Genomic DNA, 56,145 nt, shown 5'->3' with positions numbered 1-56,145 from the left:
CAGCCCGCGCCGATGCCCATCTCCAGGCGCCCACCGCTGATGTGGTCCACGGTGGCGGCGATCTTCGCCAGGTACATCGGGTTCCGGTAGGCCATGCAGGTGCACATCTGGCCGAGCCGCACGCGGTCGGTGCTCGCCGCGAGGCCCGCCATGAGGGACCACGCCTCGTGCGTCGCCTCCTCGCTGGGGACGGGGGTGGTGTGGAAGTGGTCGTAGACCCACACGGACTCCCACAGCTCACCGGCATCGGCCCGGCGCGCCAGCGACGCGATCGTCGGCCAGTGCTGCGAGTCGTCGATGCCCACGAGGTCGAAGCGCCAGCCCTGCGGGAGAAAGAGTCCGAATCTCATGGGCGACAGCGTAGGACCGTCGGACGACCTCCGCGTGCGGGGCCCGCGTGCTGCGCCGCTTCCGGACCTCCGGGACGGAAACCGGCTTCGGGACGCAACCTACGCGGGCGGTGGGCCGCCCCGCACCTGGCGGAGCCGCCGGTCCGCACGGGCGGTCAGCCGTCGGCGGGCCGCCAGCCCGAGCAGCGCGAGAACCACCACCGCGACGAGCGCCACGAGCGCCGGCAGCAGGACCGAGACCAGGACGAGGGCCACCGAGGAGGCGTCCTCGACGGCGGAGACGACCGGGGCGCCCGTACCGGCCGTCGCCGTGTTCACCAGGGGCCGGGCGGTCGCCTTGGTGAGATGGATCGCCAGGGCGAGGAGCACCCCGAGCAGGACGGGCACCCACCGCCAGTCCTGCGCCAGCGTGCCCGGGTCGGTCACCGCCGCTGTCTCGGAGGCGGACCCGGCCGCGAACACGACGCCGCCCGCGGCGGGGCGCACGAGCGTCTGCAGGGCGTCGTTGGCGGAGTCGACCACCGGGACCTTGTCGGCGACCACCTCGGTCAGGAGCAGCACCGCGAGGATCACGAGCGCCGGCGTGCTCTCGAGCCACTGCCAGCCCTCCGGGAGGGCCAGGAGGCCGGTGAACCGGGAGAGCAGGCCCAGCCCGACCAGCGGCACGTAGGCGTTGAGGCCGGCGGCCATCGCCAGCCCGGACCCTGTCAGCAGCTCGAGCACGGGAGCAGGGTCCCACGCCCGGGTCCCGGGCGCGCCCAGGAGGCCGCCGCCGTCGTCGTGGGCAGGCCCCGACGGGGACTCCCTGGCCGGGCGGGCCGCTTAGGCTGGGGCGGTGAGCACCCGGACCCCCCACAGCCGAACCGGCGACGAGGTCGCCGAGCGGGTGTGGACGGTCCCGAACGTCATCTCGGGCGTCCGCCTGCTGCTCGTCCCGGTCTTCGCGGTGCTGATCTTCACCGAGCAGGACGCCGCCGCCATCGTGGTCCTGGTGGTGGCGGGGGCCAGCGACTGGCTCGACGGCGTCGTCGCCCGCCGCTTTCGCCAGACCAGCCGCCTGGGACAGCTCCTCGACCCCGCGGCCGACCGGCTGTACATCTTCGTCACTCTCATGGGCCTGGCGTGGCGCGACCTCGTGCCGTGGTGGCTCGTGCTCGTCATCGTCCTGCGCGACGTCGTCCTCGCGTGCCTGCTGCCCGTGCTCAACCGGCACGGGTACGGCCCGCTGCCGGTGCACCTCGCCGGCAAGGCGGGGACGTTCGCGCTCATGTACGCCTTCCCCCTGCTGCTGCTGGCGAACGTGCCCGGCCTCGTGGGCACGGTGGCGTGGACCGTCGGCTGGGCCAGCGCGTGGTGGGGGGTCGGGCTGTACTGGGTGGCGGCGCTGCTCTACGTCGAGCAGGTGCTGCGTATCGTGCGGGCGGACCGCGGGCGTTCCCGGACGTGAGCGCGAACCGCACCAGCGACGGCGGCACCCCTGTCGCCCCTTCCCCGCCCCCGGGGCCGGGAGCCAGGCCGAGGCGGCCGGACGAGTCGATGTCGCTCCTGCGCGACCTGCTGGACAACCCCCTCGACGCGGGCTACCACGACGTGGCGTCCCGTCCGCGCGAGCCCCGAGCCGCACCGGCGTGGTGGCGCAGGGGGGGTCGTGGTGGTGCTCTGCGTCGTGATCGGCATGGGAGGGGTGTGGGCGACCAAGGCGCTCCGGGCCCCGCAGTCCGGCTTCCTCCCGGCGCGCGTGCTCCTGGTCCAGCAGATCCGCGAACGCGCAGCCGAGGGAGACGCGCTGCGGGCGTCCAACGCCGAGCGCAGCGCCGAGATCGAGCGGCTGCGTGACGCCGAGCTGTCCGGGGCCGGCGCCGACCTGCTGGCACAGGTACGGGGCCTGGGTGTCGCGTCCGGCCACGTGGCGGTCTCCGGCCCGGGGATCGTCGTCACGCTCGAGGACTCCCCGGCCGCGCAGCGCGGCGTCGTCGGCGCGGAGGACGAGCGGGTGACCGACGTCGACCTCCAGGTGCTCGTGAACTCCCTGTGGGCGAGCGGTGCCGAGGCGATCGCGATCAACGGGCAGCGGCTCGGGTCGACGACGGCGGTCCGCACCGCCGGGGAGGCCGTTCTCGTCAACCTCGAGCCGGTCGTCTCCCCGTACGTCGTCGAGGTCGTCGGCGATCCTGACGAGCTGCAGACGCGGCTGGCCCGGACACCCGCGAGCACGCACCTCGGGGTGCTCCGCGGCACGTACTCCATCGGGGCGGAGGTCCGGGAGGCGGACGACCTGCAGCTCGAGGCGCTGCCTCAGCTCACACCTCAGCTGGCAGAACCCGTCGAGAGCGACGTCGGCGGGGCCGTTTCACCGCCGTCGCAGGATGTGCCACCCTCGGGTGACAGCACGGCGGTGGACGACCGGGGACGGCCGGCAGAGGAGGAGGTGCGCTGAGTGCTTGCTCTGCTCGGACTCGCCGTGGGAGTGCTCGTCGGGGTGTTCTTCGAACCCACCGTGCCCATCTTCCTGCAGCCCTACCTGCCCATCGCGGTCATCGCAGCTCTCGACGCGCTGTTCGGCGGCCTGCGGGCGCGTCTGGACGGGCTGTTCAACGAGAGAGTCTTCGTCGTCTCCTTCGTCTTCAACGTGCTCGTCGCCGCGTTCATCGTCTGGCTCGGCGACCAGCTCGGGGTGGGGACGCAGCTGAGCACCGCCGTCGTCGTCGTGCTCGGCATCCGGATCTTCTCCAACGTCGCCGCCATCCGCCGGCACGTCTTCCGCGCATGAGCACCTCGGGGCGGGGCCGGGGGAGCGGCGGACCGGAGGACGCGGGGACGCGCCCGGACGGCGCCGCGTCCACGGGTGGTGAGACTGGTCCCGGACCGGTCGGGCGGGCGGACGGCGCCCCGGACCAGGACCGGACCGGGCAGGCGGGTGCGTTGGAGCCGCGCTGCCAGGGGCTGTGCGGGTCGCAGAAGTACACCGGCAGGTCGGTGGCGAAGGTGATCTCGGCGTGGCGGGCCATCTCCCGGCCCTGGTCCCAGGTCAGCGAGCGGCGCAGCTGCTCGGGCAGGGTGCGCATGGCCTTGACGATCGCGTCCCTGACCGCGACGGCGCCGTGTCCGTCGGGCAGGTGCAGCAGCATCACGAACCGGGTGGTGCGCTCGACCAGGGTCCCGATCGCCGAGCCGTTGGCGGTGCCGGTGATCAGGTCGCCCTCCCAGTGCCCGGGCACGGCCCGGTCGGCGGCCTCGGCGGGACGCTCGGAGATCAGCACCATGTCGGGGATCTGGCCGCGCTGGGCGGTGGCCCGCCGCCCGCGGGGCCGGCGGGCCGCCCGGCCGGTGCGCAGGCAGGCGTGCAGCTCCTTGCGCAGCGCCCCGCGCCCCTGGACGAAGATGGCCTGGTAGATCGCCTCGTGGCTGACGCGCATGGACCCATCGTCGGGGAAGTCCGCGCGCAGGCGCCTGGTGATCTGCTGCGGGCTCCAGCCCAGGCCCAGCTTGGCCTCGACGTAGGCGCGCAGCCGGGGGGTGGCTGGCGAGCTTGGCCGGCTTGGGGCGCCGGGCCCGCTCGTCGGCCTTGGCCTGGGCCAGGTGCGCCCGGTAGGGATGGGGGTGCCGGGCGGCCCGGTTACGGGCCAGCTCCCGGCTGACCGTGCTGGCGGCACGCCCCAGCGCCCGGGCGATCTGCCGCACCCCCTCGCCCGCGGCGCGCCGTACCGCGATCTCGTCCCGCTCCTGCACGCACAGACGGCGTCCCGTGGGCTCGCCGAGGAGTAACGGACACACCCCGCCAGCCTCGGCCAACCACGTGCGTGCCCCCTCGCGTGACACGCCCGCGGCCGCCGCCGCCGACTCGAACGTCCAGTCCCCGGCCCGGATCGCCCGCCAGAACGCCCTGCGCCCCGGGACCCACACCATCGGACGCGGCACCCGCACCACCTCTTCTCATCGAGGTGTTGCGTGGACCCCTTGAGACCGCCCGTCATCTTCTCCGCGAGCCGTCATCTTCTCCGTGAGCCGTCATCTTCTCCGTGAGCCGTCATCTTCCCCGGGGATCTCATCGGCTTCCAGCAGCGTCCCAACGACGGCGTGACGGCTCCATCCTCAGACCCAGGGCCTCGATGACAGTCGCTTCGACGACCGGTTGTCGGCCCAGCACGTGGCCGGCGTGGAAGGCGTAGGCGGTCCACCCCCAGCGCCGCTCGATGTCGGTTCGCCGCCGCTCGTCGTGGCAGCTCTGCTCCGTCGTCGCGCGGTGGTGCTGCTCGCCGTCGAACTCCAGCGCGACCATGACCGCGTGGTAGCCCATGTCCAGGCGGTAGTTCTCTCGTCCCGTCTCGTCGAACAATCGAATCTGGAGGTCCGGAAGCGGTAGCCCGGCCTCGTGGATCCGCAAGCGCGTCCAGGACTCGCCGGGCAGCTCCGCCCGTGGGTCGGCGAGCGCGAGCACCGAACGGGCGCGTGCGATCCAACGGCGTCCCGCCAGGGCCTGGATCCGCTCTGAGATCTCGTCCAGGCTTAGGAGCCGCCGGTGGCTGAACATGTCCAGAGCGGCCAGGCCCATGTACCTCTCGGTGTAACGGGCGAGATCGAGCGCCGTGCGCGCGGGCGACGTCACCGGCACGCCGTGCACCGTGACAATGTCTCCGGCTGGAAGATCGGCGAGGTAGCCACGCAGACCGGGCCGGCGGACCGCATTCAGCAACAGCTCCGAGTCGCTGACGCACTCCAGCAGCGGCGCCTCCCGGTAGCGGTCCGGCGGGCGCACGTCGACGCCGTGCAGCCAGGCAGCCGCCTCCCTTGCCAGTGCCGCGCCGTCGGGCAGCAGCAGCCCCACGGCGCGCGCCCGCTCCCGGACGTCCGCCGCGGCCGCGGCGGAGAGGTAGACGCCTTGGAAGGGGCGCACCAGGGTGCCCTGCTCGACAAGATCGGTCAGGTCGTTGGCGCTGAAGCCGGCAGCTCGCGCTGCCGTGATGGTGATCGGCTGGTCGGGCGCGAGGAGGTCCATCGCGCCAGCATCGACCGTGTACGACCCGGACCGACGGCGGCAGTGACGCTTCTGTGGATCGGTGGTGGCTGTGGATGACGGACCGGGCCGAGCTCCTGAACCCACCGAGACATCTCGGGACGGTTTGACTTCTCGCGGAGTGGATGACGTCTCACGGAGGATCTGACATCTCAAGGAAGATTTGACGTCTCGCGGAGAAGTTGACATCTCGCGACCTGGGGCGTGCCGTGTTGGGGCGCCCGCGCCGCGTCGACTAGCGTGGCGGGGGTGAGAAGCGAGCAGCCAGGCCTGATCCCGGAGGGCGCCGTGGGCACCATGCCCGACGCCGACGTCGACTTCCCGGTCCCCGCCCCGCTCGACGGTCACGGGCCCGCCCGCATCATCGCGATGTGCAACCAGAAGGGCGGCGTCGGAAAGACCACCACCACGATCAACCTCGGCGCGGCGCTGGCCGAGTACGGCCGCCGCGTCCTCATCGTCGACTTCGACCCGCAGGGCGCCGCCTCCGCCGGGCTGGGCATCAACGCCCACGAGCTCGACCGCACCATCTACAACCTGATGATGGAGCCGCGCGCCGACGTGCGGGAGATCATCGAGCACACCGACGTCGAGGGCCTCGACGTCGTGCCCGCCAACATCGACCTCTCCGCCGCCGAGGTGCAGCTGGTCTCCGAGGTCGCCCGCGAGCAGGCGCTCGCGCGGGTGCTGCGCCCAGTGCTCGACGACTACGACGTCATCCTCATCGACTGCCAGCCCTCGCTCGGCCTGCTGACCGTCAACGCCCTGACGGCCGCGCACGGCGTGCTCATCCCGCTCGAGGCGGAGTTCTTCGCCCTGCGCGGCGTGGCCCTGCTCGTCGAGAGCATCGAGCGCGTGCAGGACCGCATCAACCCTCGGCTGCGCATCGACGGCATCCTCGCCACGATGGTCGACCTGCGCACCCTGCACTCCCGCGAGGTCATCGACCGCGTCCGCGAGGCGTTCGGCGAGAAGGTGTACACCACCATGATTTCCCGCACGGTGAAGTTCCCCCGACGCCTCCGTCGCGACCGAGCCGATCACCACCTACGCCCCGAACCACCCCCGGTGCGGAGGCCTACCGTCGCCTGGCCCGCGAGCTCGTCGCCCGCGGCGACTCGGCCTGACGACGGCGATGCCGCCAGCGGACCCGGCGCGCCCGCGAGCACGTCCGTCCCGGACGGAGCCCCGCCCGGGCCGCGGGCCGGCGTGGGCTCCTTCGCCGTCACGCTGCACAACTTCGAGGGCCCGTTCGACCTGCTGCTCTCGCTCATCGCCAAGCACCGCCTGGACATCACCGAGGTGGCCCTGGCCGAGGTGACCGACGACTTCATCGCCCACATCTCCGCCCAGACCGACTGGGACCTCGGGCAGGCCAGCGAGTTCCTCGTCATCGCCGCCACCCTCCTCGACCTCAAGGCCGCCCGGCTCCTGCCGCGCGGCTCCGTCGAGGACGACGACGACCTCGAGCTGCTCGAGGCCCGCGACCTCCTCTTCGCGCGCCTGCTGCAGTACCGCGCGTTCAAGCAGGTGGCCGCCTATCTCGGCGAGGAGTGGGGCGCGAACGCCCGGTCCTACCCGCGCAGCGTGCCGCTGGAGCCGCAGTTCGCGGCCCTGCTCCCCGAGCTCGTCCTGCAGGTCGGCCCGGACGAGCTCGCCCGGCTCGCCGTGGTTCGCGAGTCGGTCGCGCACCTCATCGCTGACCTCGTGCTGCGCCGCGAGTCGGGAAGCGCCGCCGCCGGCCTCGGTAATGGCGCGTTCGGCGAGCCGCAGCTCTTCGGTCTGCGTGGTATCGGCCGGAAACCGCGCCCACCGTACGACAGCGGGCAGAAGTGGCCCTTGAAGGACCAGCGTCATGACGATGACCCCGGCGGCCACGAAGATGATGTCGTCCCGGCCCGGGAACGGTTGGCCGTCTGCCAGCGTCGTCGGCACGGACAGGGCGGAGCGGCCGACGACGCCCTCGAGGCGGACGGACGCCTGGACGTGGCTGAGCGAGTCGCCGCCGTGCTGGACGAAGGTCCGGTCGAGGTCGACGGCGTCGAGCCCCAGGACCTCGCCCACGGCCGCGGCGACGCTGACGGCCTGCGTGGGGCTGGCGCCGACCGACTCCGCGGTGCGCAGCCGGGTCCTCTCGCACGCCTGGGGAGAGCCGCCGCGCACGAGGGCCGCGCACCCGAGGCGGTCCACCTTGCCGCTGGTCAGGCGCGGCAGTGGGACGACGGCGACCGCGACCGCGGCGGGACCGAGACCGGAGGCCTCGCCGGCGAGGCGTCGCGCGTGGGCTGCCGTCTCGACGGCGCTGCTGCCCTCGCGCGGTTCCACGGCCACGTAGAGACCGGTCTCGTCACCACCCACGCACGGCACGAGCCCGGAGGACTCGAGGGCGGCCTCCACGCCGGCGAGGTCGATGCGCAGGCCCATGACCTTGACGAAACCGGACCTCCGTCCCGTCAGCCGCAGCAGTCCGTCCGGGCCCACGCGCCCCAGGTCGCCGGTGCGCAGCTCGGTGAGCATGGCGCCGAGCGCGAGGTCGTCGGGGTGCTCGGCGTAGCCCATCATGACGCCGGGGCCGCGGACGACCACCTCGCCGGTCCCCGCGGTCGCCTCGGGCACGGTGGTGTCGAGCTGCAGGGAGGTCCCGGCCACCGGGCGGCCCACGGCGTCGGGGTGGTCGGCGACGAGCGCGGGGTCGAGCACGCAGATCCGGGCCGTCGCCTCCGTCTGGCCGTACATCACCGCGAGCTCCCAGCCGTGCTCGCGGCCGCGTGCGGCGGTGCGCAGGACACGTTCCCGGTGCATACGCCCGCCGGCCTGGGCGAGCAGGCGCAGCGAGGGGTGCGGCCGGTCGAGCGCGCCGGTGGACTCCATGAGCTCGACCATGTGCGGCACGACCGCGAGCGTGGTGACGCCCAGGTCGTCGATCGCGTCCCACAGGGAGTCGCCCATGACCGAGCCGTCGTGCAGCACCACGGAGGCGCCGGCGAGCAGGTGCGAGTGGAGCACCGACAGCCCGAAGCAGTAGTGGAGGGGGGAGGCTGGTGACGGCACGGTCGGTGTCGGAGATGCGCAGCGCCTCGGCGATGGCCGCCGCGTTGCTGACGACGTTGCGGTGGGAGAGCCGCACCAGCTTGGGGGGATCCGGTGCTGCCGGAGGTGCTCAGCAGGAGCGCGAGCTCCGGGTGCAGGAGATGGCGCGGGGACGACGACGTCGTCTCGAACGGCTGCTCGGGGTCGCCGGTCGCGGTGATATCGGGCGGGTACCGGTCGAGGATGGCGGTGGAGCGGGCGTTCTCCGGGGTCAGCAGGACGACGTGGCCGGCGTCGAGGGTCGCGAGGTACGCCGTCACGCTCGCGAGATCCGGGCGCAGCGGCAGATGCACCAGACGCCGCCCCTCGGCTGCGTCCGGGAGCCGCCCCGCGAGGTCCCCCACCCGGGCACGCAGCTCGTCGTGCGTGACAAGCTCCCCCCGACGGCGTGAGCAGCGCCGGGCGCCCTCGCGCACCTGCCGCGGGCCGGGGCAGCAGCGTGCCACCTGGGCCCGGGAGAACGGGTGCAGCGAGGGTCGTCACGACGGGTGAGGCTAGCCTTACCCATATAGATCACACAACCATGAGGTTATTCGGTGTCCGTTGAGGTGTGGTGGTCCTCCCTCGCCGCGGCCGACCACGGTCTGATCACCGTGCTCGACGTGACAGAGCGGGCGCGGGTCGACTCGCTGGAGCGTCCCGCCGACCGCGGCCGCTCCCTGGTCGGTGCGGCACTGCTCCGCGTGGCGGTCGCCGCCCACCTCGGGATTCGGCCCGCGCAGGTGGTGGTGGACCGGACCTGCACAGAATGTGGTCAGCCTCATGGGGCTCCGACGATCGTCGGGCCCGGTGCGCCCGGTCCCTGGGTCTCCGTCTCGCACTCCGGCCTGCTCGTCGTCGTTGCCGTCAGCCCGCACGTGCCCGTCGGCGTCGACGTCCAGCGGGAGTCCGACATGCCGGACCCCCGGACGGTCCGGGAGTGGGTGCGCGGAGAGGCCGAGCTCAAGGCGCGCACCGCCGCACTGGTGCGACGTCGGTCCTTCTCGCGACCGGTTGCGGCGGAGGTCGACCCCGTGACCGCTGAGCTGAGCACCCCGCTGCCCGGGTACGCCGCCGCCCTGACCGCCCTGGGCGAGCCGGGCGGGCAGCACGTCCACCGACACTGGGGTCCGCCGTCCTGAGCGGAACGGCTCCGGAGGGAGACGAGGAAGGCCCCGCACCATCTGGTGCGGGGCCTTCGGCCGTGGCTCCGACCGGCGTCGATCCGGTGACCTTTCGATTTTCAGTCGAACGCTCTACCAACTGAGCTACAGAGCCCTGACACGAACGCCCGGTCTCTCGACCGGGCGTCCGTACCGGCGACCCCGACGGGACTTGAACCCGCGACCTCCGCCGTGACAGGGCGGCGCGCTAACCAACTGCGCTACGGGGCCTCGTGTGAGGCGTGGAGCCTGGTACTGCTGTCGTGCTTCTCCTGCTGGTGGTGCGTACCCCCAACGGGATTCGAACCCGTGCTACCGCCGTGAAAGGGCGGGGTCCTAGGCCGCTAGACGATGGGGGCCCGTTACTGCTGTGGACGCCCGTGACGCCGGAGCGCCCCAAGACCTCGGACAGCATACGGGGAAGAAGCCTCCCGGAGCAAAGTCGGCAGGGTGTGCCGCTCGTCACTCGCGGTGTTCGCCCGGAACGGAGGCGCCGGTGCACGATGGAGCCGTGGTTGACATGTCGCGCGACGACTTCGAGGAGGCCGTCTCCGAGGCCCTGGACCTCATCCCGCTGGAGCTGGCCGAGAAGATGGACAACGTCGTGGTGCTCGTCGAGGACGAGCCCACCGCCGAGCAGCTCGCCGGGGAGGAGGACCTGCTGGGCATCTACGAGGGCACCCCGCTCACGGAGCGTGACTCCTGGTGGGCCGCCGGTTCCCTGCCCGACAGGATCACGATCTTCCGGGGCCCCACCCTGCGGCTGTGCGAGACCGAGGAGGAGGTCGTCGAGGAGGTCGCGGTGACGGTCGTCCACGAGGTCGCCCACCACTTCGGCATCGACGACGCCCGGCTGCACGAGCTCGGCTGGGCCTGACCGCACGGGCGCGGCCGGGCCTGGACGGTCAGACGGGCGCGTCGCCCTCGTCGTGGTTGATCTCGCCCGACGGCCGGTCGGAGCTGGTCGACATCACCGTGCCGGTGGCGACGTCCACCAGAGGCTCCCCCTCGCGGCCCTCGGCGGCCGACTGCGTGCCGTCGATCCGCGGGAGCGTGACCCCGGAGGCGTCCTCGACCGGCGCCCGCAGCATCGTCAGCGTCGCCCACCCGCGGGCCAGGAGATAGTGGTCGGTGCCCGGCTCGTCCTCCGCGTCCACCCCGGTGTACGACATCTGCACGTACCCAGTGCCCAGCTCCTTGACGCGCGCCTGCACCGCGCCGAAGCTGGCGAGGCCGGCGGGACGGATGCCGCGGAGGCGGTCCGGGGCGATGTCCGGGACGTTGACGTTCAGCACACGGTCGTCGACCGGCTGGTCCACGAGCCAGGCCAGCGCCTCGTCGGTGACCCGCCGGGCGGTGTCCCAGTGCTGGGGATCCCCGGAAGCGATCGAGACGGCCATCGCGCGGATGCCGTGGGAGGAGGCGGAGAGCGCGGCGCCCACGGTGCCGGAGTGCAGGATCGCCTTCCCCGTGTTCGCGCCGAGGTTGATCCCGCTCATGACGATGTCGGGCTTGTCACCGAAGGCGCCGAACGAGGCGACGAAACCGATGAGCCCCGGGGCCGCCTTGACGCCGAAGGCGTGCACCTCCGCCGGCAGGCCGGGCGGGCGCTTGTCCACGAACACGAGCTGGCCGTCCGCCTCCTGCGCGGTCAGCGCGGCGCTGGCACCGGAGTACTGCCGGTGAGGGGCGGCCACCACGACCTCGTGCCCCGCCGCCAGCGCCGCCTCGGCCAGGACCGTCAGGCCCGGCGACTCGATCCCGTCGTCGTTCGTGACGAGTACGCGCACGTCAGTCCAACTCCTCGATGCTGATCCGGCCCGCGAAACGTTCGATCTGGTCCCGTCGCCCGGTCCCCAGGCCACGCCGGGTGACGTTGAGGGCACCGGCGGCCGCGCCCAGCCGCACCGCGTCCGCCACCCCGAGGCCGCGCCCGAGGCCGACGGCGATTCCCGCCGTCATCGAGTCGCCCGCCCCGCGGTGGTCGAGCGGCGTGACGACCGGTCCGACGGCCCGGCTGGCGCCGTCGGGCGTGACGAGGAGGGCGGGCGCCTCGGCCCGGGAGACGACCATCGCCCCGACGCCCTCGGCCACCAGGCGCTCCGCGGCCGCCCGCAGGGAGGCGGTGTCGTCCTGGTCGGCGAACCCGGCGGCGACGACCTCCTCGTGGCTCATCTTCAGCACGGTCGGGCGCTCCTTCGCGGCCGCCCGCGCGGCCGAGGCGGAGAGGTCGGCGACCACGGGCTTGCCCGCGGAGCGCAGGTCGCGCACGATCCGGCCGAAGAACGTCGAAGGCACCACCGACGCCGGCTCCGCGCCGGTGACGACGAGGACGTCGGACTCCAGGGCGTCCACCAGGACCGTGCCGTACAGGTCGTCGAGCTCGTGACGGTTCAGCGCCGGGGGCGGCATGTGCGCCACCGTCTCGCGGTCGTCCCCGCGCAGGTCGAACACGTACGCGCCGTTGCCCGCGCTGTAGGTCACCGCGTGGATCGTCAGCTGGTCGGTGCTGAGCATCTGCGCGATGGCGGCCCCGAGCTCGCCGCCGAACGGTGCGCACACCGTCACGTCCGCACCGAGCGAGACCGCCATCCGCGCCACCCACAGCCCCTGCCCGCCGGGGTGGAGGTGGACGTCCGCGTGATCGCTCGGCTGCCCCGACTCCTCGTGGCCGGAGGCGATCTCCACCACCAGCAGGGGCGTCGGGGCGACGACGCAGATGCGCGGGCGGGCGGGGCCGCCGCCCGGGACGACGTCGGGGACCGGCGGCGAGGCGGGCGTCGCGACGGACCTCGCGCGCACCGGACCGGCGCCGGCGGCGAGGGCGGTGACGGCTGCGGTCGCGGCGTCGCGGGCGAGCGGCTCGTCGGCGAGGCGCGGCGGGACGACGCCGGAGAGGAACCGCTTGCGCGAGGCCCCCACCAGCACGGGGCGGCCGAGCTCGAGGAGGGCGTCGAGGTGGGCCAGCAGGGTCCAGTTGTGGGTCGCCTCCTTGGCGAAGCCGAGGCCCGGGTCCAGGACCACCTGGTCCTCGCGGACGCCGGCGGCGAGCGCCTGGTCGAGGCGTTCGGACAGCTCCGCGCAGACCTCGGCGACGACGTCGTCGTAGACGGCGAGCGAGTTCATGGTCTCGGGGGTCCCGCGCCAGTGCTGCAGGACGTAGACGACGCCGGTGCGGGCGACGGTGGCGGTCATCCGCGGGTCGTGCAGGCCGCCGGAGACGTCGTTGACGATCAGCGCACCGGCGTCGGTGACGGCCTCGGCGGTGGAGGCGTTGACGGTGTCGACGCTGACCACGACGCCCTCGCGGGCGAGGGTCTCGACGACGGGGAGCACCCGGGCGAGCTCCTGCTCCGGCGAGACGGACGCGGCTCCGGGACGCGTCGACTCGCCGCCGACGTCGACGATGTCGGCGCCCTGCGCGACGAGGTGGCGCGCGTGGGCGATCGCGACGTCGGTGTCGAACCACTGGCCCCCGTCGGAGAAGGAGTCCGGGGTGACGTTGACGACGCCCATCACCAGGGTGCGCCCCGGGTCGCGCAGCGCGTCGGGCAGGGGCCCCGGGCCTGCCGCGGCACGCCGGACCAGTCGCTCGCTCATCTCCCCAGGCTAGCCGTCGGCGCCGTCAGGACCTGCCGACGAGGAGGCTCATCGCCTCGGCCCGGGTGGCGGCACGGCGCATCTGGCCGCGGACGGCGGAGGTGATGGTGCGCGAGCCGGGCTTGCGCACGCCGCGCATGGACATGCACAGGTGCTCGGCCTCGACGACGACGATCACGCCCCGGGGCGACAGCCGGTCCACGAGCGCGTCGGCGACCTGGGAGGTCAGCCGCTCCTGCACCTGCGGGCGCCGGGCGTAGCCCTCGACGAGACGGGCGAGCTTGCTCAGGCCGGTCACGCGCCCGTTCTCGGCGGGGATGTAGCCGACGTGGGCGACGCCGTGGAAGGGCAGCAGGTGGTGCTCGCACATCGAGTACAGCGGGATGTCGCGCACGAGGACCATCTCTTCGTGCCCGATGTCGAAGACCGCGTCGAGGTGGTCGGCGGGGTCCTCGGCGAGGCCGGCGAAGATCTCGGCGAACGAGCGCGCGAGCCGGTCGGGGGTGCCGGCCAGGCCCTCCCGGTCCGGGTCCTCGCCGACCGCGAGGAGGAGGTCACGGACCGCGCGGCGCACCCCGTCGGCGTCGTAGGGCCGGGGCGTGTGCTCGTAGCGCAGCGGGGAGGAGTCGCTGGCCATCCCGTCGGTCTCCGGGGGCGAGCCGGCGATCCCGCTCTCCCACGTCGCGGGGCCGGGTCCGGCCGGGCGCGCCCGGGGCCGCGAGCTCAACTACATCTCCGACGCGACGTCGTCTCGCGTCGAGCGGCCGAGGGCGTGACCGAGGCCGAGGCGGTGCGGGCCGGCACGAAGCTGGCGACGGCGCTCGCCCGGGCCGTCTCCGCCGTCGGGCCCGAGCCGGCCCTGTGGCCGCTCGACGCGAACCTGCGCCCGGAGGGCAAGGACGGCCCGCTCGTGCGGACCCTCGCCTCGCACGTCGCCTACTACGAGCGGTGGGCGAAGACCTGGGAGTTCCAGGCCCTGCTCAAGGCCCGGCCCGTCGCGGGCGACCTCGCCCTCGGGCAGGCCTACTGCGACGCGCTCTCGCACATGGTGTGGACCGCCGTCGAGCGCGAGAACTTCGTCGAGGACTCCCAGGCGATGCGGCGCCGGGTCGAGGAGAACGTCCCGGTCGCGGAGGCGGACCGCCAGCTCAAGCTCGGCCGCGGCGGCCTGCGCGACGTCGAGTTCACCGTCCAGCTCCTCCAGCTCGTCCACGGACGGACCGACGACTCGATCCACTCCCGCACGACCCTCGAGGCCCTCGCGCAGCTGGCCGCGGGCGGGTACGTGGCCCGCGAGGCCGCGGCTGCGCTTGACCAGCACTACCGGTTCCTGCGCCTCCTGGAGCACCGGCTGCAGCTGCACCGGCTGCGGCGCACCCAGCTGGTGCCCACCGACGAGGAGAGCCTGCGCAGGCTCGGCCGCGCGATGCGGCTGGACGGCGTCGACGGCGCGGGGGGCGCTGGAGAAGCGGCTGCGCCAGGTCCGCCGCGAGGTCCGCGACCTGCACGAGGAGATCTTCTACCGCCCCCTGCTCCCGGCGACCGCCCGCCTGAGCGCCGACGACGTCTCCCTCGCCCCGGAGGCGGCGCGGGCGCGGCTGGCCGCGATCGGATACCACGACCCCGACGGTGCCATCCGGCACATCGCGGCGCTGACGGAGGGCATCTCCCGGGCGGCCGCCATCCAGCGTCACCTCCTGCCCGTCATGCTGGGGTGGTTCGCGCAGGGCCCGGGCCCCGACTCGGGGCTCCTCGCCTTCCGCAAGCTCTCCGAGACCATGGGCACCACCCACTGGTACCTCAAGCTCCTGCGTGACTCTGCCGGTGCGGCCGAGCGGCTGGCGCGGCTGCTCTCCACCAGCCGCTACGCGGCCGACGCGCTCGGCAGGCTGCCCGAGGCGGTCGCCTGGCTCGACGACGACGAGGAGCTCGCGCCGCGCACGACCGAGGCGCTCGCCGCCGAGCTCGGCGCACTGCAGGCGCGGCGCGCCGATGCGGTCGAACGGGCGATGGCGGCCCGGTACCTGCGCCGGCGCGAGCTGCTGCGCGCCGCCATCGGCGACGTCCTCGACCTCGGCGACCACGCCCGCTCCGCCGCGATGGTCAGCGGCGCCGCCGAGATCGCCCTGCAGGGGGCGCTGCGGGTCGCCGTCGACCACGCCGTGGCCGAGACCGGCGCGGACGGACCGCCGTCGCGGTACCTCGTGGTCGCGATGGGCCGGCTCGGCGGGAGGGAGATGGGCTACGCCTCCGACGCCGACGTGCTGTTCGTCCACGAACCGCTGCCGGGCGCCGACCCGGAGACGGCCACCCGGACCGCCCTCGCCGTCGCCACGGCGGTGCGACAGCTGCTCGGACGGACCGGACCCGAGCCGGCCCTGCCCGTCGACGCGGCCCTGCGCCCGGAGGGCCGCAACGGTCCGCTGACCCGCACGCTCGCCTCCTACGCGGAGTACTACGACCGGTGGGTCGAACCGTGGGAGCGGCAGGCGCTGCTGAGGGCCCGTCCCGTCGCGGGCGACCCCGAGCTCGGGCGGCGGTTCGAGGCTCTCGTGAACCCGCTTCGCTATCCCGCCGGAGGCCTCGCAGACGGCGAGGTGCGCGAGCTGCGCCGCATCAAGGCCCGGGTGGAGAGCGAGCGGCTGCCCCGCGGCGTGCCCCCCACCCGGCACCTCAAGCTCGGCCGGGGCGGGCTCAGCGACGTCGAGTGGACCGTGCAGCTGCTCCAGCTCCAGCACGCCGGGGAGGTCGCGGGCCTGCGCACCACCGGCACCCTGGACGCGCTCCACGCGCTCCACGAGGCGGGGATCGTGCCGGTGGAGGAGGCGGAGCGTCTCGCGGAGGCCTGGCTGCTGGCCTCGCGGATCCGCGACGCGATCGTGCTCGGCACCGGGCGGGCCACGGCCGACCGCGCGGACGTCCTGCCGCACGAGCCGGCCGATCTGGAGGTGGTCGCGCGCCTGCTGGGGCTCCGGCCCGGACGACGGCTGGACCTCGAGGAGCACTGGCTACGCACCTCCAGGCGTGCACGGACGGTGGCGGAGGAGCTCTTCTACGACTGACGGGCGCCGGCTGGCGCTGCGGCTCCTGCCGCGCCGCCGGACCGCCGGTCCGGTCGCTGCGGACGACCAGTCCGGCAGCCCGGGGGACAACGGGAGCGGGGGACCGGTGCTCAGAGCACGCTGGAGAGGAACTCCCGGGTGCGATGGTGCCGGGGACGGTCGAGGACGGCACGCGGGTCGCCCTGCTCGACGACGACGCCGCCGTCCATGAGGACGAGGTGGTCCCCGACCTCGCGCGCGAAGCCGATCTCGTGGGTCACGACGATCATGGTCATGCCCTCCGTGGCCAGGTCCTTCATCACGCCGAGCACCTCGCCGACCAGCTCGGGGTCCAGGGCCGACGTCGGCTCGTCGAACAGCATGAGCTCCGGGTCCATGGCCAGTGCCCGGGCGATCGCCACCCGCTGCTGCTGGCCGCCCGAGAGCTGGGCAGGGTAGTGGTCGACCCGGTCGGACAGTCCGACCCGGGCCAGCAGCTCCAGCGCGCGCTCGCGGGCCCGGGCCCGCCCGGTGCCGAGGACCTGGACCGGTGCCTCCATGACGTTCTGCAGCGCGGTCATGTGCGGGAAGAGGTTGAAGCGCTGGAACACCATCCCGATGCGCGAGCGTTGCCGGGCGATGTCGCGCGGGTGGAGCCGGAAGAGTTCCGGGCGCCCCCGGCGTACCTGCTCCCGGTAGCCCATGAGCTCGCCGTCGACCTCGATGCGGCCGGCGTCGATCTGCTCCAGCTCGTTCACGCAGCGCAGCAGCGTCGACTTGCCCGAGCCTGACGGGCCGACGACGACGCACACGGAGCCGCGCGGGACGGTCAGGTCCACGCCGCGCAGGACGTGGAGGTCGCCGAAGAGCTTGTGCACGCCGGCGATCCGGACCATGGGCGTGCCGGCCGTCCCGCCCGCGCTCTCGCCGACGGCGGTCTCGCCGGCGGTTCCGGGGACCGCGGGCGAGGTCGGGGTCGTCGTCGTCTCCTGCGTGGTCATGGCGTGTACTCCAGGAAGGGGTCGTCCTTGGTGGTGCCGGCCGCGAGGATGGCCTGCTGCCGGCGGCCCAGTGCCTTGCGCGTGCGCCTGGACCCGCCGACGCCCGCGCTGCGCGCGCCGTCGAACCCGCGACCGTAGTAGCGCTCGAGGTAGTGCTGGCCGACCATCAGCACCGAGGTGACGGCGAGGTACCAGATGGCGGCGACCATGAGCAGCGGGATGGGCAGGAAGAGCCGGTTGCCGATCGCGTTCGTCGCGAAAGTCAGGTCGAGGGTGAACGGCACCGCGAGCACGAGGGAGGTGGTCTTGAGCATCGAGATCGTCTCGTTGCCGGTCGGCGGCACGATGACGCGCATCGCCTGGGGAAGGACCACGCGGCGCAGGATCTTCGACTCCTTCATGCCCAGCGCGCGGGCCGCCTCGGCCTGGCCGGGATCGACGCCGGCCAGGCCTGAGCGGAAGATCTCCGACAGGTACGCCGCCTCGTTGAGCGCGAGCCCGATCAGCGCCGCCCAGGCCGCGTTGAAGACGTCGTTGGTGTCGACGACGACGAACTCGGGTCCGAAGGGGACACCCAGGCTCAGCCGCGGGTACAGGACGCCGAGCAGACCCCAGAACACCAGCTGGGTGTAGACGGGCGTGCCCCGGAAGAACCAGATGTAGACCCACGCCACCCAGCGCATGACCGGGTTGTCCGAGCGGCGCGCGACGGCCAGCGTCATGGCGAGGACGACGGCGACGAGCATCGAGCCGGCGGTGAGGAGCAACGTCCACCCGACGCCCTTGACGACGTTGACGTCGCGGAGGTAAAGCCAGACCACGTCCCAGCGGAAGTTGGGGTTGGTGACGAGGGTGTTGGCCACCATCGCGGCCAGGACGGCGACGACCACCGCCGAGACGGCGCGTCCCGGTCGGCGAACCGGGCGGGCACGGATCAGCTGAGGAGGAGCGACGGGCCCGCCCGGGCCGGCGTGCGCGCCCGGGCGGGTGCCCTGCGCCGCGTGCGGTGCGGCGGCCACTCAGACGGCCGGGTTCAGCTCGGCGGTGGCCAGTGCGCCCGTTACGCCCCAGGCGCCGAGGATGTCCTCCCAGACGCCCTCGTCCATGAGGTGCTGCATCGCGGCCTGCAGGGCGGCGGTCAGCTCCGGGTCGTCCTTGGACACGGAGATGCCCTGGGGGGGCGGCGTCGGTGACGTCGCCGAGCTGCTCGACCTGGTCGTCCGTCTGCAGTGCGGCGTACTGGCCGACCTGGGAGTCGGCGTACATGATGTCGATCTTGCCGCCGACGAGGTTGGTGGTGACGTCGGCCTGGGAGGTGTAGCGCAGCACCTCGATCGGCTCGTCACCGGCGTCGGTGCACGCGGTGGAGATTGCGTCGACGTCCTCGTCCTGGATGGTGCCGGTCTGCACGCCCATCGTGGTCCCGCACAGGTCCTGGGCGTCGAGGCCCTTCGGGTTGCCCTGCTGCACGGAGAAGGTCGAGCCGGCGGAGATGTAGGCGATCATGTCGACCTGCGCGACGCGGTCGGGGTTGACCGAGAAGGAGGCGATCCCGGCGTCGTACTGGGTGCCGATCGCGGGGATGATCGACGCGAACTCGGCGTGCCGGACGTCCACCTCCGCGCCGAGCACCCGGCCGAGGGCCATCGCGAGATCGACGTCGTAGCCGGTCGGGGTCTGCCCGTCGGGGCCGCCGAGGAACTCCGCGGGTGCGTACTGGAGGTTCGAGCCGACCGTGAGGGTGCCGTCGAAGTCCGCGGGCAGCATCTCCGCGATCTCGTCGACCTTCTCGAGGCTCTCCACGTCGTAGGTCGCTCCGCCGCGGCCGTCGGATCCCCCGTGGAAGGGGCGGACGCCTCGGAGGCGTTGGTGCACGAGCTGAGGACGAGCGCCCCGGCCGTGGCGGCGAGGACGAGGAGGGGGAGGCGACGCATGATGAGCTCCGGTGAGGGACGACAAGACCCTTCCACCGTATATCCATCACCATGCATGACTATGCAGGTGGCGGTGTGTGCTCGCGCACACCACCGTCCGCGCGTTCTCCCGGACGGCCTGGGGTTACCGACGGGACGGGCGCGGGAAACGGCGACGGGAGGCCGGCGCGCGCCGGCCTCCCGTCGTGGTGCTACCGGAAACTCACAGGTCGTAGTACAGCTCGAACTCGTGCGGGTGCGGACGCAGGCGCAGCGGGTCGATCTCGTTGGTGCGCTTGTAGTCGATCCAGGTCTCGATGAGGTCCTTGGTGAACACGTCTCCCTCGGTGAGGTAGTCGTGGTCGGCCTCGAGGGCGTCGAGCACCTTGGGCAGGGAGTCGGGCACCTGCTCGATCTGCGCGTGCTCCTCCGGCGGCAGCTCGTAGAGGTCCTTGTCGATCGGCTCCGGCGGCTCGATCCGGTTCCGGATGCCGTCCAGGCCGGCCATGAGCATCGCGGAGAACGCGAGGTAGGGGTTCGACGAGGGGTCCGGCACGCGGAACTCGATGCGCTTCGCCTTCGGCGAGGAGCCGGTGACCGGGATGCGGATGCACGCGGAGCGGTTGCGCGCCGAGTAGACGAGGTTGACCGGGGCCTCGAAACCAGGCACGAGGCGGTGGTAGGAGTTCACCGTCGGGTTGGTGAACGCCAGCAGCGAGGGAGCGTGACGCAGCAGCCCTCCGATGTACCAGCGGGCGAGGTCGGACAGGCCGCCGTAGCCGCGCTCGTCGAAGAACAGCGGCTTGCCGTCCTTCCACAGCGACTGGTGCGAGTGCATGCCCGAGCCGTTGTCGCCGAACAGCGGCTTCGGCATGAAGGTGGCCGACTTGCCGGCCTGCCAGGCGGTGTTCTTGATGATGTACTTGAACTTCATCACGTCGTCCGCTGCGGCGCGCAGCGTGCCGAAGCGGTAGTTGATCTCCTGCTGGCCGGCCGTGCCGACCTCGTGGTGGGCGCGCTCGACGTCCAGGCCCACCTGCTGGAGGGCGCGGACCATCTCGTCGCGCAGGTCCGCCATCTGGTCGTTGGGGGAGACGGGGAAGTAGCCGCCCTTGTAGCGCGTCTTGTAACCGAGGTTGGCGCCGTCCTCGTCCCGCCCCCGTGTTCCAGGCCGCCTCGGCCGAGTCGAGGTAGTAGAAGCTCGAGTGCTGGGTCGTCTGGAACCGCACGTCGTCGAAGATGTAGAACTCCGCCTCGGCGCCGAAGTAGACGGTGTCGGCGATGCCGGTGCTCTTCAGGTACGCCTCGGCCTTGGCGGCGATGTTGCGCGGGTCGCGCGAGTAGGCCTCGTCGGTGAACGGGTCGACGATCGAGAAGTTGACCACGAGCGTCTTCTGCTTGCGGTAGGGGTCGACGAACGCCGAGGTCACGTCCGGCACGAGCTTCATGTCCGACTCGTGGATCGCCTGGAAGCCGCGGATGGAGGACCCGTCGAACATCAGGCCGTCGGTGAACGCGTCCTCGTTGAACGCCTCGACGGGGATGTTGAAGTGCTGCATGACGCCCGGCAGGTCGCAGAAGCGGACGTCGACGAACTTGACGTCCTGCTCCTTCGTGAAGGCGATTGCCTCCTCGGCGTTTGAGAACATCCGTTGGCTCCTTGAGGGTAGGGCTGGTGGGTCCGTGGGCGGCGACGCGTTCGGGCGGAACGGCTCCGGCCTGGCGGGCGAGTCGAAGGTAGCCCGCGGCAGTTTCCCGTGTGTCACCCGAATGTGTCCGGCGTGTTACGCGCGACGGCGGAGGGGATGACCCTCGTCACAGGGGGAGGTCGGCGCGAACGGACGCGTCCGTGTCTGTGCGCGTACCCGTGCCGCGTGCCGGGGGCCTTGCGCGTACCCGTGCCGCGTGCCGGGGGCCTTGCTTCCTCCCCGGTAGGCTCGTGCGGTGCCCGACCCCGTGTTCCCGCCTGTCGCCGGCCTCGGGCGACGCGTCCTCGCCCTCGCCGTCGACTGGGCCCTCGCGTCCGCGGTCAGCGCGGGATTCTTCGGTTTCGACGCCCTGGCCACGCTGGGGATCTTCGCCCTCATGACCTGGCTGATGGTCGCCACCCTCAGCGCCACCGTCGGGCACGTGGTGGCCGGACTGGCGGTGCGCACGCCGGGGCGCGGTCCCGCCGGCCCCGTGCGCGCGCTGGTGCGCACGCTCCTGCTGTGCCTCGTGGTCCCGGCGGTCGTGTGGGGCAGCGACGGCCGCGGACTGCACGACATGGCCGCCGGCACGGTCGTCACCCGCATACGGTGACGGCACCGGCCCGGCCGGCACGGGTGCCGGCGAGGTCGGTGCCGTCATGACCTCCGCGGGAGTCGGGGCTCAGCGGCCCCGCATGCCCTTGCGGTCCGGGCGCGCCTTCATGGGGTCGATGCCCTTCGGGACGGGCGTCCTGGCGCTGCCCAGCGCCTGGAGCCGCTTGGCCACCTGGCCGACCTCCGCCGTCGTCAGCGTCTTCTTCAGGCCCTGCACGGTCCTGGTGAGCTTGCCGATGGGCACCTGGCCCTGCTCGTTGCCGTACTGCACCAGGTGCACGGGGACGTTCGGGGCCACGCGGGCGACCTTCTTCCGCTCGTCGTCGAGCATGCGGGTCACCCGGTGCGACGGCCCCTCGGAGACCAGCACGATTCCCGGGCGGCCCACCATCCGGTAGACCAGGTCCTGGTGGCGCGGGTTGACCGCGACGGGCTGCTCCTCGATGTTCCACCCGCGCCGGATCTGCCCGAGCACCGCGCCGGCTGCGCCGGGACGCCCGTCGATCTGGGAGTAGCTGGCCTTCCGGGTCTGCGTGGCCAGCAGGATCATCATCGCCATGAGCGCCAGCAGGAGGCCGAAGAAGGACATGTAGACGGGGTGGCCCCATGCGAAACCGATGCCGAGCGCGACGCCCATCACCAGGACGAAGACGCCGACGAGCACCCACGTGATGGACGGGTTGACCTGCCGCGTGAGGCGGTAGGCGTCACGGATGTTGTGGTACCAGCGCTGCTTCTTCTCCGTGGGGGCGGCGGAGACGTTCTCGCCGTCGTTCTTCTTGCGGGCCATGACGCCCAACGATACCGGCCCGGCGCGCGCGTCCGGACCGGCGGGTCACCGCACGAGGGCGGCGGCCTCCTGGCGCGACGTCGTCGGCTCGGTGAGGTGCGCGAGGGCCGGCGGGACCTCGAGCCCCTTCTTCACCATGGCCCGGCCCCAGAGCCGCCCGGCGCGGTAGCTGGACCTCACCATGGGGCCCGCCATGACGCCCAGGAAGCCGATCTCCTCGGCGATCTCGGAGAGCTCGACGAACTCCTCGGGCCTGACCCACCGCTCCACGGGGTGGTGACGCACGGAGGGGCGCAGGTACTGGTTGACCGTCAGCAGGTCGGTGCCCGCGTCACGCAGGAGCTGCATGGCGTCGACGACCTCCTCGAAGGTCTCGCCCATGCCGAGCATGAGGTTGGACTTCGTGACGAGACCGTCCTGCGACGCCGCGGTGATGACGCTCAGCGACCTCTCGTAGCGGAAGCCGGGGCGGATGCGCCGGAAGATGCTCGGCACGGTCTCCAGGTTGTGCGCGAGCACCTCGGGCCGCGACGAGAACACCTCGGCGAGCTGGTCGGGCTTGGCGTCGAAGTCCGGGATGAGCAGCTCGACCCCGGTGCCCGGGTTGAGCGCGTGGATCTGGCGCACCGTCTCGGCGTAGAGCCAGGCGCCGCCGTCGGCAAGGTCGTCGCGAGCGACGCCCGTGACGGTCGAGTACTTCAGGCCCATCTGCTGCACGGACCTGGCCACCTTGAGCGGTTCCAGACGGTCGAACGCCGACGGCTTGCCGGTGTCGATCTGGCAGAAGTCGCAGCGACGGGTGCACTGGGACCCACCGATGAGGAACGTCGCCTCACGGTCCTCCCAGCACTCGAAGATGTTGGGGCAGCCGGCCTCCTCGCAGACCGTGTGCAGCCCGCCGCCGTGCACCAGCTGCTTGAGCTCGCGGTACTCGGGGCCCATCACAGCCTTCGTCCTGATCCACTCGGGCTTGCGCTCGATGGGCGTCTCGGCGTTACGGGCCTCGATGCGCAGCATGCGGCGGCCTTCGGGGGCGATCGTCACGGTGGGTTCCCGTCATCTCGCAGTCGGTGTGTTCGTCGATCGTACGTGCCCGGCGGGCGTGGGGCGGATCCGGCCGGCGGGCGGGCCCGGCCCGGCGCTCGCCAGGTCGGCTCGTCCGGCGCGAGCCGACGGGGTCAGGAAGCGACGCGGGCAAACGGCCCGTTCACGGTGATCGGCGCAAGCGCCCGCACGAGCTCCTCACCCAGGTCGTCGACCACGTCGAGCGGCGTGACCAGCCGTCCGGTCTCCGCGGTGAGGGACGTCACGTCGGCGTCCTCGATCCCGCACGGGACGATCCGGTCGAAGGCGTGCAGGTCCGGGCACGCGTTGAGCGCGATGCCGTGCATCGTCACGCCGCGCGCGACCCGCACCCCGACGGCGCAGAGCTTGCGGTCGCGGCCTCGCCCGTCGGCGAGCACCCACACGCCGGAGCGGCCCGGGACCCGTGCCGTCGGTACGCCGTGGTGCGCCGCGACGTCGATGACGGCCTGCTCGAGCGCCCGGACGTAGGCGACCACGTCCACGGGCTCGCGCAGCCGCACGACGGGGTAGGCGACGAGCTGCCCGGGTCCGTGCCAGGTGATACGGCCACCGCGGTCCACGTCGACGACCTCGGTGCCGTCGTCGGGCCGTTCACGGCGGGCTGTGCGCCTGCCGGCCGTGTAGACGTCCGCGTGCTCCAGGAGCAGGACGGTGTCCGGACGCTCGCCGGCCGCCACCTCGGCGTGAACGCGACGCTGCAGCTCCCAGGCCCACCGGTAGTCGACCAGGCCGGTGCCGAGTTCCACGCGTTCGAGCTCCACGCCGCGATCCTAGTCCGCGTCTGCGGAACGGCCGTGCTCGACGAGAAGCACGAGGAGGTCGCGCAGCGTGGCGAGCTGGGCGGGGGAGAGCGCGTCGCCGAGCAGCCTCTCGACGGTGTCCGGGTCGTCCAGCGCGGCGAGCGCCGACATGCCGGACGGGGTGACCGCGACGACCTGGCGGCGGCGGTCGACCTCGTGCCGGCGGCGGGCGACGAACCCCGACCGCTCGAGACCCGTGAGCATCCTGCTGGTGGTCTGCTCCGTGACCCCGAGGAAGTCGGCGATCTCGCGCTGGGAGCGTGGGCCGCCGGCGAGGACCGCGAGCACCGGCAGGGACGCGTGCGTGAGGGACCACTGGTCCAGGTACTCGTCCCACGCGCGTTCGACCCTGCGGGCGGCCGCCGACAGGAGGCGCCCGGTGGGCCACTGGTCGGGAGTGACCGCCACGCCCGGCCCCGAACCGGCCGGTGCGCCGGGAGCGCCCGGCCCTCGAGTGGCTGCACCGGTGACGGGCGTCCGCACGGCTGCCCGCGCCCTCGACCTCCGTGGCCGCCGGCTCGCGCCCGGGCAGCCAGATGCTCTCCGGGACGCCCCGGGTGCGGCGACCGACGACCACGAACACCACGAGGGCCACGAGGAAGACGAGGACGGACGTCCACACGTTCAGGCGCAGGCCCAGCACGGTCTCCGCGTCGTCGATGCGGAGGTACTCGATCCACACGCGCCCGGCGGTGTAGAGCATGACGTAGAGCCAGAAGACCCGCCCGTGGCGCAGCCTGAACCGGCGCTCCGCCCACACCAGCACGGCGGCCGCGCCGAGGTTCCAGACCATCTCGTACAGGAACGTCGGGTGGAACAGGGTGCCCGGCGCGTGCCCGGGCACCAGGTGCGCGTCGTCGATCTGCAGGCCCCAGGGCAGCGTGGTGGGCGCGCCGTAGAGCTCCTGGTTGAAGTAGTTGCCGAGCCGGCCGATGGCCTGGGCGACGAGCAGCCCGGGGGCGAGGGCGTCTGCGAACGGCGCCATGCGCAGGCCCTTGCGGCGAAGCGCGAGCCAGGCGCCCAGCGCGCCGAGCGCCACCGCGCCCCAGATGCCGAGCCCGCCCTGCCAGATGTACAGGGCGCGGACGGGGTCGCCGTCGGGCCCGAAGTAGGCGTCGGGCGAGGAGAGGACGTGGTAGATCCTGGCCCCGACGATGCCGAAGGGCACCATCCAGAACGCGACGTCGAGGGCGGTGTCCCTGGGTCCGCCCCTGGCGGTGTACCGGCGGTCGAGGATCCACCAGGCGGCGACGATGCCCAGGAGGATGGCCAGCGCGTAGGCGCGGACCGGGAACGGACCGAGGTGCCACTCGCCCTGCGGCGGGCTCGGGATGCTCGTCGGCAGGACGGTCAGGGACGCGAGGACGCTGGCGGGCACAGCGTCAGCCTACGGGACCGGGCCGGGCGCCAGAGCCGCCGTGCCAGGCGCTGGCGTCAGCCGCTTCGCCTGACCCCGGTCGGCGCTCGGCCGAGGCGTGCTCCCCACGCCGCCCGGCCGTCGCGTCAGACGCGGTGCGCCCCGGCGGCCAGCTGCTCGCCGAGCGAGCCGAGGTCGCGGAGCCCGGCCTCCACGTCTCCGTCCTCACGGGCCAGGGTGCGCACGAACGCGGAGCCGACGATGACGCCGTCGGCGTACTCGGCGATCTCGGCCGCCTGGGCGCCCGTGGAGACGCCGAGGCCCACGCACACGCGCTCGGCGCCGGCGGCGCGGGTGCGCTCGACGAGACCGCGGGCGTGCGAGTCGACGCTCGCCCGCGCACCGGTGACCCCCATGGTGGACGCGGCGTACACGAAACCGCGGCAGGCCTCGGAGGTCATGCGCAGCCGGGCGTCGGTCGAGCTCGGCGCCACGAGGAACACCCGGTCGAGGCCGTGCGCGTCCGAGGCGGCGATCCACTCCGCGGCCTCGTCGGGGATGAGGTCGGGCGTGATCAGGCCGGCGCCGCCGGCTGCGGCGAGGTCACGCGCGAAGCGGTCGACGCCGTAGCGGAAGACGGGGTTCCAGTAGGTCATCACGAGCACGGCCGCGCCGGTGCCGGCGACCTGCTCGACGGCGCGCAGCACGTCCGCGGTCCGCGTGCCGCGGTCGAGGGCGGTCTGGGTGGCGCGCTGGATGACCTCCCCGTCCATGCCCGGGTCGGAGTAGGGGAAGCCCAGCTCGATGACCTCGGCGCCCGCGGACACGAGCGTCCTCGCCGCGCGCACGGACACCTCGACGTCGGGGAACCCGACCGGCAGGTAGCCGACGAGCGCCGCTCCCCCGCGGGCCTTCGCGGCGTCGATGGCGGCCGCGGTCTTCGAGACGGTCGTGGGGCTGGCGGTCGTCTCGGTCACTTCTCGACGCTCCCGGTCGCGGTGTAGGGGGCGTCGTCCACGGCCCCCGTCTTGGCGGCGTCGTCGGGGCCGGCGGCCTCCGGGACGTCGTCGTGCTGGTCCTCGTCGAGGAGGTGGAACCAGGCGGCCGCCGTCTCCACGTCCTTGTCCCCGCGCCCGGAGAGGTTCACCAGGATGGTCGGGGCCGACTCCCCGGCCGCCGCGGCCTCCCGGCCGATCCGGATGGCCCCCGCGAGGGCGTGGGCGCTCTCGATGGCGGGGATGATGCCCTCGGTGCGGCACAGGAGCCGGAAGGCGTCCATGGCTTCCGCGTCGGTGACCGGCCGGTACTCGGCGCGGTGGATGCTGGCGAGCCAGGAGTGCTCGGGCCCGACGCCCGGGTAGTCCAGGCCGGCGGAGATGGAGTGGGACTCCACGGTCTGGCCGTCCTCGTCCTGGAGGATGAAGGTGCGGGCGCCGTGCAGCACGCCTGGCTCGCCGCCGGTGATCGAGGAGGCGTGCCGCCCGGTCTCGATGCCGTCGCCGGCCGCCTCGAGACCGACGAGGCGCACGCTCTCGTCGTCGAGGAAGGCGTTGAAGATGCCGATGGCGTTCGAGCCGCCGCCGACGCAGGCGCAGACGACGTCGGGCAGTGCGCCGGTGAGGTCGAGGACCTGCTGGCGGGCCTCCTCGCCGATCACCTTCTGCAGGTCGCGGACCATGGCCGGGAACGGGTGCGGCCCCGCCGCCGTGCCGAAGATGTAGTTGGTGGTCTCGACGTTCGTGACCCAGTCGCGGAACGCCTCGTTGATGGCGTCCTTGAGGGTGCGCGAGCCGGCGGTGACCGGGACGACCTCGGTGCCCAGCAGCCGCATCCGGGCGACGTTGAGCGCCTGACGGCGCACGTCCTCCTCGCCCATGTACACCGTGCACTCGAGCCCGAGCAGCGCGGCCGCGGTGGCGGTGGCCACGCCGTGCTGGCCGGCGCCGGTCTCGGCGATGACGCGCTTCTTGCCGACCTTGCGGGTCAGCAGCGCCTGGCCGAGCACGTTGTTGATCTTGTGCGAGCCGGTGTGGTTGAGGTCCTCGCGCTTGAGGATCACGCGCGCGCCGCCGGCGTGCTCGGCGAAGCGCGGCACCTCCGTGACGATGCTGGGCCGCCCGGTGTAGGTGCGGTTGAGGTGGTCCATCTCGGCGAGGAAGCCCGGGTCGACCTTGAGCTCCTCCCACGCGGCCGTGAGGTCGTCGAGCGCCGCGACGAGCGCCTCGGCCACGAACCGCCCGCCGAACTCGCCGAAGTACGGGCCGGCGGCGTCGGCGAGGTGCGCCGGTCGCTCCTGGCTAGGGGTGGCGGTCACCGGCGCACCGCCCGCAGGGACGGGTGCGAGCCCGCGGCCACCATGTCCGCGACGGCGGCCCGCGGGTTGCCGCCGGTCACCAGCGCCTCGCCCACGAGCACCGCGTCGGCGCCGGAGCGGGCGTAGTCGAGCACGTCGTGCGGGCCGCGCACGCCTGACTCGGCCACACGCACGAGCGAGTCGGGGACGGCGTCGACGACCTTCGCGAACACGGACCGGTCGACCTGCAGGTCGTGGAGGTTGCGGGTGTTGATGCCGACCACGCGCGCGCCGGCGTCGACCGCCCGTGCGACCTCCTCGCGGTCGTGGGCCTCGACGAGCGCGGTCATGCCGAGCGAGTGGACCCGCTCGACGAGCGAGGTCAGCACGTTCTGCTCGAGCGCCGCGACGATGAGCAGGACGAGGTCGGCGCCGTACGCGCGCGCCTCCCACACCTGGTACGGCGTGACGACGAAGTCCTTGCGCAGGACCGGGACGTCGACCGCGGCCCGCACCGCCTCGAGGTCCTGCAGGGAACCGCCGAAGCGCCGCCGCTCGGTCAGGACGGAGACGACGGCGGCACCGCCGGCCTCGTACTCGGCGGCCAGACCCGCCGGGTCGGCGATGGTCGCCAGCGCGCCCTTGGACGGGCTGGAGCGCTTCACCTCGGCGATGACCGTGACCGCACCGTCCCCGCCGCGCAACGCGGCGACGGCGTCCTTGGCGCCGGGCCGGCGCTGCGCCAGCTCCTTGAGGACGTCCAGCGGTCGCTGCGCCTCCCGCTCGGCGAGGTCCTCGCGGACCCCGGCGACGATGTCTTCGAGCACGGTCACGGCGCACTTCCCTCCAGGTCGGACGTGCCCCCATCGTAGGCCGAGGCACAGACGTGCCCGGTGCGCCGTCCGAGGACTGGCGCACCGGGCACGGGGGTTCGTGAGGACCGCGGCCGCCGCGCGGCGGCCGCCCGCCGACGGTGGTGAGAGCCGCGGGCTACACGCCGAGCGAGCCGGCGAGGAAGAGGATGTTGGTGATCCAGCTCAGCACTCCGACGACGACCGCCACGATCCCGCAGACGACACCCGCTTTCGCCGCGCCGCCGTTGGTGGCGAGCCCCTGGGCGACGAACCCCTTCGCCTTGCGGCCGGTCATGATCGCCGCGATGCCGAGAGCGATGCCGAGGACCGCCAGGAGCAGACCGACGACGATGCCGACGATGCCGAGGACGAGCGCCGTCGTCCCGACGCTGTTCTTCTCGGAGGTGGGCGTTCCGAACGCGGTCTGGCCGTAGCCGTACTGGTCCCCGTAGCCCTGGCCGTACTGCGGGGCGGCCGGCGGCTGCCCGTACTTCGGGGCCTGCTGCCCGTACTGCGGGGCCTGCTGGCCGTACTGCGGGGCCTGCTGGCCGTACTGCGGGGCCTGCTGCCCGTACTGTGGAGCGGGCACCTCCTGGCCGTACGGCTGCCCTCCCTGGTCCCCGTAGGACGGGGGGTTCTCGCCGTATCGGGGCTGCGGGTCGTTCGCGCTCATGCGTCCTCCATCGGGGCACACCTGGGCAGCCCCCGGTCTGTCGTGAAGTTGTGGTCGTGCAGGCGGCCGGTGCGTGCCCCGCCTCAGGCGCTGTACCAGTCCCGGTCAGCGGTCTCCTCGGGCCCCCGCGCGGCGGGCTGCCCGAGCCCCATGCCGCGCATGACCACGGACAGGACGATCGCGACGACGACGACGGCGGCTCCGGCGATCACGACGATGTTGCTGCCGACGATCAGTCCCACCCCGGCGGCGAGGAATCCGAGGCAGACACCCCACATGAGCACCCACGCCGCCTTGGTCCGGCCGTGGTTCGAGAACGGTGCGGCGGCCGGAAGCTCGTAGGTGTGCGGCTCGGGGGTCTGGACCATGGTTGTGCTCCTCGGTTGAAACGGTCGCCGCCACCTTATCGGCAACCGGCCAGAACCAGCGCGTCAGGCTCGCGGCGCGGGACCGGCGGGACCTGCGGGTTCGCCGGGGCCGCGCCTGCCGTCCTCCTCGCCGGTGCCCGCGCTCGGATCCTCGCCTCGGCCGAGGGCGTCCCAGTCGTCCATCGCCCGGTCGCGTTCGTCCGTCGCCGCGCTGGCGGCGGACCGGGGCGCCGGAGCATCCGCCGCGGAGCCGGCTGCTCCGCTGACGGAGCGGAGTCCTCGCCCGCCTCCCGGGGCCTCGCACCGTGCTGGTGGCCGCCTGGGGCGCGGTGCCGTGGCTGAACCTGGTGGCGGTCGGCCTCCTGGCGCCGTCGTGGGGCGGCGGGATCCCCTGGGGCGAGGTGCTCAACCGTGCCGCGACCAGCTTCGCCGTCGTGCTGTCGCTCTGGGGCGTCCTGCGGATCGCCGACGAGCTGCGCGGACTGCGGGTGACTCTGGCGACTTCGGGCGGGCGGACGCACCCGGAGGACGAGCGCTTCCGGGGCCTGGCCAGCGTCGTGGCTCCGCTCGCGCTCCTGGTAGCGATCGCCGTCGTCCTGCCGCTGGACGAGGTGCTCCGGGCCGAGCCCGCCGCGGGACTGATCCAGGGCGTCACCTGGGTGGTGATCGGGATCCCGCTGTGCACGGCGTTCTGGGTCTACCTCGTCCTCCAGATCGGCCTGATCCGCCTCGGGCGCACCCAGGACGCCCTCCCGGTCTACGACGGCGACCGGACCCTGGGGCTGCAGCCGGTCGGCAGGCTGGCGTTCACGGGGTTCTGGCTCATCCTCGGCACCGTCGTCCCGCTCGTGCTCACCGGACTCGCCGACCTTCCCGTGACGCTGGTCGGGGCCGGTGTGCTCGTGACCGCTCTGGCTCTGTTCTTCCTCTCGCTGACGGACCTTCACCGGCAGATGGTGGCGGTCAAGGAACGCGAGCTGGGGCGGGCGACGGAGCTGTACCGGCAGGTGTACCGCGGCATCCGGGCGACGCCGACCATCGACGACCTCCGGCAGCACGCCGGACTCCTGGGCGCCGCCGAGAGCCTGGAGAAGCGGGCGGAGCGCATCCAGGCGTGGCCCTTCGACGAGGGCACCTTCGCCCGCGTGCTCACCATCGCCTCGAGCGCCGGCGCGACGATCATCGCCCGGCTGATCCTGGCGCCCACGGGGCTCTAGACAGCGGCAGGCTCCGCCGTCGGGACGGTGAGGCGCCGCGCCAGGGCGACCGCGAGCCGCGACGTCGCCACCGTCTGGGCGGCGATGACCGCGGGGAACGCGAGCAGCACCAGCAGGGTGAAGGCCATCACCGCCGGTCCCGCGGGCACGAGCCCGGCCCGGTCCTCCTGCAGCGGGATGCTCACGCTCTGGAAGAGAAGGAGCGCCGCCCCCAGGGCGAGCAGCACGGTGCCCGACCGGCGCCGGCCCAGCGCCCGCGCGACTGCGCCGGGCAGCATGACGAGCGAGAAGATCAGGAGGACGCCCAGGGTTCCCCCGGCCGAGAACCGCGGCGTGTCGCCGCTGAGGACGGCCAGCATCCGCATGAGGACCCTGGCCGCACCGCCGGCCAGGACGCCGAGGACGAGGGCGGCGAGCACACCCGCCGCGACCCGGGGACCGATCTGTCGGAGCATTCCCGCCATCCGTTCGTCTGGGCCGGTCGTCGGCGACCGCACGGTCCAGGAATCGTAGCCACCACCTGTGCAGCAGTCAGCCACCAGAAATGGGGATCCCAGGGGCCCACCGGGGGTGGCGCAGGGCACGAACGGGACGGATCGCCGGCACGGGCGGTCGACGTCGCGGCGGGCCACGGCGCGGTGCCGGCGGTGCCCTCGAGGTGCGGGCGGGCCGCCCGCGGCGGCCACGGCCGCAGCGGCGTGGCGCCTGCCTCCTCCGCACCGCCTGCCGGGGCTGTCAGACCCGTCAGGTCTCCGCTCGCCCATGACGCGCTCCGTCGCAACGGTCCCCGGGTACCTCCAGCGTCCGGCGAGCCGGCGGTGCCGGGCAAGTGCGCGGGCACCTGATCCGCGGCGGACGCCGGTCGGGCCGGCGCAGGAGGGTTGGCCGGAGCACGGAGACCGAGTCCCAGAGACGGCGAGAGCCGCACCGGTGACCGGTGCGGCTCATGCCGTCTGCGAGCGGGTGACGGGAATCGAACCCGCGCTGTCAGCTTGGGAAGCTGAAGTTCTACCATTGAACTACACCCGCAGTGCGCCTTGTGAGCGCGCCGTCACTATACCCATCCCCGGGTGCCCTGTACGAAATCCGGGCCCCCCCGGACCGCGTGACGTGCGCCGCACCCGCCGCTCCGCGACCCGACGACGCCCGTGCGCGCCGGGCGCCCTGTCGGGCGGTCGTCCGGCGGGTCCGCGGGCCGGGTGCCGTGCGCCGCGATGGCAGGATGGGCGCCGTGCTGCTCTCCGACCGCGACATCCGCGCCCAGATCGACTCCGGCCGAGTCCGGCTGGACCCGTTCGAGGCCGAGATGATCCAGCCCGCGAGCCTGGACGTCCGCCTCGACCGATACTTCCGCCTGTTCGACAACCACAGGTACCCGGTCATCGACCCGTCCCAGGACCAGCCCGAGCTGACCCGCCTGGTCGACGCCGGCCCGGACGACCCGCTGGTGCTGCACCCGGGCGAGTTCGTCCTGGGCGCGACCTACGAGCAGGTGACCCTCCCCGACGACATCGCCGCGCGCCTGGAGGGGAAGTCGTCGCTGGGACGTCTGGGACTGCTCACCCACTCCACGGCCGGCTTCATCGATCCCGGCTTCACCGGCCACGTCACGCTGGAGCTGTCGAACACGGCCACCATGCCGATCATGCTCTGGCCCGGCATGAAGATCGGGCAGCTGTGCTTCTTCCAGCTCTCCTCGGCCGCCGAGCACCCGTACGGGTCCGGCGTCCGGGGATCGCGCTACCAGGGGCAGCGCGGCCCGACCGCGTCCCGCTCGTACCTGAACTTCCAGCGGACGCCGGTGCGATGAGCGCGCCGCTCGTCCGTGCGCTGGCCGAGCCGCACCACCTGCTGGTGCTGGCGGCGGACGTCCACCCCGACGAGCTGGAGGCGCTCGCCGTCTCCCGGAGCGAGACGGCGGGGTGGGCCGCGGAGGCGGACCTGCGGCTCGCGCCGGGCGTGCACCTCACCGGCCCGTGGTCGCTCGACGCGGAGCTGCGCACCGCGTTCGACCTGCCGGACTGGGCGGGGCAGGCGTACCTGCTCCGCAGCCCGGTCCAGCGCGGGGGAGCGCTCCCGCCCGAGCTGCAGGGCGTCGACCCCGTGCTGGACGCCTTCGCCGAGGGTGTCCCGGTGGGCGTCGAGCAGGAGGCCCTCGACCACCTGCGCGCGTTCGCCCGCCGCCTCGGCGGGGCGCTGCGGCTCGCGGGCTCGGGCGCCGTCATCGTGCCCGACCCGGAGGCGGCCACCGACCTCACCGTGCTGTCCCCGGTGTGGCTCGACCCCGACGCGTGCCTGCAGGTGCTCGAGCAGTCCCTCCCGCACGTGCGCTCCCTGCTGGACGAGGTCCCCGAGGCCGCCGCCGAGGGGCTCGAGGGCTACGGCATGGTCTCCGAGCTCGACTCCGGCGACCTCGTCGAGCTCATCGCCTCGGGCACGCCCCGCACGCCGACCGTGCTGCGCGGGGAGGAGTGGGCGGCCGAGGGCGTCGTCACCTACGAGCTGCGCTGGCGCCCCGCGCACCCCGAGACGGCCTTCGCGGCCCGTCCGCCGCTCGGCCAGCGCCGCGCCCGCTCCGCGGCGGCCGCCCTCATCGAGCGGGCCGCCGTCGCGCTGCACGCCGTGGTCGGCGGTGAGATCAGCGACGACGACGGGTTCCTCGTGGACCCGACCGACCTCGACGGCTGAGGCGGAGCCGGCGCCTCCCGGTCGGTAGAGCTCCCCGCGTCAGGCTCGACGGTCGCTGCGCGGGGAACGAGTGCGGGGTGGCGACGTCACGCCCGGCGCGTGCTCGCCCGACGCGCCCGGGCCGCCAGGACCACCACCGGGACGACGCACATCGCCGAGACGACCGCGAGGCCCGGGAAGCCGGCGACGGCCAGGAGCGGGCCGGAGACGATCGCGCCGATCGCCGCCGCGGCGTTCATCAGCCCGTCACCGGTGCCCTGCACGAGCGGCCGCGAGCGGGCCGGCACCGACTCGGACAGCAGGGTCGCCGCCGGCACCGTCACCACGGACCATCCCAGCCCGAGCAGGAACAGCCCCGTGGCCACCGCTGCGGTGTCGCCGGCACCGAGCAGGTTGACGGCGGCCGCACCCACGAGGACCACCTGGCCGGCGAGGATCGTCGGCACCTGGCCGAAGCGGTCGGCGGCGGCGCCCACCGCGGGGGCGAGAGCGAACATGCCCAGCACGTGCAGGCTGATCGTCAGACCCACCACCGCGACGCCGTGCCCGAGGTGGGCCAGGTGCACCGGGGTCATGGTCATCACCGACACCATCGCCACGTGCGCGAGCACGAGCGCCGTCAGCGCGAGCGTCCCCGTGCGCGAGGCGCGCACCTCCCGCAGCGCCGCCGCGAAGCCGGCCCGTCCCGGCAGGGGAGCACCGCCGCCCGGGCGGGCCTCCGCGGCGGTGTGGCGCTGGGCGAGCAGCAGAGGGTCGGGGCGCAGACCGAGGGCGACGACGACCGCCGTCACGGCCAGCAGCACCGCACCGATCGCGAACGCTCCGGCCAGGGGAGCGAGACCGGCCCGTGGTGGCCGGACCCGTGGAGGGAGCCGCCCTCGGCAACCTCGTGGTACAGGCGCGCGCCCTCGGGGATGTCGACGGCGATCTAGCCCGGCTCCGCGAGATCGTCGCCGCGTCGGACGAGACGGTCCGCTACACGCCCTCGCCCGGTACCCGCTGGGCGGCGGCCGAGAGGCGGGTGCTGCGAGGGTGAGGCGGCGAAAAACCGCAGCTCGCTGCGGCACGACCCGGAGCGGAGACTCGGCTCCTCCTCCTCCCCCCACCCCCTAACGGCACAAGCGTCCGGGGCCCCATCACCCTGTCCGAGGGCTGGGGGCGAGAAGGTCCGTTCACCCGCCGTTCACCGCAGCGACCGGTGTCTGACGGGCGGGCATTCCTGGTGCAGTGGTCCGCAGACTTGTCGGACCGCCGTCGGGAGCGTCGATGCTCAAGCGCGTATCACGAAGGCCGGGGGCTCTTGCTGCACCGCGTCCTGCCGGGAACGCGCCCATGGACCGGATCCTCAGGACCGCCGCCACGACGCTCCTGCCCGCGCCGGCCGTCCGCACGGGGCCGGGCGCCGCTCCGGGCGCCCGCGGTCTCCGCGGGCGAGGGTCAGGCATGCAGGGCGGCGTTGAGCTCCACACCGACGCCGCTGCGGGGCAGCGCCTCCACGGCGCCGGAGAGGGAGTTGCGCCGGAAGAGCAGGTTGTCCTGCCCGGAGAGTACGCGGGCGGCGACCACCGGCGGCTCGGTGAGCTGGCCGCCGTCGGGGCGCGTGCCGCCGCCGGTCAGCACCGACACCTTCGTCCCGGCGGTCAGGTACAGGCCGGCCTCCACCACGCAGTCCGCGCCGAGGGAGATGCCCAGTCCGGCGTTGGCGCCGAGCAGCGAGCGCGGCCCCACGGAGATCACCTGCTTGCCCCCGCCGGAGAGGGTGCCCATGATCGAGGCGCCGCCGCCGACGTCGGCGCCGTCGTGGACGACGACTCCCTGCGAGATGCGCCCCTCCACCATCGACCGGCCGAGCGTGCCGGCGTTGAAGTTGACGAAGCCCTCGTGCATCACGGTGGTGCCGGGGGCCAGGTGGGCGCCGAGCCGCACTCGGTCGGCGTCGGCGATGCGCACCCCCCGGCGGGACGACGTAGTCGACCATGCGGGGGAACTTGTCGACGCCGTGCACGATGAAGGAGCCGTGGGCGGCGCGAAGGCGGGCACGTGCGGCCTCGAAGCCCTCGACGGCGCACGGACCGACGGACGTCCACACGACGTTGGGCAGCTGGCCGAAGATCCCGTCGAGATTGATCGTGTTCGGTGCGACGAGCGTGTGGGAGAGCAGGTGCAGCCGCAGGTACGCGTCCGCCGTGGAGGTGGGCGCCGCGTCCAGGTCGATCTCGGTGCGCACGACCTCGGTGGCCACCCGGCGGTCCGCGTCGTGGCGCTCGAGTGTGATCAGCTCCTCCGGGGCGGCGGCGTCCTCCGGGACGGAGCCCAGCGCGGGGGCGGGGTACCAGACGTCCAGAAGGCCGCCGTCGTCGGTGCGGGTTGCCAGGCCGAAGGCCCAGGCCGTGCGGTCGCTCATGTCCTCAGCCTAAGCGCCGCCACCGACGTGCCGCGTCCGGCGCCCGAGTTGCGGACCGCGGGTGCCCCGAGCGTCAGTGGCGCACCAGGCGCGGGCCGAGGGTCCGGGCGCCGAGCTCTTCGACCCGGCCGATCAGCTCCCGGTCCGCCGTCGCGACGACGACGTCGTTGACGGAGTCGCCGACGAGGCGGCGGACCACCGCGACGCCCGCCCGGCTCGTGGTCCTCGTCTCGGGCGGCGGCTCGAACCTGGCGGCGCTGCTCGACGCCACCCGGGACCCCGCCTACGGGGCCCGCGTGGTCGCCGTCGGCGCGGACCGGGAGGACACCGGCGGGGTGGCGATGGCGCGGGAGGCCGGGATCCCGGCCTTCGTCGAGCGGGTGGGGGCCCACGAGGACCGTCACGCCTGGGACGCCGCGCTCACGGCCGCGGTGGCCGCCCACGAGCCCGACCTGGTGATCTCGGCCGGGTTCCTCAAGCTGTGCGGCCCGCGGTTCCTCGAGCGTTTCGACGGCCGGTACGTCAACACCCACAACACGCTGCTCCCCGCGTTCCCCGGCATCCACGGCCCCCGCGACGCCCTCGCCTACGGCGTGAAGCTCGCCGGCGCCACGGTCTTCTTCGTGGACGCCGGGGTGGACACCGGCGCGATCCTCGCCCAGGTGGCCGTCCCGGTGCTCGAGGACGACGACGTCGAAACCCTCACCGAACGGATCAAGGTCGCCGAGCGCGCCCAGCTCGTCGAGCAGGTCGGGCGCCTCGCGCGCGAGGGGTGGCGCATCGAGGGCCGCCGCGTGCGCCTCGGCGGCTGAGAGGGCCCGACGGCCGGTAAGGTGGACCCCGGCCGTGACTGGCGCAGGTGGAGCACACCACCGGGGAGCGGCCGGAAGTTCCCGTCGGGGCACCGCACGCCTGGGTGCCTGGGTCGGGCGTCGCCGGACGCCCGCTGCACACGCCGTCGACCCAGGAGCTTTGCCATGAGCCAGAATCCCGTCATCGAGCCCGTGGGGGACCAGGTCCCGCTGCGTCGGGCGCTCGTCTCCGTCTACGACAAGACTGGCCTGACCGAGCTCGCCACCGCCCTGCACGCCGCGGGCGTCGAGATCGTCTCGACCGGGTCCACCGCCCGGACCATCGCCGAGAACGGCGTGCCGGTCACGCCCGTCGAGGACGTCACCGGGTTCCCCGAGTGCCTCGACGGCCGCGTCAAGACCCTTCACCCGCGCGTGCACGCCGGCGTCCTCGCGGACCGCCGCCTCGCCAGCCACCGCGAGGAGCTCTCCGAGCTCGGCGTGGCGCCCTTCGACCTCGTGGTCGTCAACCTCTACCCGTTCACGCAGACCGTCGCCTCGGGCGCGGGCGTCGACGAGTGCGTGGAGCAGATCGACATCGGCGGTCCCACGATGGTGCGCGCCGCGGCCAAGAACCACCCGTCCGTCGCCGTCGTCGTCGACCCCTCCCGCTACGACGACGTCGCCCGCGCCGCCGCCGGCGGCGGCTTCACGCTCGCCCAGCGCCGGGCCCTGGCGGCCCAGGCGTTCCGGCACACCGCCACCTACGACGTCGCCGTCGCCTCCTGGATGGGCAACGTCCTGGCCCCCGACGACGAGGTCGACGGCACCGCGACCGGCTTCCCCGGCTGGGTGGGCGCCACGTGGGACCGCCAGGCGGTGCTGCGCTACGGCGAGAACCCCCACCAGCGCGCCGCGCTGTACACCAGCGGGTTCGGCGAGCCGGGCCTCGCCCAGGCCGAGCAGCTGCACGGCAAGGCCATGAGCTACAACAACTACGTCGACGCCGACGCGGCCTGGCGCGCGGCCCACGACCACCTGGCGCCGGCCGTCGCCGTCGTCAAGCACAACAACCCGTGCGGGATCGGCACGGGCGAGGACATCGCGGAGGCCCACCGCAAGGCGCACGCCTGCGACCCGGTCTCCGCCTACGGCGGCGTCGTCGCCGCCAACCGGCCGGTCACCGCGGCGATGGCCGAGCAGCTCGCGCCGGTCTTCACGGAGGTCGTCCTCGCCCCCCGACTTCGAGGAGGCGGCTGTCGAGATCCTCTCCCGCAAGAAGAACGTCCGGCTGCTGCGCGTGGCCGGCGCGGGACGCGGCGCCGTCGAGACGCGCCCGATCGGCGGCGGCCTGCTCATGCAGGCGACCGACCGGATCGACGCCCCCGGCGACGACCCCGCCGCCTGGACCCTGTCGCCAGTGGCGGCACGGCTGGCACGCGGGGGGAGCCGGCCCTAGGGACCGCCCCCGGCCCCGGGCCCGGCTGCCCCGGTCCGCTCAGAGGTACAGCACGCGGAAGCGCCCAGCTGCCCCGTACCCGTCCTGCGGCACCGGCGGCCTGCTCGAGCCAGCGCCAGCGGCGTGCGGGGGGAGACCGCGGCGACGGGCGCGCCCAGCAGAAGGCCCGTCCACCGCACCGCGACGCCGGCGAGCCGGGGACGGGGCATCCCCTGCGTCCCGTAGTCGCGGTAGAGCCTCCCTCGGGAGATGCCTGTGTGGAACGCCTTGACGGCCACCGAGCGCAGGGTGTGCCTGTGCCGGTAGTGCACCACGGCGTCCGGCGCGTAGGACAACCGGTGGCCGGCGAGCTGAAGCCGCCAGCAGAACTCGGTGTCGGGGCCGCCGTAGTCGTACTCCGGGTCGAACCCGCCGACCTCCTCGAACACCCGGCGTCGCACGCCCAGGTTGGCGGTGATCGCCCGCGGCAGAAAACCTGCGACGACAGGCAGGTGGTCCGGGTGGCGCGGCATGTAGGGCAGCCGGACGGTCGTCAGCTTGTCGTTCTCGATCGCGCCGCCCACGGAGTCGGAGGACTGCAGCGCCGCCACCATCGCCCGCACCCACCCGGGCGCCACCTCGTCGTCGGCGTCGCAGAAGAGCAGCAGATCGGACGACGACGCCGCGGCGCCCGCGTTGCGGGCCGCGCTGGTCCCCGGCACGGGGCAGGAGAGGGTGCGCAGCCCGGGCACGCGGCCCTCGAACGACCGGCAGACCTCCAGCGTGGAGTCGGTGGAACCGTTGTCGACGACGAGGACCTCCCACGGCACGTCGACGTCCTGGCGGGCGAGCGCCTCGAGCTGCACCGGGAGCGTCGCGGCCGCGTTCAGCGCCGGGATGACGACGCTCACGACAGTGTGGGTCATCCCCCTGAGGGTAGCCGCGTGCGCGTGCCGCGGCAGGCGATCAGGGGCGCAGGGACGCCGCTGCCGATCGACGGGAAGTGGCTCCGAAAGCCGGTCGGAGCGGGCCGGACGACCCTACGCTGGGCGACCAGGAACCCGTCCGAGTGGAGCGACATGTCCGCACCCCCGAGCGTCCAGTCCCGCACACGGCTGCGCGCGTGGTCCACCCTCCTGGCCGCCGTGGCCTCCGTCTCGCTGCTGGCCGCGTGCACCGGCGAGCCGACGGAGCCGTCGCCGGAGACCCCGCAGCCGACCGCGCCGTCCGCGTCCGCCACCGCGTCCCCGACGCCCCCGCCGCCCCGGGAGACCGACTTCCCCGACGAGACGAACACCGGCGTGCCCGCGGGGACGCAGCTCCGGCCGAGCGACAAGCTCGAGATCACCGAGGACGGCACGGTGATCGACGGTCTGGAGATCTCCGGAAACGTGGTCGTGGAGGCCGACGACGTCGTCATCCGCAACTCCCGCATCATCTTGACGACGGGCAAGATCGCCGTCCGGGTCAACGGTGACAACTTCCTCATGGAGGACAGCGAGATCGACGGGCAGGGGCGTGCGAACCCGGCCATCGCCTACAACGGATACACCCTGCGGCGCGTCCAGATCTACAACGTCGCGGAGGGTCCGCGCATCACCGGCGACGACGTCACGATCGAGGACTCCTACATCCACGGCATGGTCCAGGACGGCGACAACCACACCGACGTCGTCCAGGTCATGTCCGGCAGCAACATCGTGATCCGCGGCAACAACCTCCAGGCGTACAACCCCGAGAGCGGCATCTACGGCAACGCCGCCTTCATGTTCGGCGAGGACTCCGGGCCGGTGAGCGACTGCCTCGTCGAGGGCAACCTGATGAACGGCGGCAACTACACCGTCAACGGCGGAGGCAGCGGCACCGACGGCGCGGCGTGCGAGTTCCGTGACAACGCGTTCCAGGACGACACCAGGCACGGCACCTCCGCCAACCTCGGGCCGAACGTCGTCTGGGACGAGTCCAACGTTCGGCTCGGCACCTCCACACCCGTCGGCGGGTAGGCGCGGGCCCGGTGCCGGCGTGGTCCCCGATCCGGCCCGAGCCCTCCGTCTCCTGGCTACTGTGTGCTGCCATGGGCGACAAGGACGCGCCCGACCGTCGCCGCGGCGGCCGGGAAGATCCCGTGGGGCGGGACCTCGCGCGTCCGGCCGGGCGGGTCGACGAGGTGGGCATCCTCCGTCTCGCCGCGGATGACGAGCCCTGGCGCGGGGTCCCGGCGTACGTGCCCGCGGCGGCTCTGCGGGCCACGAGCGCCGACGCCCTCGTCGCGATCATGCTCGACGGCGAGGAGCCCTGGCCGAACGAGCTCCGGCGCCGTCTGCTGCACCCGGCCCGCGGTGCCGCCGCTGCGCTCCTGCCGGTCGTGCCCGGTTCCGCCGTCCTGGACCTCGGCACCGGATGGGCCACCCTGGCGCGGGCCCTGAGCACCTTCGGCGCCGACGTCACGAGCGCCGACTGGGTGTACGCCCGCCTGCGGTTCGAGACCCTCATGCACGACGCCCCCGCCGGTCTCACGGTGCATCTCGGGCTCGACGGCCCGCTGCCCTGGCCGGACGGCACCTTCCGCACGGTCTTCGTCGACACGGGCGAGATCCGTCGCCTCCTCGGGAACCGTCCGGACGCGGAGGCCGTCCTGTGCGGTGTCCTGGCGGAGGTGCGCCGCGTCCTGCGCGACGACGGCGTCGCGGTGGTCGGGACCCGGAACCGCCTGTGGGACCTCCGCGCCCCGGGCACGGGCGGCGGCCGCACCGGGGGTGGACGTCCTCGTGGTCGACACCGCCCACGGCCACCAGGAGCGGATGCTCCGCGCCCTCGACGCCGTCCGGTCGGTGGACCCGCAGGTGCCGGTCGTGGCCGGCAACGTCGTCACGGCCGACGGCGTACGGGACCTGGTGGCCGCCGGCGCGGACATCGTCAAGGTCGGGGTGGGGCCGGGCGCGATGTGCACCACCCGCATGCAGACGGCCGTGGGCCGCCCGCAGTTCTCCGCGGTGCTGGAGTGCGCGGGGGCGGCCCGCGAGCTCGGCAGGCACGTGTGGGCCGACGGCGGCGTCCGCTACCCGCGCGACGTCGCCCTCGCCCTGGCCGCGGGCGCCTCCCAGGTGATGATCGGCTCCTGGTTCGCCGGCACCCACGAGTCCCCCGGCGACCTGCACACCGACGGGTCGGGACGGAGGTACAAGGAGAGCTTCGGGATGGCCTCGGCCCGCGCCGTCGCCGCCCGGACCGCCGGGCGGGTCTCGGGCTTCGAGCGCGCCCGGAAGTCCTTGTACGAGGAAGGCATCTCCGCCTCGCGCATGTACCTCGACCCCGACCGCCCGGGCGTGGAGGACCTCCTCGACGTCATCACCTCCGGGCTGCGGTCCTCGTGCACCTACGCCGGGGCAGGCTCGCTTCCCGAGTTCGCCGAGCGCGCGGTGGTGGGCGTGCAGTCGGCCGCGGGCTACGAGGAGGGGCGCCCGCTGCCGGCGGGGTGGTGACGCCCGGGGCGCGCTGACGCGACGCCGCCGCGAGGCCGGACGGGCCGGCGTCCACCGCTCGACGGCGGGGGTCTGGCGCCCGGCGGGTCCGCCGCGCGAGACTGGAACATGGACCGCCAGTTCCTGGCTCCTGCGGAACGGTTCGGCCTCGGCGTGGAGGCAAGACGCAGGGTGCCTGCCGAGTCCCATGCAGAGCTGCCGCTCGACGCCGCCCGTGACCCCGTCCGGGTGCTCGCCGACCAGATACCGTCGCGCGTCGCCGAGCTGGTGCCGATCCGGCACGCCCGGATGATGGCGTCACCGTTCGCGTTCTACCGCGGCGGTGCGGCGGTCATGGCGGGCGACCTCGCCCGCACGCCCGTCTCCGGCTTCGACGTCCAGCTCTGCGGCGACGCGCACCTGTCCAACTTCGGCATGTTCGCCTCTCCGGAGCGGCGCCTGGTGTTCGACATCAACGACTTCGACGAGACCCTGCCGGGCCCGTGGGAGTGGGACGTCAAGCGGCTGGCCGCGAGCATCGCCGTCGCCGGCAGGCAGAACGGCTTCCCGCGCAAGAAGGTCCGGGCCGCCGTCGTCGCGACGGTGCGCGGCTACCAGGAGACCGTGGCGCACTTCGCCGGGCTCGGGAACCTCGAGGTCTGGTACGCCAAGGTCGACGTCCTCGCGCTGCGCGAGCAGCTCGCCGGCGAGCTGGGCAAGCGCGCGGCGAAGCGCCTGGACAAGGCCATCGACAGGGCCCGGCGCCGCGACCACCGCCACTCGCTCGAGAAGCTGACCGAGGCGGTGGACGGCGGGCGCCGGATCGTCGACGCGCCGCCGCTGGTGGTGCGTGTCGGCACGCTGGTGCCCGAGGCCGGCCCGGCACAGATCAGGACCGCGATCGAGGCAGTCCTGCAGGACTACGCGGGACGCCTGGAGCCCGGCCGCAGAGAGCTGGTCCGGTCCTACGAGTTCGTCGACATGGCACGCAAGGTGGTCGGGGTGGGCAGCGTGGGCACCCGGTGCTGGATCGTCTACCTGCGCGGGCGGGACGACCTGGATCCCCTCTTCCTCCAGGTCAAGGAGGCGCAGCCGTCGGTCCTGGCGGCCTACCTGGGGCACACGGCGGAGGAGAACGAAGGGGCCCGGGTGGTCTCCGGGCAGCGCATCGTGCAGGCGACCGGCGACGTGTTCCTCGGCTGGGCCCGCACGGTGGGCATGGACGGCGTGAGGCGCGACTTCTACGTCCGCCAGCTGAACGACTGGAAAGGCTCCGTGGACGTGGCGGAGATGATCCCGGAGGGGCTCGCGCTGTACGGCCGGCTGTGCGCGTGGACGCTGGCCAGGGCGCACGCCCGGTCCGGGGACAGGGTCGCCGTGGCGGGCTACCTGGACGACGGCGGCGCCTTCCCCGGGGCGGTCACGGACTTCGCCGAGGCCTACGCCGACCGCAACGAGCGGGACCACGCGGCGTTCAGCGACGCCGTTGGACGTGGTGACCTGCTCGCCGCCGAGGGGGCACCGGCCTGAGCGGTGCGCAGGGCGCTCCCGCCCGAGTCGGGTGCCCCGCCTCCGCCGCGGCGCGCCTCGCCCGGCGGCGTCTCCCAGGAGCGGCCGGCACGCCCGCGACCGGCGTCCTGGTGGTCGGCCACCAGGACGGACAGGTGCGGCCAGGCGTCGGGGGTCCGCGATGGCGGCGGCGCGCAGGTCGGAGTTGGTCGAGCCGGTGCGGGGCACGCGGACGACCCGGGCGAAGGTGGGGCTGCCGGTCACGATGACAAGCCAACCACCCCGCAAGGGCGGGGGACGCCGTGTCGGCCGGCGCGACGGTGCCGGCGGTCGACCGGGTCGCCCGTCGTCGGGTCAGCGTCAGGTCGGGCCAGCCCCGCACCGCTTCGGTAAGTGACCCTGCGCAGACTCGGTCGACCCAGGCCAACTTCATCTGCCCAAGGTCGCTGCACGAACGCGCAGCGGCGGGAGGAACGGCGGAGCGCTGGCGCCGGTGGGCAGACGGCGAACGGACACGGACGGCGGGCAGCACGCGGTTGTGGAGTTCCGACAAGCACGCCCCGGGGAACACGCGCCACTCCGGCAGCGAGCGGTGGGGAAGCGACAACTACTCTGGCCGACGTGACCGAATCCCGTGTGCGCCCCGACCAGCCGCCCGCCCCCGCGGAGTCCGCGACGCCGGCCTCGACCGCCACCACGGCCGCGACGGCGACTCCTCCCGCGGCCCCGTCGGCGGCCACCTCCTCCGGCGAGCCGCCGCTGCCTGCGGCGGGCCCGGCGCCGACGTCGACCACCGCGGACAAGCTCGCCGACCTCGCCGCCCGGACCGAGCGGGGCATCACCGCGCCGGCCGAGGCCGCCGTCGAGAAGCAGGGAAAGCGCGGGAAGAAGTCGGCCCGCGAGCGCCTCGAGGCGCTCCTCGACCCAGGGTCGTTCACCGAGCTCGACGCCTTCGCCACCCACCGCTCGACGAACTTCGGGCTCGAGAAGAGGCGGATCCCGGGCGACGGCGTCGTCACCGGGTTCGGCACCGTGGACGGGCGCCAGGTGTGCGTGTACTCCCAGGACTTCACGGTCTTCGGCGGCTCGCTCGGCGAGGTGCACGGGCAGAAGATCACCAAGGTCATGGACATGGCGCTGCGCACGGGGGTGCCGCTCGTCGGCATCTCCGACGGCGGCGGCGCCCGCATCCAGGAGGGCGTCGCGGCGCTGACCCAGTTCGCGGAGATCTTCCGCCGCAACGTCGCCGCCTCGGGCGTCATCCCGCAGATCTCGCTCATCCTCGGCCCGAGCGCCGGCGGCGCGGTCTACTCCCCCGCGCTGACCGACTTCATCGTCATGGCCGAGGGCACCTCCAACATGTTCATCACCGGCCCGGACGTCATCAAGGCGGTCACGGGCGAGGAGGTGGGCTTCGAGGAGCTCGGCGGCGCGGCCACCCACAACCAGCGCTCCGGCGTCGCCCACTACCAGGCCGCCGACGAGGACGACGCGATCGACTACGTCCGCGCCCTGCTGTCCTACCTCCCCTCGAACAACCTCTCCGACCCGCCGTCCTGGCCCACGTCCGAGGCGGAGGCGACGGCGGCGCTCGAGGTCACCGACGCCGACCTCGAGCTGGACACGCTCGTACCCGACTCGGACAACCAGCCCTACGACATGCGCACGGTGATCGAGCACGTCGTCGACGACGGCGAGCTCCTCGAGGTCCAGCCGGGATACGCACCGAACATGATCACGGCGTTCGGTCACGTCGAGGGCCGGCCGGTCGGCATCGTGGCGAACCAGCCGCTGCAGATGGCCGGCACGCTGGACATCAGCGCCTCGGAGAAGGCGGCAAGGTTCGTCCGCACCTGCGACGCGTTCAACCTGCCGGTGCTGACCTTCGTGGACGTGCCCGGCTTCCTGCCCGGCACCGACCAGGAGTGGAACGGCATCATCCGCCGCGGCGCCAAGCTCATCTACGCCTACGCGGAGGCGACCGTCCCGCTGGTCACGCTGATCACGCGCAAGGCGTACGGCGGCGCCTACATCGTCATGGGGTCGAAGAAGCTGGGCGCGGACGTCAACCTGGCCTGGCCGACGGCGCAGATCGCCGTGATGGGTTCCGGCGGCGCGGTGAACATCCTCCAGCGCGGGGCGCTGAAGAAGGTCGCCGAGTCCGGCGGCGACGTCGAGGCCGAGCGCGCCCGCCTGGTCGCCGAGTACGAGGAGGCCCTGGTGAACCCGTGGGAGGCCGCCGAGCGCGGCTTCGTCGACGCGGTCATCGCGCCGGCCGAGACCCGGGTCCAGGTGGTGCGGGCGCTGCGGGCGCTGCGCACCAAGCGCGCCTCGCTGCCCGCCAAGAAGCACGGGAACATCCCGCTGTGACCACCGTCGCCGACTCCCCCACCTCGGCCGCGTCGCCCGCCGAGTGGTCCGGCGGCGGCAACGACGACGTCGTCGCCTCGGCCCTGGGCCTCCACGGGGACGACGGCGGACGGTGGGCCGCCCGCTCATGCGTCCCCCGGCGGTCAGGGTGGTCCACGGCCGGCCGGACGAGCTCGAGCTCGCCGCTCTCGTGGCCGGGATCGTCGCGGCCCGGGGCCGGGTCGACGAGCTCGGCGGCCTGCCCCGACGACGCCGCCGAGACCGTCCGCGGCCGGTGGACCGACCCCCTCCTCGCCGCCGCCGGCCGCGGCCGGGTGGCCGTGCACCCGCGCCCGCGGGTCGTCATCGTCTCCGTGGGCGACGAGCTGGTGGAGCCGGGCCGCCGGGCCGAGCCGGGCCAGGTCTACGACGCCAACGGCCACGCCCTGGCTACCGCCGTGCAGGACGCGGGCGCCGCGACCTACCGGGTGGCCGCGGTGCCGGACGGCCGGCGGGAGCTGCGCGAGACCCTCGAGGACCAGCTCGTGCGCGCGGACCTCATCCTCACCACCGGTGGGCTCAGCTACGGCGGCAACGACACCGTCAAGGAGGTGCTCGCGCCGCTGGGCACCGTGCGGTTCGACAACGTCGCGATGTGGCCGGGCCGTCAGCTCGGCGTCGGCCACGTGGGCGACGGCACCCCGATCTTCGCGCTGCCGGGCGACCCGGTCGCCGTGCAGGTGGTGTACGAGGCCTTCGTGCGCCCGGCGCTGCGGGCGATGGCCGGCTACGGCGACCTCTACAGGGACTCGGTCCCGGCGGCCGTCGCCGACGGCTGGTACTCCCCCGGCCGGCCGGCGGGAGTTCGTCCGCGTGCAGGTCACGGGCAGCCCGGCGGAGGGGTACCGCGCCGCACCGGTGGGCGCGCCCGCCTCGCTGCTGCTCTCGGCGCTCGCCCGCGCCAACGCCCTCGCCGTCGTGCCGGAGGACGTCACCGACGTGCGCCCCGGGGACCGGCTGCACTGCCTCCTGCTCGACGCGTGAGCCCCCCGGTGAACGTCGAGGGACAGTGGCCGGTCACCCTCGTCGAGGACCGGGTGGCGCTGCGGCCGCTGCGCCAGCGCGACCGTGCCGCGTGGGAGGCGCTCCGGCGGTCGAACGCGACGTGGCTGGAGCCGTGGGAGGCGACGTCCCCGACCGGCGAGCCGCCGTCGAGCTTCCGCTCGTACGTGCGCTCGCTCGACCGCAGCGCCCGGGCCGGCACGGCGCTGCCGTTCGTCGTCGAGCTCGACGACGAGCTCGTCGGTCAGCTCACGGTCTCCTCGATCACCCGAGGCTCGTTCTGGTCGGCGACCATCGGTTACTGGGTCTCGCGGCACGTCGCCGGGCGCGGCGTCACGCCCCTGGCCGTGGCGATGGCCGGCGACCACGCCTGGTTCGAGGTGGGGCTGCACCGCCTGGAGATCAACATCCGGCCGGAGAACGCCGCGTCGCTGCGGGTGGTGGACAAGCTGGGCTTCCGCGACGAGGGCGTGCGCCGTCGCTTCCTGCACATCCAGGGTGACTGGCGCGACCACCGCTCGTTCGCGCTGACCGCGGAGGAGGTGCCCGGCGGACTCGTGCGGCGCTGGCGGGAGCACGGGGGAACGATCCGCTGAGGGGCGGTCGCCCCGGCGGCCGGCATCCACGTCGCCCGCACCCGGCGCAGAATCACACGCGTGTGAGACACACCGGACACCGGTCACGTGGCGGACGCCCTCGCGCACCTAGCGTTGAGCCGTGGAGTTCCAGGGATATCAGGGGTATGTGGTCGTCGCACTGACCCTGATCCTCCTCGGCTACCTGCTCCCGCACGTGGTACGTACCCGACAGCTGCTGCTCGAGTCGCGTGTGGAGGACCGGTTCTCCGGCGATCTCAGGATCGTCGCGACGGCCGGGACTCCGGGCACCGCCCCGGGACGGGCCGTCCACGCGCGGGGCCACACCGGTGACGCCCGCCCTTACCTGCACGACCCCGCCCGACGACCGGAGGCACCCATGAACAGGCCTCGCGCCCGCAGCGAGCGCGTCACCGAGGACGCGCGCCGGTGCTGTCGTGGGCGCTCACGGGCTGAATCATGACCGACCTTCGCGGGCACGGGCGAGCCGGCTCACCCGGGGACCCGGGGACGGCGCGGCAGGACCCGGCGCAGCCGGGCGGGCGGGCGACGGTCCGGACGGCAACTAGGATCGTTCCCGCGCCCGCCCGTCTCGCGGTGCGCGACGTCGACCGGAAGGACCCCCGTGCTCCGCACCCACACCGCCGGCTCCCTGCGCGCCGGTGACATCGGACAGACCGTCACCCTCACCGGATGGGTGGACCGCCGCCGCGACCACGGCGGTGTCGCCTTCATCGACCTGCGCGACGCGTCCGGCATCGCCCAGGTCGTCATCCGTGACGAGGAGGTCGCGCACGAGCTGCGTGCCGAGTTCGTCCTGCAGGTCACGGGCGAGGTCGCCCGGCGGCCCGAGGGGAACGCGAACCCGAACCTGCCGACCGGTGAGATCGAGGTCATCGCGAGCGACGTCGTGGTCCTCAACGCGGCGGCCCCGCTGCCGTTCCAGGTCTCCGAGCACGCCGAGGACTCCGGCCAGGTGGGGGAGGAGGCACGCCTGAAGCACCGCTACCTCGACCTGCGCCGCAAGGCGCCCGCGCACGCCCTGCGCCTGCGGGCGAAGGTCAACCAGGCCGCCCGCCGCGTGCTCGACCGCCAGGACTTCGTCGAGATCGAGACGCCCACGCTCACCCGGTCCACCCCCGAGGGCGCTCGCGACTTCCTCGTGCCCGCGCGCCTGTCGCCGGGGAGCTGGTACGCCCTGCCCCAGTCCCCGCAGCTGTTCAAGCAGCTGCTCATGGTCGCCGGCATGGAGCGCTACTACCAGATCGCCCGCTGCTACCGCGACGAGGACTTCCGCGCCGACCGCCAGCCGGAGTTCACCCAGCTGGACGTCGAGATGAGCTTCGTGGACCAGGACGACGTCATCGCCGTCGCCGAGGAGGTCCTCGCCGAGCTCTGGAAGCTCATCGACGTCGAGATCCCGCGCCCGATCGCCCGCATGACCTACCACGAGGCCATGGAGAAGTACGGCACGGACAAGCCGGACCTGCGCTTCGGGCTCGAGCTGACCGACCTCACGGAGTTCTTCAGGGACACCCCGTTCCGGGTGTTCCAGAACCCGTACGTCGGTGCCGTCGTGATGCCCGGCGGCGCGTCCCAGCCGCGGCGCACGTTCGACGCCTGGCAGGAGTGGGCCAAGCAGCGCGGCGCCAAGGGCCTGGCGTACGTCACGATCGCCGAGGACGGCACCCTCGGCGGTCCGGTGGCCAAGAACATCTCCGAGGCCGAGCGCGAGGGCCTCGCCGCCGCCGTAGGCGCGAAGCCGGGCGACTGCGTGTTCTTCGCCGCCGGCCGGGCCTCCGACGCCCGCGCTCTTCTCGGCGCCGCGCGCCTGGAGATCGGCCGCCGGGTGGGTCTGATCGACGAGGACGCCTGGTCCTTCGTCTGGGTCGTCGACGCGCCGCTGTTCAAGCCCACGGGCGAGGACGACGACGTCGCCGTCGGCCACGGCGCATGGACCGCCGTCCACCACGCCTTCACCTCCCCGACGCCGGAGTGGGTCGACCGCTTCGAGGACTCGCCGGGCGAGGCGCTCGCGTACGCCTACGACATCGTGTGCAACGGCAACGAGATCGGCGGCGGCTCGATCCGTATCCACCGCCGCGACGTCCAGGAGCGGGTCTTCGCGGTGATGGGGATCGGCGAGGCCGAGGCCCAGGAGAAGTTCGGCTTCCTGCTCGACGCGTTCAAGTTCGGCGCCCCGCCCCACGGCGGCATCGCGTTCGGCTGGGACCGCATCGTGGCCCTCCTGACCAGGTCGGACTCCATCCGCGACGTCATCGCCTTCCCGAAGTCCGGCGGCGGCTACGACCCCCTCACCCAGGCGCCGGCGGCCATCACCGCGCAGCAGCGCAAGGAGGCCGGGGTGGACGCCCGTCCGAAGCAGGAGGAGGCCAGGGACGCCGCGGCGAAGCAGGCCGCACCCGCGCGGTGAGCGGGGAGCGGCACCGCGGTGCGGTCGCCCGACGCGGGCCGCGCCGACGTCGTCGACGCCTGGCCGTTCCTGCGCACCAGCCGGCACCGGTGGGGCCCGGCACCGCCGACCGGGCCGTGGCCAGGTCGATCCCCGCCGGCCTGGCGCGCCCCTCGACGGCGCCCACGACGGCGGACGCGGGCGGCTCGGTGACCGCACCGGGAGCAGGAGGCTCCGCCGTCGGGGCCGGGATCTCGGACGTGAGGGTGAGAACAGCCATCGGAGTCCGCCTCTCGCTGGTCCGCTGAGTGGTTGCCACGTCAGCCACTTCCTTGTGCTCTTCGACCGTAGGAGCCGCCATCTCTTCCGTCAAGCATTCTTGTTTTTAGAGGAGTAGGCTGGGCACGTGCCGCAGAAGCCACGCTCCGCCCGGGTCGCCGCCGTCTCCGCACTGGGCGACCCCACCCGTCGCGCCCTCTACGACCTCATTGGCTCCAGCCCCGCGCCCGTCAGCCGCGACGACGCCGCGGCCGCTGTCGGCCTGAGCCGCAGCACGGCCGCGTTCCACCTCGACCGGCTCGCCCAGGAGGGCCTGCTGACGGTCGAGTTCCACCGACCGTCCGGCCGCTCGGGGCCCGGGGCGGGACGGCCGGCCAAGTACTACGTCCGCTCCACCACCGAGGTCACGGTCTCGGTGCCGGAGCGCCACTACGAGCTCGCGGCGGACATCTTCGCCCGGGCGATCACGGAGGCGGCCTCCAGCCACGGTCATGTGCGCGACGTGCTGCGCCGGATCGCCGCCGAGGCCGGACGCGAGACCGGCGAGCGCGCCGGCGACTTCGACAGAGCCCTCGTCGCCGGCGGCTACGAGCCCCGCGCGGATCCCGCCGGCGGCGTCGTCATGGGGAACTGCCCGTTCCACCAGCTGGCCCAGCACCACACCGAGCTGGTCTGCGAGCTGAACTACCAGCTGCTGGACGGCGTCGCCCAGGGGCTGCCGGGGTGCGGGCGCCGGGTGGTCGCGGATCCCGGGGCCGGTCGCTGCTGCATCCGGGTGTACGAGGAGGACTGACTGCCCACCGTGCGACCGCGCGGAGGTGCGGCACGGCCACCGAGCGCGCAGGGCGCACGGTGACGGCACGAAGAGCACCACTTCCCGCGCGTGATTCCGCTGGCCAGAAGCCCGCGCCACGGGTTGACTGTCGTCCAGAGGTCAGGGCCGTCGTCGGGAAGGAGCTGCCGTGCGGGCGATCTGGAAGGGTGCCATCACCTTCGGACTGGTCAACGTGCCGGTGAAGCTCTACAGCGCCACCGAGAGCCACGACGTCCCGATGCACCAGGTGCACGACGCCGACGGCGGCCGCATCCGCTACCAGCGCCGGTGCGAGATCTGCGGGAACGTCGTCGACTACGAGAACATCGACAAGGCCTACGACGACGGTCAGCAGACCGTCGTGCTGACCAAGGACGACTTCGCGGCGCTGCCGTCCGAGCGCAACCGCGAGATCGACGTGCAGGAGTTCGTGCCCACCGAGCAGGTGGACCCCATCATGATGGGCAGCGCCTACTACCTCGCCCCCGACTCGAAGTCGACCAAGTCCTACGCGCTGCTGCGCGAGACGCTCGAGCAGACCGACCGCACCGCCATCGTCACGTTCACGCTCCGGCAGAAGACCCGGCTCGCCGCGCTCCGCGTCCGCGACGACGTCCTCGTCCTGCAGACCCTGCTGTGGCAGGACGAGGTGCGCGAGGCGGACTTCCCCGGGCTGGACGAGAAGGTGAACATCTCGGACAAGGAGCTGCAGATGTCCGCCGCGCTCGTGAAGAGCTTCGAGTCGGACTTCACGCCCGAGCAGTTCACCGACGAGTACCAGGAGCAGCTGCGCGAGCTGGTCACCGCCAAGCTCGAGCAGGGCGAGGCTCTCGACACCGAGGCTACCTTCGGCACGGAGGGCGAGGCCGAGGAGGGCGGCCAGGTGCTCGACCTCATGGAGGCGCTGCGCCGGTCCGTCGAGCAGTCGCGCAAGAAGCGCGGCGGCAAGGACGAGGAGGCGACGGCGGACGAGGGCGCCGAGGCCGCAGCCGAGGAGGAGTCGGACGAGGAGCGCGAGGAGGAGAAGCCGGCGCGCCGGTCGTCGAGCAGGTCGCGTTCCAGCTCCGGCGCCGGCTCGTCCGACGGCGAGAAGAAGCCCACCTCCCGGTCGAGGGCCAAGAAGGCTGCGCCCGAGGAGCCAGCCGAGGAGAAGAAGACCAGCTCCCGGTCCTCGCGGTCCACCAAGAAGGACGCCGAGGAGAAGCCCGCCGAGAAGAAGACGACCGCACGCAAGACGAGCGCCCGGAAGGCGCCCGCCAAGAAGTCGGCGTAGCGCAGCAAGCCCGGCCTCAGCCGGCTGCGGCGCGGAGCTTCTCGAGCAGAGGCTCGGCCACCGTCGCCAGGAAGTCGTCCTGACTGTCGCCGCCCACCTGGACAAGGGCGATGTCGGTGTACCCCGCCTCCCAGAACGGGGCGACCGACTCGACCATCGCGTCCAGGTCCGGCCCGCACGCGATCGCCTCACCCACGTCCTCCGGCCGGACGAAGGAGGTCGCCGCCTCGAACGCCTCGGTGGTGGGCAGGTCGGCGTTCACCGCCCAGCCCAGTCCGGACCACCGGAAGAGGTCGTGGGCGCGCGCCAGTGCGGCGTCGGGGTCGGGGTCCCAGCACACCGGCACCTGCCCGATCGCTCGCCCCTCGGGCAGCCCCTCCCCGCGGCGCTGCTCCCGCCACTTCGTGACGAGATCTCCGTCCGGGAGCGTGGAGACGAGGTGGTCGGCCGTCGCGGAGAAGCGCGAGACGGACTGCCCGCCGGAGACGGCGACGGCGATCTCGACGGGCTCGTCGGGCAGGTCCCACAGCTTCGCCTGGTCGACCCGGAAGTGCTCGCCGGCCCATGTCACGCGCTCGCCGTCGAGCAGGTCACGAATGATGACGAGTGCCTCCTCGAGCATGTCGTGCCGCTCGCCGACCGCCGGCCACCGCTCACCGACCACGTGCTCGTTCAGACTCTCGCCCGCGCCCAGCCCGAGCGTGAAACGACCGTCTGAGAGGACCGCGAGCGTGGCTGCCTTCTGCGCGACGACGGCTGGGTGGTAGCGCATCGTCGGGCACGTCACGTAGGTCATCAGGTCGACCCGCTCGGTCACCTGGGCCACCGCACCCAGGACGGACCAGGCGTACGGCGAGTGCCCCATGGAGTCGAGCCACGGGAAGTAGTGGTCCGAGGAGACCTCGAAATCGAAGCCTCGACGTTCCGCCTCCTGCGCGTGGCGAACAAGATCCTTCGGGCCGGCCTGCTCGGTCATGAGGGTGTAGCCGAATCGCGTCATGGCCCCAGGCTGGCACCCGGGTGCCCGTGCGGCACGCGGAGACGACGGCGGAGCCCCGAGGGACACGGTCGACGGCGGATGCGCCCGTTGCGGAAACACGGTCGACGGCGTGATGGCCTCGGCACCCTTCCTGACGTCCACAAGCGCCCGGGATGCCACACCATCCACAGATTTGGCGGAATATCACCAATCCTCTTGCTCGCTCGAACGCCCGTTCGATAGGTTTGGGCGCACGTTCGATGTATCTGAGGCACGTTCGGAGCACCGGTTCCCACCCTCGAGAGCCTGCCGGCACCGCCGGGCCACCCGAGGGCACAGCGCCCGAACGACCATCACCCTGAGGACGAGGGAGGCGGGATGACCAGCACACCACCCCTCCCGCTGTCCGCGGCCGGGCCGCACGAGCCAGCCGGGCAGTCCCGTCCGACCGGGCCGCACGATCCAGCCGGCCCACCCGCTCCGTCAGCCGGCCCGGCTTCTCCCGCCGCGCGGGCCGGCTCGACACCGACGCCGTGAGCGCCGTCCTGGACGCCGCCGACGGGCGCCGGGCCGCCCGGGTCACCGCCGTCGCCGGACTCACGGAGCGCCAGGTCGAGGTGCTCCGCCTGGTGTCTCGCGGTCTCACCAACCGGCAGATCGCCGACAGGCTGGTCGTCTCCCCCCCGCACGGCGGAGCACCACGTCCAGGACGTCTACCTGCGCATCGGCGCCAGCACCCGGGCGGCCGCGGCACTGTTCGCCATGGAGCACGGCCTTCTCGAGCGGCGGCCGGATCCTGAGTAGATCTACCCATGTGCCGCCGGGCCCGCACGCGCAGGGTGGCGGCATGGCCACCACCGACATCCCGCAGGTCGCGCCCCGTGAGCGGCTGCTCACCCGGCCGTTCGTCGTGCTCGCTCTCGCCGAGCTCGCGTACTTCACCGCCACCGGCGTGGCCGTGCTCGCTCTGCCCCTCTACGTCACCGGGCCCGTCGGTTCGGACGCCGCCGGCGCCGGACTGGCCTTCGGCGCCTTCGCCGTCGTCGCGCTCGCGACGAGACCGGTCGCCGGCCGCCTGGTCGACGCGCGCGGGCGACGCCCGCTCCTGGTGGCGGGCGCCCTGCTCTGCGCGGTGTGCCTGGTGCTGACCGCGCAGTCGGGGACGCTCGGCGGCGTGGTCGCGCTCCGTCTGGTGCTCGGCCTCGCCGAGGCCGCGTTCTTCGTCGCGGCCGTCGCCACGCTCGTCGACCTCGCACCGGCCAGCCGGATGGGGGAGGCCATCAGCTACAACTCGCTCGGCCTCTACCTCGGGCTGACCGCCGGCCCGGCGCTCGGCGAGCTGCTCGTGCGCACCGCCGGGTTCACGGCCGCGTGGACCGCAGCCGCGGTGCTGGCCGCGGGCGCGGCCCTGCTCGTCGCCGGGATCGGGGAGACGCGTCCGGACGGGCCGCCGACGCCGGAACCGCACCGGCTCATCCACCGCGGATCCGTCCCGGTCGGGATGGCCTTCCTGGCCTCCATGTTGGCCATGGGCGCGTTCCTCGCCTTCGCCGCCCTCCATGCGGCGGACGTGGGCCTCGCCGACGTGAGCCTGCCGCTGCTGGTCTACGGGTCCGTGGTGGTGGCCGTGCGGATCGCGTTCGCGCGAGTTCCCGACCGGGTCCGGCCCCTCGCGCTCGGGGCGGGCGCGCTCCTGACGATGGCGGCGGGCCTGCTGGTTCTGGCGGTGTGGCGGACGCCGGCAGGCGCCGTGCTCGGCGCGGGGACCGTCGGACTCGGCATCGCGTTCAGCACGCCGGCGCTCTTCGCGGCGATCTTCGCCCGTGCGGCCACCGACGAGCGCGGCGCGGCCTCGGGCACCGCCAGCGCGTTCCTCGATCTCGGGATCGGAGGTGGCCCGATCCTGCTCGGCCTGGTCGCCCGGTCGGTCGGCGTCCCCGCGGCGTTCGCCGTGGCGGCGGGTGCGGCTCTGCTGGGCGCCGTCTGGGCCCTCGTCCTGGCGTCGGGGGGAGCGAGCGGGCGGTGAGAATGGCTGATCCGTGCCGCTGCGGACGTGGCCCGACCCCTGATCGTGCGGCCACATGGTGAGATCGTGGTCCCGTGGAGTGGACGCTCAGGGTAGGTTCGGGGCCATGACGCGCACGATCAGGCTGGCAGTGGTGGCGGGCGACGGGATCGGTCCCGAGGTGGTCGCCGAGGGGCTGAAGGTCCTCGACGCCGTCCTCGCCGGCTCCGACGTCGCCGTCGAGCGCACCGCGTTCGACCTGGGCGCCGAGCGTTGGCACCGCACCGGCGAGACCCTCACCGACGAGGACCTCGCCGCGATCCGTGAGCACGACGCCATCCTGCTCGGTGCCATCGGCGATCCGTCCGTCCCCTCCGGGGTCCTCGAGCGCGGGCTGCTCCTGAAGCTGCGCTTCGCCCTCGACCACTACGTCAACCTCCGCCCCGCACGCCTCTACCCCCGGCGTGCCCACGCCCCTGGCGAACCCCCGGCGACGTCGATCTCGTCGTCGTCCGCGAGGGCACGGAGGCCCCTACGTCGGCAACGGCGGCGCGATCCGGGTCGGCACCCCGCACGAGGTGGCCAACGAGGTCTCGGTCAACACCGCGTTCGGCGTCGAGCGCGTCGTGCGCGACGCCTTCGCCCGCGCGCAGGCCCGTCCGCGCAAGAAGCTGACCCTCGTGCACAAGCACAACGTCCTCGTCCACGCCGGCCACCTGTGGCGGCGCACCGTCGAGGCCGTCGGCGCGGAGTACCCGGAGGTCAGCGTCGACTACGCGCACGTGGACGCCGCGACCATCTACCTGGTCACCGACCCCTCGCGCTTCGACGTCATCGTCACCGACAACCTCTTCGGGGACATCATCACCGACCTCGTCGCCGCCATCAGCGGCGGCATCGGGCTGGCCGCCTCGGGCAACATCAACCCCGAGCGCACCACGCCCTCGATGTTCGAGCCCGTGCACGGTTCGGCCCCGGACATCGCCGGCCAGGGCAAGGCCGACCCCACGGCCACCGTCCTCTCCGTCGCGCTGCTGCTCGAGCACCTCGGCCTGGCCGACGAGGCCCGCCGCGTCTCCGACGCCGTCGCCGCGGACATCGCCTCGAGCGGGCGGTCGCCGGTCACCTGTCCGGGACGCGACCGCCGCCGACGGTGTCGCCTTCGTCAGCGGGCTCCTGACAACGGCCCGGG

General features: G+C 73.5%; 50 protein-coding genes, 4 tRNA genes, 13 pseudogenes and 1 riboswitch (2 of these 68 cut by a window edge). Of the genes and pseudogenes, 33 read left to right on the top strand and 34 right to left on the bottom strand.

Annotated elements, in window-relative coordinates; translation table 11 throughout:
• Nucleotides 1–350: the 5' end (the start) of an LLM class F420-dependent oxidoreductase gene (locus tag DA06_RS14855; protein ID WP_043501441.1), read on the bottom strand. 640 nt of this gene lie to the left of the window's left edge; 350 of the gene's 990 nt are visible here — the first part of the coding sequence; the start codon lies at nt 348–350; its stop codon lies beyond the left edge, outside the window.
• A 99-nt stretch (nt 351–449) separates the two neighbouring features.
• Nucleotides 450–1,073, bottom strand: a complete 624-nt coding sequence (locus tag DA06_RS14850; RefSeq protein ID WP_052436794.1) for a DUF4126 domain-containing protein — start codon at nt 1,071–1,073, stop codon at nt 450–452.
• A gap of 112 nt (nt 1,074–1,185) precedes the next feature.
• Here DA06_RS14850 and DA06_RS14845 point away from each other — a divergent pair, with 112 nt between their 5' ends.
• From DA06_RS14845 to DA06_RS14835, 3 genes are all read left to right on the top strand, one after another.
• Nucleotides 1,186–1,797: a CDP-alcohol phosphatidyltransferase family protein gene (locus tag DA06_RS14845; RefSeq protein WP_052436793.1), complete on the top strand. Its 612-nt coding sequence runs from the start codon at nt 1,186–1,188 to the stop codon at nt 1,795–1,797.
• Between the two features lie 207 nt (nt 1,798–2,004).
• Entirely contained in the window at nt 2,005–2,787 is a 783-nt protein-coding gene (locus DA06_RS14840) for a DUF881 domain-containing protein (protein WP_418605355.1), read from the top strand.
• Nucleotides 2,788–3,120, top strand: coding sequence for a small basic family protein (locus tag DA06_RS14835; RefSeq protein ID WP_043501438.1), 333 nt, complete (start codon nt 2,788–2,790; stop codon nt 3,118–3,120). It begins immediately after the preceding gene.
• 151 nt (nt 3,121–3,271) lie between these two features.
• Here the strand turns inward: DA06_RS14835 and DA06_RS14830 are convergent.
• A pseudogene (locus DA06_RS14830) lies at nt 3,272–4,238 on the bottom strand (IS30 family transposase); the annotation flags it as partial.
• A 157-nt stretch (nt 4,239–4,395) separates the two neighbouring features.
• Nucleotides 4,396–5,346, bottom strand: a complete 951-nt coding sequence (locus DA06_RS14825) for a type IV toxin-antitoxin system AbiEi family antitoxin (protein WP_052436790.1) — start codon at nt 5,344–5,346, stop codon at nt 4,396–4,398.
• A 315-nt stretch (nt 5,347–5,661) separates the two neighbouring features.
• On the opposite strand from DA06_RS14825, the pseudogene DA06_RS14820 reads away from it, so the two are divergent.
• A pseudogene (locus tag DA06_RS14820) lies at nt 5,662–6,491 on the top strand (ParA family protein).
• Nucleotides 6,433–7,011, top strand: a pseudogene (locus DA06_RS14815) (segregation and condensation protein A); the annotation flags it as partial. The pseudogenes DA06_RS14820 and DA06_RS14815, both read left to right, overlap by 59 nt.
• 963 nt (nt 7,012–7,974) lie before the next feature.
• Here DA06_RS14815 and DA06_RS14810 read toward each other — a convergent pair.
• Nucleotides 7,975–8,370, bottom strand: a pseudogene (locus DA06_RS14810) (AMP-binding protein); the annotation flags it as partial.
• A gap of 35 nt (nt 8,371–8,405) precedes the next feature.
• Here DA06_RS14810 and DA06_RS14805 point away from each other — a divergent pair.
• Both DA06_RS14805 and DA06_RS14800 read left to right on the top strand, forming a co-directional pair.
• On the top strand, nt 8,406–8,846 hold the full coding sequence (locus DA06_RS14805) for a hypothetical protein (RefSeq protein WP_418605354.1): 441 nt from the start codon (nt 8,406–8,408) through the stop codon (nt 8,844–8,846).
• A 144-nt stretch (nt 8,847–8,990) separates the two neighbouring features.
• Nucleotides 8,991–9,575, top strand: a complete 585-nt coding sequence (locus tag DA06_RS14800) for a hypothetical protein (RefSeq protein ID WP_052436788.1) — start codon at nt 8,991–8,993, stop codon at nt 9,573–9,575.
• Nucleotides 9,576–9,638: 63 nt separating this feature from the next.
• On the opposite strand, the gene DA06_RS14795 is transcribed toward DA06_RS14800, so the two are convergent.
• The 3 genes from DA06_RS14795 to DA06_RS14785 all read right to left on the bottom strand — a co-directional run bounded on the left by DA06_RS14795 (nt 9,639) and on the right by DA06_RS14785 (nt 9,955).
• A tRNA-Phe gene (locus DA06_RS14795) sits at nt 9,639–9,711 on the bottom strand.
• A 42-nt stretch (nt 9,712–9,753) separates the two neighbouring features.
• Nucleotides 9,754–9,827: transfer RNA gene (locus DA06_RS14790), tRNA-Asp, on the bottom strand.
• A gap of 55 nt (nt 9,828–9,882) precedes the next feature.
• Nucleotides 9,883–9,955, bottom strand: a tRNA-Glu gene (locus DA06_RS14785).
• Between the two features lie 161 nt (nt 9,956–10,116).
• Between DA06_RS14785 and DA06_RS14780 the strand changes: the two genes are divergently transcribed.
• A complete protein-coding gene (locus DA06_RS14780) occupies nt 10,117–10,473 on the top strand; it encodes a metallopeptidase family protein (RefSeq protein ID WP_043501414.1) in 357 nt (118 codons plus the stop codon).
• 28 nt (nt 10,474–10,501) lie between these two features.
• Here the strand turns inward: DA06_RS14780 and surE are convergent, their stop codons facing one another.
• Genes surE through folE form a run of 3 tightly spaced genes read right to left on the bottom strand, consistent with a single transcriptional unit; the run spans nt 10,502 to nt 13,833 of the window.
• Nucleotides 10,502–11,386, bottom strand: a complete 885-nt coding sequence (gene surE, locus DA06_RS14775; protein ID WP_052436787.1) for a 5'/3'-nucleotidase SurE — start codon at nt 11,384–11,386, stop codon at nt 10,502–10,504.
• A gap of 1 nt (nt 11,387) precedes the next feature.
• Nucleotides 11,388–13,196 (bottom strand): dihydropteroate synthase, encoded by a 1,809-nt coding sequence (gene folP / locus DA06_RS14770; RefSeq protein WP_418605353.1) that lies wholly within the window; start codon nt 13,194–13,196, stop codon nt 11,388–11,390.
• Nucleotides 13,197–13,221: 25 nt separating this feature from the next.
• Nucleotides 13,222–13,833 carry a GTP cyclohydrolase I FolE gene (folE, locus tag DA06_RS14765; protein ID WP_052436786.1) on the bottom strand — a complete coding sequence of 204 codons (612 nt, stop codon included), beginning with the start codon at nt 13,831–13,833 and terminating at the stop codon, nt 13,222–13,224.
• Between folE and DA06_RS14760 the strand changes: the two are divergent.
• A pseudogene (locus DA06_RS14760) lies at nt 13,798–14,571 on the top strand (bifunctional glutamine-synthetase adenylyltransferase/deadenyltransferase); the annotation flags it as partial. The gene folE and the pseudogene DA06_RS14760 sit on opposite strands and share 36 nt — an antisense overlap.
• A complete protein-coding gene (locus DA06_RS14755; protein WP_052436784.1) occupies nt 14,507–16,258 on the top strand; it encodes a bifunctional [glutamine synthetase] adenylyltransferase/[glutamine synthetase]-adenylyl-L-tyrosine phosphorylase in 1,752 nt (583 codons plus the stop codon). The pseudogene DA06_RS14760 and the gene DA06_RS14755, both read left to right, overlap by 65 nt.
• A 110-nt stretch (nt 16,259–16,368) precedes the next feature.
• On the opposite strand, the gene DA06_RS14750 is transcribed toward DA06_RS14755, so the two are convergent.
• From DA06_RS14750 to glnA, 5 genes and pseudogenes are all read right to left on the bottom strand, one after another.
• Nucleotides 16,369–17,133 carry an amino acid ABC transporter ATP-binding protein gene (locus tag DA06_RS14750; RefSeq protein WP_043501401.1) on the bottom strand — a complete coding sequence of 255 codons (765 nt, stop codon included), beginning with the start codon at nt 17,131–17,133 and terminating at the stop codon, nt 16,369–16,371.
• Between the two features lie 101 nt (nt 17,134–17,234).
• A complete protein-coding gene (locus tag DA06_RS14745) occupies nt 17,235–18,257 on the bottom strand; it encodes an amino acid ABC transporter permease (RefSeq protein WP_418605352.1) in 1,023 nt (340 codons plus the stop codon).
• Nucleotides 18,258–18,401 (bottom strand): hypothetical protein, encoded by a 144-nt coding sequence (locus DA06_RS14740; protein WP_418605351.1) that lies wholly within the window; start codon nt 18,399–18,401, stop codon nt 18,258–18,260.
• A gap of 274 nt (nt 18,402–18,675) precedes the next feature.
• Nucleotides 18,676–19,005 (bottom strand): annotated as a pseudogene (locus DA06_RS14735) (transporter substrate-binding domain-containing protein); the annotation flags it as partial.
• A gap of 369 nt (nt 19,006–19,374) precedes the next feature.
• Nucleotides 19,375–20,800 (bottom strand): annotated as a pseudogene (glnA, locus tag DA06_RS14730) (type I glutamate--ammonia ligase).
• A gap of 295 nt (nt 20,801–21,095) precedes the next feature.
• Between glnA and DA06_RS14725 the strand changes: the two are divergent.
• Nucleotides 21,096–21,452 (top strand): RDD family protein, encoded by a 357-nt coding sequence (locus tag DA06_RS14725; RefSeq protein ID WP_052436783.1) that lies wholly within the window; start codon nt 21,096–21,098, stop codon nt 21,450–21,452.
• A gap of 69 nt (nt 21,453–21,521) precedes the next feature.
• Here the strand turns inward: DA06_RS14725 and DA06_RS14720 are convergent, their stop codons facing one another.
• The 10 genes and pseudogenes from DA06_RS14720 to DA06_RS14675 all read right to left on the bottom strand — a co-directional run bounded on the left by DA06_RS14720 (nt 21,522) and on the right by DA06_RS14675 (nt 29,675).
• Nucleotides 21,522–22,244, bottom strand: a complete 723-nt coding sequence (locus DA06_RS14720; RefSeq protein ID WP_043501393.1) for a DUF4191 domain-containing protein — start codon at nt 22,242–22,244, stop codon at nt 21,522–21,524.
• Between the two features lie 45 nt (nt 22,245–22,289).
• Entirely contained in the window at nt 22,290–23,288 is a 999-nt protein-coding gene (gene lipA / locus DA06_RS14715; RefSeq protein ID WP_043501390.1) for a lipoyl synthase, read from the bottom strand.
• Between the two features lie 134 nt (nt 23,289–23,422).
• Nucleotides 23,423–24,091 (bottom strand): lipoyl(octanoyl) transferase LipB, encoded by a 669-nt coding sequence (gene lipB, locus DA06_RS14710; protein WP_043501388.1) that lies wholly within the window; start codon nt 24,089–24,091, stop codon nt 23,423–23,425.
• A 9-nt stretch (nt 24,092–24,100) separates the two neighbouring features.
• Entirely contained in the window at nt 24,101–24,418 is a 318-nt protein-coding gene (locus tag DA06_RS14705; protein WP_418608030.1) for a MarR family winged helix-turn-helix transcriptional regulator, read from the bottom strand.
• Between the two features lie 343 nt (nt 24,419–24,761).
• Nucleotides 24,762–25,508 (bottom strand): annotated as a pseudogene (lgt, locus tag DA06_RS14700) (prolipoprotein diacylglyceryl transferase); the annotation flags it as partial.
• A 125-nt stretch (nt 25,509–25,633) separates the two neighbouring features.
• Nucleotides 25,634–26,464 (bottom strand): tryptophan synthase subunit alpha, encoded by an 831-nt coding sequence (trpA, locus tag DA06_RS14695; RefSeq protein ID WP_043501374.1) that lies wholly within the window; start codon nt 26,462–26,464, stop codon nt 25,634–25,636.
• Complete coding sequence (gene trpB, locus DA06_RS14690) at nt 26,461–27,801, bottom strand: tryptophan synthase subunit beta (protein ID WP_418605348.1); 1,341 nt, start codon at nt 27,799–27,801, stop codon at nt 26,461–26,463. The genes trpA and trpB overlap by 4 nt, the downstream gene beginning before the upstream one ends.
• A complete protein-coding gene (gene trpC / locus DA06_RS14685) occupies nt 27,798–28,613 on the bottom strand; it encodes an indole-3-glycerol phosphate synthase TrpC (protein ID WP_043501372.1) in 816 nt (271 codons plus the stop codon). The genes trpB and trpC overlap by 4 nt, the downstream gene beginning before the upstream one ends.
• A gap of 157 nt (nt 28,614–28,770) precedes the next feature.
• Complete coding sequence (locus DA06_RS14680; RefSeq protein ID WP_052436782.1) at nt 28,771–29,307, bottom strand: hypothetical protein; 537 nt, start codon at nt 29,305–29,307, stop codon at nt 28,771–28,773.
• An 83-nt stretch (nt 29,308–29,390) separates the two neighbouring features.
• The gene (locus DA06_RS14675; protein ID WP_052436781.1) at nt 29,391–29,675 is read right to left on the bottom strand and encodes an HGxxPAAW family protein; all 285 of its coding nucleotides are present in this window, start codon (nt 29,673–29,675) and stop codon (nt 29,391–29,393) included.
• Nucleotides 29,676–29,980: 305 nt separating this feature from the next.
• Between DA06_RS14675 and DA06_RS14670 the strand changes: the two genes are divergently transcribed.
• A complete protein-coding gene (locus DA06_RS14670; protein ID WP_043501368.1) occupies nt 29,981–30,892 on the top strand; it encodes a hypothetical protein in 912 nt (303 codons plus the stop codon).
• Here the strand turns inward: DA06_RS14670 and DA06_RS14665 are convergent.
• Nucleotides 30,889–31,347: a hypothetical protein gene (locus DA06_RS14665; protein WP_043501366.1), complete on the bottom strand. Its 459-nt coding sequence runs from the start codon at nt 31,345–31,347 to the stop codon at nt 30,889–30,891. The genes DA06_RS14670 and DA06_RS14665 overlap by 4 nt on opposite strands.
• Nucleotides 31,348–31,850: 503 nt before the next feature.
• Nucleotides 31,851–31,921: transfer RNA gene (locus DA06_RS14660), tRNA-Gly, on the bottom strand.
• Nucleotides 31,922–32,123: 202 nt separating this feature from the next.
• Between DA06_RS14660 and dcd the strand changes: the two genes are divergently transcribed.
• Complete coding sequence (dcd, locus tag DA06_RS14655) at nt 32,124–32,702, top strand: dCTP deaminase (RefSeq protein WP_043501363.1); 579 nt, start codon at nt 32,124–32,126, stop codon at nt 32,700–32,702.
• Complete coding sequence (locus DA06_RS14650; RefSeq protein ID WP_052436780.1) at nt 32,699–33,580, top strand: hypothetical protein; 882 nt, start codon at nt 32,699–32,701, stop codon at nt 33,578–33,580. The genes dcd and DA06_RS14650 overlap by 4 nt, the downstream gene beginning before the upstream one ends.
• Nucleotides 33,581–33,666: 86 nt before the next feature.
• Here DA06_RS14650 and DA06_RS14645 read toward each other — a convergent pair whose 3' ends face one another.
• Entirely contained in the window at nt 33,667–34,383 is a 717-nt protein-coding gene (locus DA06_RS14645) for an MFS transporter (RefSeq protein ID WP_418605345.1), read from the bottom strand.
• Nucleotides 34,384–34,442: 59 nt separating this feature from the next.
• Between DA06_RS14645 and DA06_RS14640 the strand changes: the two genes are divergently transcribed.
• Nucleotides 34,443–34,616, top strand: a complete 174-nt coding sequence (locus DA06_RS14640; RefSeq protein WP_418605343.1) for a hypothetical protein — start codon at nt 34,443–34,445, stop codon at nt 34,614–34,616.
• Between the two features lie 401 nt (nt 34,617–35,017).
• Here DA06_RS14640 and dapD read toward each other — a convergent pair.
• Together dapD and DA06_RS14630 are read right to left on the bottom strand one after the other, a co-directional pair.
• Nucleotides 35,018–35,984, bottom strand: a pseudogene (gene dapD / locus DA06_RS14635) (2,3,4,5-tetrahydropyridine-2,6-dicarboxylate N-succinyltransferase).
• Nucleotides 35,985–36,057: 73 nt separating this feature from the next.
• Nucleotides 36,058–36,183 carry a hypothetical protein gene (locus DA06_RS14630; RefSeq protein ID WP_418605341.1) on the bottom strand — a complete coding sequence of 42 codons (126 nt, stop codon included), beginning with the start codon at nt 36,181–36,183 and terminating at the stop codon, nt 36,058–36,060.
• Nucleotides 36,184–36,202: 19 nt separating this feature from the next.
• Between DA06_RS14630 and purN the strand changes: the two genes are divergently transcribed.
• Together purN and purH are read left to right on the top strand one after the other, a co-directional pair.
• A complete protein-coding gene (purN, locus tag DA06_RS14625; protein WP_043501350.1) occupies nt 36,203–36,796 on the top strand; it encodes a phosphoribosylglycinamide formyltransferase in 594 nt (197 codons plus the stop codon).
• 24 nt (nt 36,797–36,820) lie between these two features.
• A riboswitch (ZMP/ZTP riboswitch) is annotated at nt 36,821–36,909 on the top strand.
• Between the two features lie 52 nt (nt 36,910–36,961).
• A pseudogene (gene purH, locus DA06_RS14620) lies at nt 36,962–38,192 on the top strand (bifunctional phosphoribosylaminoimidazolecarboxamide formyltransferase/IMP cyclohydrolase); the annotation flags it as partial.
• Nucleotides 38,193–38,230: 38 nt separating this feature from the next.
• On the opposite strand, the gene DA06_RS14615 reads toward purH, so the two are convergent.
• Entirely contained in the window at nt 38,231–39,139 is a 909-nt protein-coding gene (locus DA06_RS14615) for a glycosyltransferase family 2 protein (RefSeq protein ID WP_418605340.1), read from the bottom strand.
• 153 nt (nt 39,140–39,292) lie between these two features.
• Here DA06_RS14615 and DA06_RS14610 point away from each other — a divergent pair, with 153 nt between their 5' ends.
• Entirely contained in the window at nt 39,293–40,216 is a 924-nt protein-coding gene (locus DA06_RS14610; protein ID WP_418605339.1) for a hypothetical protein, read from the top strand.
• 56 nt (nt 40,217–40,272) lie between these two features.
• Here DA06_RS14610 and DA06_RS14605 read toward each other — a convergent pair whose 3' ends face one another.
• Nucleotides 40,273–40,992 (bottom strand): hypothetical protein, encoded by a 720-nt coding sequence (locus DA06_RS14605; protein ID WP_418608331.1) that lies wholly within the window; start codon nt 40,990–40,992, stop codon nt 40,273–40,275.
• On the opposite strand from DA06_RS14605, the pseudogene DA06_RS14600 reads away from it, so the two are divergent.
• The 11 genes and pseudogenes from DA06_RS14600 to DA06_RS14550 all read left to right on the top strand — a co-directional run.
• Nucleotides 40,952–41,695 (top strand): annotated as a pseudogene (locus DA06_RS14600) (IMP dehydrogenase); the annotation flags it as partial. The gene DA06_RS14605 and the pseudogene DA06_RS14600 overlap by 41 nt on opposite strands.
• Before the next feature lie 108 nt (nt 41,696–41,803).
• Nucleotides 41,804–43,204, top strand: a complete 1,401-nt coding sequence (locus DA06_RS14595) for a DUF2252 domain-containing protein (protein WP_043501334.1) — start codon at nt 41,804–41,806, stop codon at nt 43,202–43,204.
• Nucleotides 43,205–43,942: 738 nt separating this feature from the next.
• Nucleotides 43,943–45,553 (top strand): acyl-CoA carboxylase subunit beta, encoded by a 1,611-nt coding sequence (locus DA06_RS14590; protein WP_043501330.1) that lies wholly within the window; start codon nt 43,943–43,945, stop codon nt 45,551–45,553.
• Nucleotides 45,550–46,248, top strand: a pseudogene (locus DA06_RS14585) (molybdenum cofactor synthesis domain-containing protein); the annotation flags it as partial. The gene DA06_RS14590 and the pseudogene DA06_RS14585, both read left to right, overlap by 4 nt.
• A 157-nt stretch (nt 46,249–46,405) precedes the next feature.
• Complete coding sequence (locus DA06_RS14580; protein WP_418608028.1) at nt 46,406–46,576, top strand: hypothetical protein; 171 nt, start codon at nt 46,406–46,408, stop codon at nt 46,574–46,576.
• Nucleotides 46,573–47,190 carry a GNAT family N-acetyltransferase gene (locus tag DA06_RS14575; protein ID WP_043501320.1) on the top strand — a complete coding sequence of 206 codons (618 nt, stop codon included), beginning with the start codon at nt 46,573–46,575 and terminating at the stop codon, nt 47,188–47,190. Before DA06_RS14580 ends, DA06_RS14575 begins: the two co-directional genes overlap by 4 nt.
• 121 nt (nt 47,191–47,311) lie before the next feature.
• The gene (locus DA06_RS14570) at nt 47,312–47,653 is read left to right on the top strand and encodes a hypothetical protein (protein WP_418605337.1); all 342 of its coding nucleotides are present in this window, start codon (nt 47,312–47,314) and stop codon (nt 47,651–47,653) included.
• Nucleotides 47,654–47,815: 162 nt separating this feature from the next.
• The gene (gene aspS, locus DA06_RS14565) at nt 47,816–49,624 is read left to right on the top strand and encodes an aspartate--tRNA ligase (protein ID WP_043501314.1); all 1,809 of its coding nucleotides are present in this window, start codon (nt 47,816–47,818) and stop codon (nt 49,622–49,624) included.
• Nucleotides 49,621–49,911: a hypothetical protein gene (locus DA06_RS14560; protein WP_418605336.1), complete on the top strand. Its 291-nt coding sequence runs from the start codon at nt 49,621–49,623 to the stop codon at nt 49,909–49,911. Before aspS ends, DA06_RS14560 begins: the two co-directional genes overlap by 4 nt.
• 98 nt (nt 49,912–50,009) lie before the next feature.
• Nucleotides 50,010–50,675 (top strand): helix-turn-helix transcriptional regulator, encoded by a 666-nt coding sequence (locus DA06_RS14555; RefSeq protein ID WP_043501310.1) that lies wholly within the window; start codon nt 50,010–50,012, stop codon nt 50,673–50,675.
• A 169-nt stretch (nt 50,676–50,844) separates the two neighbouring features.
• Entirely contained in the window at nt 50,845–51,969 is a 1,125-nt protein-coding gene (locus tag DA06_RS14550; protein ID WP_043501306.1) for a Ku protein, read from the top strand.
• Between the two features lie 16 nt (nt 51,970–51,985).
• Here DA06_RS14550 and DA06_RS14545 read toward each other — a convergent pair whose 3' ends face one another.
• Nucleotides 51,986–52,969, bottom strand: coding sequence for a TIGR03557 family F420-dependent LLM class oxidoreductase (locus DA06_RS14545; RefSeq protein WP_043501303.1), 984 nt, complete (start codon nt 52,967–52,969; stop codon nt 51,986–51,988).
• A 512-nt stretch (nt 52,970–53,481) separates the two neighbouring features.
• On the opposite strand from DA06_RS14545, the gene DA06_RS14540 reads away from it, so the two are divergent.
• The 4 genes and pseudogenes from DA06_RS14540 to DA06_RS14525 form a co-directional block, all read left to right on the top strand.
• Complete coding sequence (locus DA06_RS14540; protein WP_418605335.1) at nt 53,482–53,748, top strand: helix-turn-helix domain-containing protein; 267 nt, start codon at nt 53,482–53,484, stop codon at nt 53,746–53,748.
• A gap of 47 nt (nt 53,749–53,795) precedes the next feature.
• Entirely contained in the window at nt 53,796–54,974 is a 1,179-nt protein-coding gene (locus tag DA06_RS14535; RefSeq protein ID WP_418605334.1) for an MFS transporter, read from the top strand.
• Nucleotides 54,975–55,080: 106 nt separating this feature from the next.
• Nucleotides 55,081–56,065 (top strand): annotated as a pseudogene (locus DA06_RS14530) (3-isopropylmalate dehydrogenase); the annotation flags it as partial.
• Nucleotides 56,066–56,129: 64 nt separating this feature from the next.
• On the top strand, nt 56,130–56,145 hold the beginning of the coding sequence (locus DA06_RS14525; protein WP_418608026.1) for a DUF5682 family protein. The gene runs 299 nt beyond the window's last position; only the first 16 of its 315 coding nucleotides appear in the window; its start codon is at nt 56,130–56,132; the stop codon falls past the right edge of the window.

It is taken from the genome of Georgenia sp. SUBG003 (genome assembly GCF_000715355.2).
Taxonomy (GTDB): Bacteria; Actinomycetota; Actinomycetes; order Actinomycetales; family Actinomycetaceae; genus Georgenia.
The sequence above is the reverse complement of the archived record's forward strand: the minus strand, read 5'-3'. Positions and strand labels throughout refer to the sequence as shown.

What these genes read in the sequence shown, in the direction of transcription:
- DA06_RS14615 (WP_418605340.1), bottom strand. Translation starts at nt 39,139, where the DNA reads ATGACCCACACTGTCGTGAGCGTCGTCATCCCGGCGCTGAACGCGGCC.
- DA06_RS14535 (WP_418605334.1), top strand. Translation starts at nt 53,796, where the DNA reads ATGGCCACCACCGACATCCCGCAGGTCGCGCCCCGTGAGCGGCTGCTC.
- DA06_RS14595 (WP_043501334.1), top strand. Translation starts at nt 41,804, where the DNA reads ATGGACCGCCAGTTCCTGGCTCCTGCGGAACGGTTCGGCCTCGGCGTG.
- folE (WP_052436786.1), bottom strand. Translation starts at nt 13,833, where the DNA reads ATGGCCAGCGACTCCTCCCCGCTGCGCTACGAGCACACGCCCCGGCCC.
- DA06_RS14720 (WP_043501393.1), bottom strand. Translation starts at nt 22,244, where the DNA reads ATGGCCCGCAAGAAGAACGACGGCGAGAACGTCTCCGCCGCCCCCACG.
- DA06_RS14665 (WP_043501366.1), bottom strand. Translation starts at nt 31,347, where the DNA reads ATGCTCCGACAGATCGGTCCCCGGGTCGCGGCGGGTGTGCTCGCCGCC.
- DA06_RS14545 (WP_043501303.1), bottom strand. Translation starts at nt 52,969, where the DNA reads ATGACGCGATTCGGCTACACCCTCATGACCGAGCAGGCCGGCCCGAAG.
- DA06_RS14675 (WP_052436781.1), bottom strand. Translation starts at nt 29,675, where the DNA reads ATGGTCCAGACCCCCGAGCCGCACACCTACGAGCTTCCGGCCGCCGCA.
- DA06_RS14650 (WP_052436780.1), top strand. Translation starts at nt 32,699, where the DNA reads ATGAGCGCGCCGCTCGTCCGTGCGCTGGCCGAGCCGCACCACCTGCTG.
- DA06_RS14680 (WP_052436782.1), bottom strand. Translation starts at nt 29,307, where the DNA reads ATGAGCGCGAACGACCCGCAGCCCCGATACGGCGAGAACCCCCCGTCC.
- DA06_RS14825 (WP_052436790.1), bottom strand. Translation starts at nt 5,346, where the DNA reads ATGGACCTCCTCGCGCCCGACCAGCCGATCACCATCACGGCAGCGCGA.
- DA06_RS14610 (WP_418605339.1), top strand. Translation starts at nt 39,293, where the DNA reads ATGTCCGCACCCCCGAGCGTCCAGTCCCGCACACGGCTGCGCGCGTGG.
- folP (WP_418605353.1), bottom strand. Translation starts at nt 13,196, where the DNA reads ATGAGCGAGCGACTGGTCCGGCGTGCCGCGGCAGGCCCGGGGCCCCTG.
- DA06_RS14750 (WP_043501401.1), bottom strand. Translation starts at nt 17,133, where the DNA reads ATGGTCCGGATCGCCGGCGTGCACAAGCTCTTCGGCGACCTCCACGTC.
- DA06_RS14780 (WP_043501414.1), top strand. Translation starts at nt 10,117, where the DNA reads ATGTCGCGCGACGACTTCGAGGAGGCCGTCTCCGAGGCCCTGGACCTC.